Raw genomic sequence first — 57,671 nt, 5'->3', positions numbered from 1 at the left:
TGAGCTCCTCCTCGACCAGACTGCGCTCGCCGCCGACGGCATACATCACCTGTAGTGGATGGCGTTCACCGTTGTTGGCTCCCGACACGTCGGCGATGAACGCGAAGAAGTCATCGGCCTCGCGGTCCAGCCCCAGCGTGTATAGCCCCCACAGGGCGAACGTCGAGTCGCGCACCCACGCGTAGCGGTAATCCCAGTTGCGTTCGCCCTGAGGCGTTTCCGGCAGCGACGTGGTGCTGGCCGCCAGCAGTGCGCCCGTCGGCGAATACGTCAGCCCCTTCAGGGTCAGCGCGCTGCGCTGCAGGTAGGCCCGCCACGGGTGGTCGGGGAAGTCGCCGATGTTGATCCACTGCCGCCAGGCCTCGCTGGTCTGCCACATCTTGTCGGCGGCTTCCTCGTAGGTCTGCGGCGCGGGGTGCTTCGACCAGCTCAGTGCCACGAAGACGTTGTCGCCCTCCTTGAGCCGCGTCCGGGCGCGGGCCTCGCGGCCCTCGAGGCCGATGCGCAGATTGGTGGTCAGCCGCAGCGTCGGGTGCGAGTCGGGGTTCTTGGTGGCGCGGGCGATCGCCTCGCCATAGGCCTGGGCCGAGTACTCCCAGCTGGCGTTGTTGCGGTGGTAGTCGAACGACGGCTCGCAGTTCATCACCAACTCGACGGTGCCGCTGACACATTTCACGGTGCGCAGCAGGATGTGCTCGGCGTCCCAGTCCATCGGCGTGCGGCGGTGGGTGCGCGACCGCGCATCGATGTCGTGCCACGGGCCCATCACCAGCGTGTCCCGCACGATCACCCAACCGGTATGCGTCTGCCAGGTGGTCTCCAGGATCAGGCTGCCGGGCAGGTAGCGGCGCGCGGCGGGCACGGAGACGCCGTACGGGCCGAGCCGGAAGTGTCCGGCGCCGCGGTCCAGGATCGAACCGAACACACTGGGCGAGTCGGGGCGAGGGACGCAGAGCCACTCCACCGAGCCCGCCGAGGAGATCAGGCAGGTGTTCTCGCAGTCCGACAGGAAGGCGTAGTCGGCGATCGGCGGGAACGGGTTCCGCAGCGACCCGCCGCCCGCGTACGGCACCGGCGCGGTCACCGTCAACGGCGACTGGGTGTCGTTTTTCGGCAGGGCCGGGGGCGCGTCGTCAGCCGGCTGGGTGTGCTGCAGAACCATTCGGACATCATCGACCGCCGGGGTGCCCGCCGTCTACTCGTGCCGACCTGTTCGCCGGGTTTGCTGTCATCGGCGCCGTCAGCGCCGTGCCCAGGTCGGTGCGTGTTCGGGCAGCGGGCCGATCGCCACCCCGTAGGCGACGGCGCGGCGCAGCGCCGGAAGTCGGTTGGCCACCTTGACCGCCCGGGGTGCCGGGCCGGTCGCATCGCCTGCGACGAACGCCGCCGCGATCGCACGGTCCTGCACCAGCCGCTGCACCCGCTGAATCAGTGCGGCAGGCAACCAGCGGCGGGCCTGGACGGTGGCCAGGTGGCGGCGGCGCACCGTGCCGTCGCGCAGCGGGCGGGCCAGGATGCGTGCCGCGGCGACCGCGTCGGCGACGGCCAGGTTGATGCCGACACCGCCGATCGGCGACATCGCGTGCGCCGCGTCACCGATCAGCAGCAACCCGTCGGTGTACCAGCGTCGCAACCGGTTCAGTTGCACGTCAAGCAGTTTCACGTCGTCGAAGGACTCGACCGACGTCAGCCGGTCGCCGAGCCAGGGCAGCAGGCTGGTCACCTCGCGGCGGAATGCCTCGATCCCCTCGGCGCGCATCCGCTGGTCGGCGCCCTTGGGGATGAGATAGGCGATCTGGAAGTAGTCGCCGCGGTCGATCAGCGCGCAGCCGTGGCCGGACCGGAAGATGCCGGTCAGTCCGTGCGGGTCGGTGTCGTAGCGCGGCAGCCGGAACCACCACACGTCCATGGGTGCGCCGAAACTGCGCGTCGGCAGTCCCGACGCGTCGCGCAGCGTCGACGCCCGGCCGTCGCAGGCGACGGTGAGCTCGGCCCGCAGCTCGCGCACCTCGCCGTCGGCGCCGCGGTACCGCACCCCGGTGACCCGGCCGCTCCCGTCGCGCAACGCGCCAAGCACCTCGCTGCTGCGCAACAGCCGGAACGTCGGTTCGGCAGCCGCCGCCCGGGCCAGCAGCTCGAGGAAGTCCCACTGCGGGACGAGCGCGATGTGCTGATGCGCCCCGGGCAGACGGTCGAGGCCGACCTCGAGCACCGTGTCCTGAACGGTGACCGTCACCTTGTCGATCAACCGGTGCGGCACCCGGGCGAACTCGCCGGACAGGCCGAGCTCGTCGAGCAGCCGCAGCGTGCTGGCGTGCACCGTGTCGCCGCGGAAGTCGCGCAAGAAATCGGCGTGTTTCTCCAGCACGGTCACCGCGACGCCGCCGCGCGCGAGGAGCAGGCCGAGCATCATCCCGGCGGGGCCGCCGCCTGCGATGACGCACGTCGTGGACTCGACCGGGTCGGGCATCGCCACATTGTCCGTCACCGACGCCCGGGTGCCCAGCATCCGTCGCCTAGTGTTGGATCCGTGGCCGCATTCCTGAGCTGGTGGGACGGCGTCGAGCTGTGGCTCTCCGGTCTCGGGTTCGTCTTCCAGACGATCGTGGTGATGCCGGTGGTGCTGGTGGTGGCCTACGGGGTCGCCGTGGTTCTCGACGGCGGGCTCAATCACGGCACCCGAATGATCCGCCGGATCCGGCACGAGGAAACGGACCACATGTGAGCGGTTTGCCGAGGTCGCGCGTGACGTTGGTGCTGGTCGTGCTGGTGCTGCTGGTCATCGTCACCTGGTGGTTGACGCGCTGAGCGGGGCGACCTCTCGAGTGGCGGGGGCGTCCCACTCTGTTATTCTTCGCGCCATGCAAGCTGCGTCCGGCACTACCGAGGGGCACATCGTGGCCCTCATTGCCGTGGGTTGCGCAGTTGCTGACATTTTCTGTTGTTGTCGCTGACCTCATTCCGTCCTGCGGTCTGGTGTCGGTAGTCGGCTGACGCCGTCTGGTGACGAGACAACGCCTTTCCGCTGTGGCGGGTACATCCCGTATCCCACCCCCGAAAGGCCATTCATCGTGAACACAGGTTCCCTCGTCAGACGCTGGCGGCAAGCGGCCGTCATCGGCGCCGCCGCGACGCTGCTGGCGGCCTGCGGTGGCGGCTCCAGCGACGTCGCAGGCGAGGGCGGCAGTGACGCCGACACGACGCTCACCCTGGTCGCCTTCGCGGTGCCCGAGCCGGGCTGGTCGAAGGTCGCGCCCGCCTTCGCCGCGACCGAACAGGGCAAGGGAGTCGCGGTCACCGGTTCCTACGGCGCGTCGGGTGATCAGTCCCGCGGCGTCGAGTCCGGCAAACCGGCCGACGTGGTGAACTTCTCCGTCGAGCCGGACATCACCCGCCTGGTCAAGGCCGGCAAGGTGGCCGAGGACTGGAACAGCAACGCGCTGAAGGGGATTCCGTTCGGATCCGTGGTGAGCCTCGCCGTTCGCGAGGGCAACCCGAAGGGCATCCGGGACTGGAACGACCTGCTCAAGCCGGGCGTCGAGGTCATCACCCCCAGCCCGTTGAGCTCCGGATCAGCGAAGTGGAATCTGCTGGCGCCGTACGCGTTCGCGAGCAACGGCGGGCAGAACCCGCAGGCCGGAATCGACTTCGTCGACAAGCTGGTCACCGAGCACGTCAAGCTGCGGCCGGCGTCCGGCCGCGAGGCCACCGACGTGTTCAAGCAGGGCAGCGGTGACGTCCTGCTGGCCTACGAGAACGAGGCGATCAACTTCGGCCTCGAGTACGTGAACCCGCCGCAGACCTTCAAGATCGAGAACCCGGTCGCCGTGGTGAACACCAGCCAGCACCTGGACAAGGCGCGGGACTTCGTGAACTTCCAGTTCACCCCCGAGGCGCAGAAGATCTGGGCCGAGGCCGGCTTCCGGCCCGCCGATCCGAAGGTGCTTGCGGAGTTCACCGAGAAGTTCCCCGCCCCGGCGAAGCTGTGGACGATCGAGAACCTCGGCGGCTGGAAGAAGATCGACTCCGAGCTGTTCAACAAGGACAACGGCACCATCACGAAGATCTACCAGAAGGCCACTGGATGACCACCGGGCTTGATCGCAATCCTGAGGCGATCCGGCCCGAGATCTCCGGCGACGGGGATGCCGGTCGCCGCCGCCCCGTGATCGGCGGCTACGGCAGCACCGGCCTGCGGGTGGGCGCAGCGACGCTGTGGTTGTCGCTGATCGTGCTGCTACCGCTAGGTGCGATCCTGTGGCAGTCCGTGGGTGGCGGTTGGGAGGCGTTCTGGTCGGCGGTCAGCTCGCCCGCCGCCATCGCGTCGTTCCGGGTGACGCTGACGATCTCGATCGGCGTCACCCTGGTCAACGCGGTGTTCGGGCTGCTGGTGGCCTGGGTGCTCACTCGTGACCAGTTCCCCGGCAAGCGGCTGGTCGACGCATTGATCGACCTGCCGTTCGCGTTGCCGACCATCGTCGCGAGTCTGGTGATGCTGGCGCTCTACGGTCCCGCCAGCCCGGTGGACCTGCACCTGCAGCACACCAAGTGGGGTGTCGGCATCGCGCTGCTGTTCGTCACGCTGCCGTTCGTCGTGCGCTCCGTTCAGCCGGTGCTGCTCGAACTGGACCGTGAGGTGGAGGAGGCGGCCGCCTCGCTGGGCGCCAACAACTACACGATCCTGACCAAGATCATCCTGCCCGCGCTCCTGCCGTCGCTGCTGTCGGGCGCCGGGCTGGCGTTCTCCCGAGCGATCGGCGAGTTCGGGTCGGTGGTCCTGATCGGCGGGGCGGTCCCCGGTGAGACGGAAGTGTCGTCGCAGTGGATCCGGACGCTGATCGAGAACGACGACCGCGTCGGCGCTGCGGCGATCTCGATCGTGTTGCTCGCCATCTCCTTCGTCGTGCTCTTCATCCTGCGGGCGATCGGATCGCGCGCGGCCAAGCGGGAGGCGTTGGCGCGATGACCCTGTCCCCATTCGTCACCCGTCTGCTGCGCTTCGTCGCTCTGGCCTACCTTGCCGTGCTGGTGATCGTCCCGGTCGGGCTGATCCTGTGGCGCACACTCGAACCGGGCATCGGCGAGTTCTTCAGCTCGATCAGCACGCCCGCCGCGCTTTCGGCGCTGCAGTTGTCGCTTCTGGTCGTCGCGATCGTGGTGCCGCTCAACGTGCTGTTCGGCGTTCCCACGGCACTGGTGCTGGCGCGCAACAGGTTCCGTGGCAAGAGTGTTCTGCAGGCGATCATCGACCTGCCGTTCGCGGTGTCGCCGGTCGTCGTCGGCGTCGCGCTGATCCTGCTGTGGGGGTCGGCCGGACTGTTCGGATTCGTGGAGAACGACTTCGGGCTGAAGATCATCTTCAGCTTCCCCGGCATCGTGCTGGCGAGCATCTTCGTCACCGTACCGTTCGTGATCCGCGAGGTGGAGCCGGTGCTGCACGAGATCGGCACCGACCAGGAGGAGGCGTCGGCCACCCTCGGCGCCCAGTGGTGGCAGACCTTCTGGCGCATCACGCTGCCCTCGATCCGGTGGGGCCTCACCTACGGCATCGTGCTGACCATCGCCAGGACGCTCGGCGAGTACGGCGCGGTGATCATGGTGTCGTCCAACCTGCCCGGGCAGTCGCAGACCATGACCCTGCTGGTGTCCGACCGGTACTTCCGCAACAACGAGTACGGCGCCTACGCCATATCGACACTGTTGATGGGCGTGGCGGTGCTGGTGCTCGTCGCCCAGGTGATTCTCGACGCCCGGCGCGCCCGGGCCGCAAAATAGGTTTCAAGGAGAGCAGAACCATGACCAACGCGATCACCATCACCGGAGCCAACAAGCGCTACGGCGACTTCGCCGCCCTGGACAACGTCGACTTCGTGGTGCCGGATGGATCGCTGACCGCGCTGCTCGGGCCGTCGGGATCGGGCAAGTCGACCCTGCTGCGCGCGATCGCAGGCCTGGACCAGCCCGACACCGGCACCATCACCATCAAGGGCCGCGACGTCACCAACGTGCCGCCGCAGCGGCGCGGAATCGGGTTCGTGTTCCAGCACTACGCGGCGTTCAAGCACCTCACGGTGCGGGACAACGTGGCGTTCGGCCTGCGAATCCGCAAACGCCCGAAGGCCGAGATCAAGGACAAGGTCGACAACCTGCTCGAGGTCGTCGGACTCGCCGGCTTCCAGACCCGCTACCCGAGTCAGCTCTCCGGTGGCCAGCGCCAGCGGATGGCTCTGGCGCGGGCGTTGGCGGTGGACCCCGAGGTGCTGCTGCTCGACGAACCGTTCGGCGCCCTGGACGCCAAGGTCCGCGAGGACCTTCGCGCGTGGCTGCGCCGGCTGCACGACGAAGTGCACGTCACCACGGTGCTGGTGACGCACGACCAGGCGGAGGCGCTCGACGTCGCGGACCGCATCGCGGTGCTCAACAAGGGCCGCATCGAGCAGGTCGGGTCGCCGACCGAGGTCTACGACACCCCGGCCAACGCGTTCGTGATGTCGTTCCTCGGCGCGGTCTCCTCGCTCAACGGCACGCTGGTGCGGCCGCACGACATCCGGGTGGGGCGCAACCCCGAACTGCCGATTGCCGAGAGCGAGTCGGTGAAGTCGACCGGGGTGGTGAAGGCGGTCATCGACCGCGTGGTCGTCCTCGGCTTCGAGGTTCGCCTGGAGCTGACCAACGCCGCCAACAAGGCCCCGTTCACCGCGCAGATCACCCGCGGTGACGCGGAGGCTCTCGGCCTGCGTGAGGGGGACACGGTGTACGTGCGTGCCACCCGCGTGCCGGAGATCCCGGGCGGCGCGGAGCTACCCGAGACCGACGAGGTGGAGCTCCAGGCGACGACGAGCGCCTAGCAGCCCTACGCGGCCAGCGCCGACGAGGTCACCTCGTCGAAGCGGTCCAGCACCGTGGCGGCCACCAGGTTGTGCGAGCCGAGCGGCTCGGCCAGCATCATCGATTCGCGCGCGGCGAAGGTCGCCACCCGATCGGTGATCCGGCCGGGCGCCAGGAACCACGGCACGATCACCAGCCGGTCGGCTCCGCGCTGACGCAGCGTCGCGGCGGCCTGCGCCGGCGTGTTGTGCGGCACGGTGGCGAACGCCACTTCGGCCCCGGCCCAGCGGGTTCCGACGGACAGGGCCTGCGCCACGGTGGCCGTACGGGCGTTGGCCGCGGCGCTCGAGGACCCCACCGCGACCACCATCACGCCGAGTCGTTCGTCGTCGGGGGACACTCCCGCCTCGGACAGTCGTTGACGTGCCACGGCCAGTAGTGCGGGGTCCTCCCCGAGGACGGCGGCCTGTCCGGCCCGGCAGCCGGACTCGGCGATCATCGCCGGGATGTCGGTCCTGGCGTGGAACGCGTCGGCGAGCAGGAACGGTACGACGACGCCGTCGGCCGTCAGCCGCAGCACCTCGCCCAGCCGCGGACCGGTGTGATCGAGGAACGCCGCGCGGACGTCCAACCATGGCCGCAGGCGCCTGATCCTGCCCGCTACGGCATGAGTCACCTCCGCCGACCGCGGGTCGGCGCTGCCGTGGGCGGTCAGGACGAGAGTCGGCTCGGGCCGCGTCACGACGCGTGCAGCCCGCATTCCGTCTTCGCCAGGCCCTGCCAGCGGCCGCTGCGCGGATCGGCGCCCTCGATCGGCTTGGCCGTGCACGGCGCACATCCGATCGACGGATAACCCTCATAGACGAGCGGATTGACCAGCACTCCGTTGGTGTCGATGTAGGCCTGCATGTCGTCGTCGCTCCACGCCGCCAGCGGATTGATCTTGACCAGTCCGAACGCCTTGTCCCAGCTGATCAGCGGAGCGTTGGCGCGGGTCGGGGCCTCGACCCGGCGGATGCCGGTCACCCACGCCGAGTAGCCGCGCAACGCCTTGCTCAGCGGCTCGACCTTGCGCATCCGGCAGCACTCGTTGGGCTCCCGCTCGAACAGATTCCTGCCGAACAGCTCGTCCTGGCGGGGCACCGAGTTCTCGGGCGTGACGTTGACGACGTTGATGTCGTACACCGCCTCGACCGCGTCGCGGGTCCCGATCGTCTCGACGAAGTGGTAGCCGGTGTCGAGGAACAGCACGTCGACGCCGGGCCGCACCTTGGCGGCCAGATCGACCAGCACCGCATCCTGCATGTTGGACGCCACGATGTAGCTGCCGCCGAAGTTCTCGTCCGTCCAGCGGAGCAGGTCGTCTGCGCTCGCGTGGGGTCCGAGTTCGGCCGCACCGCGCTCGGCCAGCGCCTGCAGGCCGGTCTCCGTCATCAGATCGCTCATCGAATTCCTCCGCTCGTCACGCGGGCAGTCACCGCAGATCGGCCTCGTCCGCGCGCAACGCCCACGTAGCGAAACGCTCGCCGTCCTCGCGTTGTTTCACGAAATTGCGCACAACCCGTTCGATGTAGTCGCCGAGCTCGGTCGACAGCACCTTGTGCTGGCGCAATTTGCGGCCGAAACCGCTGTCCAGGCCGAGGCTTCCGCCGAGGTGCACCTGGAAACCCTCCTCGGGCCCGTTGCCGTCGTCGATCATCTGGCCTTTGAACCCGATGTCGGCGACCTGGATCCGGGCACACGAATTCGGGCAGCCGTTGATGTTGATCGTCACCGGCACGTCGAGCTGTGCGTTGATGTCGTCCAGCCGCTTCTCCAGCTCGGGCACCAGCACCTGGGAGCGGCTGCGGGTCTCGGCGAAGCTCAACTTGCAGTACTCGATGCCGGTGCACGCCATCAGGTTGCGCCGCCAGTGCGACGGTGTGGACGGCAGGCCGAGCGCGTCGAGGCCGGCGCGCAACTCGTCCAGCTTGTCGTCCGGCACGTCCAGCACGATCAGCTTCTGGTAGGGCGTGAAGCGGATCCGGTCGCTGCCCACGGCTTCGGCCAGGTCGGCGACCTTGGTCAGGATGGTGCCGGACACGCGACCGGCGATCGGAGCGACGCCGACGGCGTTGAGCCCGTTCTTGAGTTTCTGCACGCCGACGTGGTCGATGGGGCGCGTCACCGGGTCAGGGGCCGGGCCGTCGATCATCTTGCGACCGAGGTACTCGGTCTCGAGAACCGCCCTGAACTTCTCGACACCCCAGTCCTTGATCAGGAACTTCAGCCGCGCCTTCGCCCGCAACCGCCGGTAGCCGTAGTCGCGGAAGACGCTGACCACGCCCTCCCACACGTCGGGCACCTCGTCGAGTGGCACCCAGGCGCCGACCCGCTGGCCCAGCATCGGATTGGTCGACAGGCCGCCACCGACCCAGAGGTCGAACCCGGGACCGTGTTCGGGGTGATTCACCCCGATGAACGCGACGTCGTTGACCTCGTGCACCACGTCCTGCAGGCCGGAGATCGCGGTCTTGAACTTGCGCGGCAGGTTGGAGTACTCGGGCTTGCCGATGTAGCGCTTGACGATCTCGTTCACCGCAGGCGTGCCGTCGATGACCTCATCCAGGGACTCACCGGCCAGCGGGGAACCCAGCACGACGCGGGGGCAGTCGCCGCACGCCTCGGTGGTCTGCAGGCCGACGGCGTCGAGTCGCCGCCAGATCTCCGGCATGTCCTTGACGTCGATCCAGTGGTACTGGATGTTCTGCCGGTCGGAGATGTCGGCGGTGTCGCGGGCGAATTCCGTCGAGATCGTGCCGAGTGTGCGCAGCGCCGCGGCGGTCAGCGCGCCGCCGTCGCTGCGGACCCGCAGCATGAAGAACTCGTCTTCGAGCATGTCGGTGTTCTCGTCGCCGGTCCAGGTGCCGTCGTAGCCGGGCTTGCGCTGGGTGTAGAGCCCCCACCAGCGGAAGCGGCCGCGGAGATCGCCCTTGTCGATGCTGTCGAAGCCGCCCTGGGCGTAGATGTTCTCGATGCGCGCACGCACGTTGAGCGGGTTGTCGTCCTTCTTGGCCTGCTCGTTGGCGTTGAGGGGTTCGCGGTAGCCGAGTTTCCACTGGCCTTCGCCGCGGGGGCGCTTGGGCGCACGAGCCTTCGGCGGGGTGGGGGTTTCGGTCACGGGCTGTGGCTCCTTCGGGGGAGCCGGCGTACGGAGCGCGCTGATCACCGGTGGCTGTCCGGCGGCGCAGATCCGGCGGCCAGCTGGAAGTTCAGGTGGGCAGGTCTACGGCACTAGGGCAGACAACAAGAGGTACAGACGCGCTTGAAATCGACATGCCGACGAACCACCAGCGAAACGCGGGGGAACTGGACGGCGGTCACCCCCCGATTGTGCCACGAATGGTCCCGACCGCCCTAACCGGGCCAGATTTGCGCTCACGGTGAGCAAAAGGGTCCACTACCGCCATCTGGGAAAATGGTGCCATGACCGTCCACGCCGCGCCCGCCGGCCGGCCAGTGCTGGCCGCGACACCGGGCCGGCCGTTCGGCATCTACATCCACGTGCCGTTCTGCGCGACCCGCTGCGGGTACTGCGACTTCAACACCTACACACCGTCCGAGCTGGGCGGCGCCAACCCGGACGGCTGGCTGGCGGCGCTGCGGGTCGAGCTGGAGCTGGCGGCCGCGCACCTGGGCGTCCCGCCCGCGGTGCAGACGGTGTTCGTCGGCGGCGGCACGCCGTCGCTGCTGGGCGGCGACGGCCTTGCGGCGGTGCTCGACGCGGTGCGTGACCGGTTCGACCTCGCACCAGGGGCCGAGGTCACCACCGAGGCCAACCCCGAGTCGACCTCGCCACGGTTCTTCGACCGATTGCGCGCCGCCGGCTTCACCCGGGTGTCGCTGGGCATGCAGTCCGCGGCGGGGCACGTGCTCGCGGTGCTGGACCGGGTGCACTCGGCCGGCCGCGCTCCCGCCGCGGCGGCCGAGGCGCGGGCCGCGGGCTTCGAGCACGTCAGCATCGATCTCATCTACGGCACGCCGGGGGAGCGCGACGACGACCTGCGCCGGTCGGTGGACATCGCGCTCGAGGCGGGCATCGACCACCTGTCGGCCTATGCGCTGGTGGTGGAGGACGGCACCGCCCTGGCCCGACGGGTGCGCCGCGGTGAGGTCGCCACTCCCGACGACGACGTATTGGCCGACCGCTACACCCTGCTCGACACGCAGCTGTCGGCGTCGGGGCTCACCTGGTACGAAGTGTCCAACTGGAGCAGGCCGGGCGCCGAGTGCCGGCACAACCTCGGCTACTGGGACGGCGGCGAGTGGTGGGGCGCCGGGCCTGGCGCGCACGGTTACCTGGGCGCAACGCGGTGGTGGAATGTCAAGCACCCGAACGCCTATGCCGCGAAGCTCGCCGACAACACGCTGCCGGTCGCGGACTTCGAGCTGCTCGACGCCGCCGACCGGCACGTCGAGGACGTGATGCTGCGGCTGCGCCTGCGCACCGGCCTGCCCCTGGATGTGCTCAGCGAGGTCGAACGGGAGCGGCTCAGTGGGGCGGAGGCCGACGGCCTCGTCGTGCGGGTGGCCGACCGCGCGGTGCTCACCGACCGCGGCAGGCTGCTCGCCGACGCGGTGGTGCGCCACCTTCTCGACTGACGGCCCGGCGAGAGCGATGATCCCGAACCGTCACGAAGAAGGTTGTCGCTGCAGTACTTTCGGCCTGGTGTCCGACCTGACGAACCGCCAGATCCTGCTGCGCCGCCGCCCGACCGGCCTGATCGGGCCCGCCGACACCGAACTGGTCAGCGCCCCGGCGCCCGAACCTGCCGATGGTGAGGCACTGCTGCGCAACACCTACATCGGCATCGACGCCGCCGCCCGGACCTGGCTCAACGACCAGCCGGGGTACCTGCCGCCGGTCGGCATCGGCGAGGTGATCCGCGCGGCCGGGATCGGCGAGGTGGTGGCGTCGCGGTGCCCGGCCTACGCCGTCGGAGACGTCGTCACCACGCTGTCGGGATTCCAGGAGTACGTGATCATCCGCGACGACCTGTTCAGCACGCCGATGCCGGGGGAGAACGACCAGCTGGCGATCATGTCGATCTACGGCCCGACGGGCGCGACGGCCTACTTCGGCATGACCGACATCGGCCGGCCGCACGCCGGTGAGACGGTGGTGGTGTCGGCGGCGGCCGGTGCCACCGGGTCGGTGGCGGGGCAGATCGCCAGGATCGCCGGCGCCCGGGTGGTCGGCATCGCCGGTGGGCCGCACAAATGCCGGGCGGTGGTCGAGGAGTTCGGTTTCGACGCCTGCATCGACTACAAGAACAGTGACGTCGCCGCCGAACTCAAGGCGCACTGTCCCCGCGGCGTCGACGTCTACTTCGACAACGTGGGCGGGCCGATCCTGGACGCGGTGCTCGGCCGGCTGGCGTCGAGGGCACGCGTCGTGTTGTGCGGTGTCATCTCCAGCTACCTCACCGGCGAACACCCGGGGCCGGCGAATTACGTCAGCCTGCTGTCCAAGACCGCGCTGATGCAGGGCTTCAACGCGCTCGACCAGTGGGGCCGCTTCGACGAGGCCTTCGCGGCGCTGCGGCAGTGGGAGCGCGACGGCCTGCTGGTGCACCGTCAGACCATCTTCGAGGGCGTCGAGTCGTGTGTCGACGCGCTCAACGGGTTGTTCACCGGCGCGAACATCGGCAAGACACTGGTGAAGGTCAGTGAGCCGGCGCGCCAGGCGACGTGATGTGCGCAACACCCGCCGCCCGGTGCGGCGGCGCGTGGGCGTTGTAACGCCCGGACAGGCTGGTCAACAGCAGGTGAGAGGCGTTCGGCGGGCTCTCAGGTAGGTGCCTGCCGCGAATTCCCGTGTGCCAATATGTGCGCATGGCTGGCGAGCACTTAGGCAAGGCTAAGCAGACTTCGTTGGTGCCGCGTGCCGAGTCGGGCCGGCACTGACGTGTCGACTGACGAACCCATCGCGGTCATCGGTCTGGGCTGCCGCGTGGCGGGCGACGTCGGCACGCCCGCCGACTTCTGGACTTTCCTGATCGAGGGCCGCAGTGACGTCCGCGAGGTGCCCGAGCAGCGTTGGGAGCCCTACCTGCGGCGAGACCCACGCAACGCCGCCGTGCTGCGGGAGACCACCCGGTGGGGGACGTTCCTCGACGACCTGGCCGGGTTCGACGCCGACTTCTTCGGCGTCTCGCCGCGGGAGGCCGAGTTGATGGACCCCCAGCAGCGGCTCGCGCTCGAGGTCAGCTGGGAGGCGCTCGAGCACGCCGGGGTGTCGCCGCGGTCGCTCGCCGGCGGTGACACCGCCGTGCTGATGGGCGTCAACTCCGACGACTACGGCAAGCTGCTCATGGAGGACCTGCCCGGCATCGAGGCGTGGACCGGCATCGGCACGTCGCTGTGTGGAATCGCCAATCGGGTGTCACACCTGCTCGACCTGCGTGGGCCGAGCGTCGCGCTGGACGCGGCGTGCGCGGCCTCGCTGGTCGCGGTGCACCAGGCCTGCCAGATGCTCCGGGCGGGCGAGACCTCGCTCGCCCTCGCCGGCGGCGTCAGCGCCCTGATCGGCCCCGGCCTGACCCGGGTCCTCGACGAGGCGGGCGCCACCGCACCGGACGGACGTTGCAAGACCTTCGACGCCGCCGCGGACGGGTACGGCCGCGGCGAGGGCGCCGGGGTCGTGGTGCTCAAACGCCTCGCCGACGCCCGGCGCGACGGGGACCGCGTGCTGGCGGTGATCCGCGGCGGCGCGGTCGCCCAGGACGGCCGCACGGTCGGCATCATGTCGCCCAACGGCGAGGCGCAGGCCGACATGTTCGCCCGCGCCTGCCGGACGTCGGGCATCGCGCCGTCCAGCGTCGGATACGTCGAGGCGCACGGAACCGGCACGCCGACAGGCGATCCCACCGAGGTCGGCGCGCTGGCCACGGTGTACGGCGCAGACAGGCCCGCCGACGACCCGTGCCGCATCGGGTCGGTCAAACCCAACATCGGCCACCTCGAGGGCGGCGCCGGTGTGCTCGGCCTGATCAAGACGGTGCTCGCGCTGCATCACGAGGCCATCCCGCCGACGGCCGGACTGCGCCGGCTCACCCCGGCGGTGGACTGGGCCACCAGCGGTCTCCGGGTGCCCACCGAGCCCGAGCCGTGGCCGCGCGGTGAGACGCCGCGCCGCGCCGCGGTGTGCAGCTACGGGTACGGCGGCACGATCGCGCACATCCTGCTCGAGGAGGCGCCGGCGACCGTGACGGCAGACGCAGGACGGGAACCGGGCGGACCGGTCGTCGTCCCGCTGTCGGCCCGGTCCGGAGTGCGGCTCGAGCGCCAGGCCGAGGCACTCGCCGATCACCTCAGGAGTGTCGGACGGCCGCTGCCCGAGGTGGCCGCCACGCTGTGGGCTCGCCGCGCGCACGAACCGGTCAGGGCCGCCGTGATCGCCGAGCAGCACCACGAACTGGTCGCCGGACTCGATGCGCTGGCCCGCGACGACGTCAGCCCCCGTCTCGTCACCGGGGTCGTTCCGGCAGGCGAGCCCAGGGATGCGGTGTGGGTGTTCTCCGGGCACGGATCGCACTGGGCGGGCATGGGGCGCGAGCTGATCGCTGCCGAGCCGGTGTTCGCCCGCGTCATCGACGAGGTGGACGAGGTGTTCGGCGCCGAGCTGGCCTTCTCGGCGCGGGAGGCGCTCAGCACCGGCGAACTCGGCGGCACCGACCGCGTCCAGGCGCTGACCTTCGCGATGCAGGTCGGCCTGGCGGCGGTGCTGCGCGACCGGGGTGTCACCCCTGCGGCGGTGATCGGCCACTCGGTCGGCGAGGTCGCCGCGTGCGTGGTCGCGGGGGTGTTCGACCTGCGGCAGGGTGCCGCGCTGGCGTGTTACCGCGCCCGCGGCTTCCGGTCCGTGATGGGTCACGGGGCGATGGCCCTGGTCCGGCTGCCGTTCGGCGACGCCGCGCAGCGCCTCGCCGGGCGCACCGACGTGGTGGCCGCGATCAGCGCCTCCGCGGAGTCGACGGTCATCTCCGGTGTCGTCGACGCCGTGGACGAGGTGAGCCGGGAGTGGGGTGACGAGGGTGTCGTCGTGCGCCGGGTGAACACCGACGTGGCGTTCCACAGTCCGGCGATGGACGGGCTGACCGGGGAACTCGCGCGGCTGGTCGCCACCTTGGCGCCCGCGCGCCGCGCGGCGCTGCCGCTGTACACCACGGCGCTCGCCGATCCCCGGTCGAGCGCCCCCCGCGACCCGGACTACTGGGTGGCCAATCTGCGCGGACAGGTCCGATTCGCCGAGGCCGTCACGGCTGCGGCCGAGGACGGCCACCGACTGTTCCTCGAGGTGTCCGCCCACCCGGTGGTCTCGCACTCGATCGTCGAGACGCTGCTGCACCTCGGCATCGACGAGCATGCCGTCGTCCCGGTGCTGCGCAGGCAGACCGCCGAGGTGCGGGCCGTCGCCACGGCGGTGGCCGCCCTGCACTGCCACGGCGCGCAGGTGTCGCACGGCGTCGGCGCCGACACCCCGTGGGCGGCCGATCTGCCCGGCACCCAGTGGCGGCACCGGCACTTCTGGCGGGTGCCCACCCCGCCACCCGGCGGTCGCGGCGTGCACGACCCCGCCACCCACACCCTTCTCGGCGGCCGGACCGACGTCGCGGGCGCCGTCGCGACGACGATGTGGCAGACCCGGCTCGACGTCGACAGCAGGCCCTACCCGGGCGACCACCCGGTGCAGGGCACCGAGATCGTGCCTGCGGCGGTGCTGCTCAACACCTTCCTGTCGGCGAGCGGGCACGCCGGTGCGGGCCTGACCGACGTTCGGCTGCGCACGCCGGTCGCGCCGGGCCGGGCCCGCGATCTGCAGGTGGTGCTGCAGGATCGGGCGCTGACCCTGTCGTCCCGGCTGGTGGACGCCGACGGCGGAGGCGACGAGGCGCAGGGCGGCGGCTGGCTCACCCACACCAGCGCCGTGCTGGCCGCCGACGACATCCGTTCTCCGCGGCCACATCTGGATCTGGCTGCCGCCCGGAGCCGTTGCGCAGAACTCCTGCCGCCGCGCCATGTCATCGACACCCTTGCCGCGCTCGGCGTGGCCGCGATGGGCTTCGGCTGGGACGTGAAGAACCTGCGTCGCGGCGACGGTGAACTGGTGGCCGTGGTGTCCGCCGAGGCCGACGGTTCGGCGCCGACATCGTGGGCATCGCTGATGGACGCCGCGACCTCGGCCGCCTCGACGATCTTCGACGGGCCGCCGCGACTGCGGATGCCGTCGCGCATCGAGAGTGTGCGGGTGTACGGCGACGCTCCGCCGGCCGCCGCGCTGCTGGTGCGCCGGCGGCCCGGCACCACGACCACCGACGTCGCGATCGCCGACCCGTCGGGGGCGGTGCTGCTGTCGATCACCGGGATGGGGTTCGAGGAGCTCGAGACCTCGGGGCGCGGATGGTCCGGCGACGAGGCCGGCCGGATGCTGCACCGGGTGGCGTGGCACGAGATGGCCTGGCAGCAGGACGATCTGCCCAGCGGCGTGGTCCTGGTCGGGGGAGATGTCGACGGCCTGGACGCCGCGGTGCGTGACCTCACCGCCGCAGGCGTGGCCTACCGCGCCTTCGAGGACCCGGCGGAGCTCGCGGCACTGTCCGCGAGCGCCGACTGGCCCGGGCTGTGGCGGGATCTCGGCCGCACCGCCGTGGTGCTGGTGCTGCCGCGGTCCGACGACGCGCCCGAGGCGTCGGTCGACCTGGTGACCCGGACGTTGACGACCCTGCTGGAGACCGGTGCGACGGCGCGGCTGTGGGTGCTGACCACCGGGGTGCACGAGGGCGGTGACCTCGCCCACGCACCGCTGTGGGGGCTCACCCGGGTGGCCGCGGCCGAACACCCTCAGCTGTGGGGCGGCGTGCTCGACGTCGCCGACGGCCGGTTACCACTCGGCGCGTTCTCGTTGCCCGGACACGGTGTGGTGGTGGTGCGCGGTGGCTCCGCCCTGGTCGCCCGGCTGGGCCCCACCGGCGCGAGAACGGCTGCGCCGATGGAGTGTTCACCGGCGGGCAGCTACCTGATCACCGGCGGGACCGGCGCCCTGGGACTGCGGGTGGCGCACCGGCTGGCCGACCTGGGCGCCCGGCGGCTGGTGCTGCTGTCACGGTCGGGCCTGCCCGAGCGATCGACGTGGGACGACCACGCCGGTTCGGAGGCGGTGCGCGGGGTGCGGGCGTTGGAGGATCGCGGTGTCTCGGTCACCGTCGCCGCCCTCGACGTCGGCGCACCGGGCGCCGCCGACGGGTTGCGCGCCGTGCTGCGCGACCTGCCACCGGTGCGCGGGGTGGTGCACGCGGCAGGCGTGGAAGCCGGTGCGCTGCTGGCCAACACCACTGCCGAGGACTTCGCGGCGGCGATGCACCCGAAGGTGCACGGCACACTCACCCTGCACGAGGTGTTCCCGCCGGGACAGCTGGACTGGATGGTGCTGTTCTCGTCGTGCGGCTACCTGGCCGGCTTCCCGGGGCAGGGTGCCTACGCGTGCGCGAACTCGTTCCTCGACGTGATCGCACGGCACCGCCGCGGTCTCGGCGACCGCACCACGAGTGTGGCGTGGACGGCGTGGCGTGGCCTCGGGATGGGTTCGGCGTCGGAGTTCGTCGCGGCCCAGCTCGACGCCCTGGGCATGGGCACCGTCGGCGCCGACGACGCGATGCGGGCACTCGATCTGGCGATGCGCGACGACGACCCGAACCTCGTTGTGCTGCCGCTTCTTCCGAATGCCTCGGCGGTACCGATGCTGGCCGACGTGGCGCCGTCGGACGAGGCGGTCGACGACGGTCCGGCGGTCGAGCCGATGGCCACGGGCGAGGTGGATCCCGCCGTGCTGGGACAGCGGGTGCTGGCCGCCGTCGCCGCACAGCTCGGGCTGGCCGAGGCGGACGTGAACCCGGACCTGCCACTGGTCGAGCTCGGCGTCGACTCGATCATGACCGTGCGGTTGCGGCGCCAGCTGGAGAAGCAGACCGGGCTGGTGCTGCCGCCGACGCTGCTGTGGGAGCATCCGACGGCGGCGGCCGTCACGGCCAGGATCGTCGAGATGCTCACCCCCGGCGAGAAGGTCGACGTCTAGCGATTTCGGCGCGGATACGTTCGGCCTGCGATCGTGAGCGCGCCGAGATCACCCGTGGATGGCGGCGATCACCTTTTTCTTGTCCACCTTGCCGACGGGTGTGGCGGGCAGCGACGGCATCGCGACGAGCGTGTCGGGCCTGGCGTGCGCCGAGGCGCCGCGCTCGTCGAGGAAGGCGTTGAGTTCGGCGAGTGTCACCGGGGCGCCGGTGAAGACGACTGCGGCGCAGATCTTCTCGCCGAGGTACTCGTCGGGCAGCGCGACGGCCGCCGCCGCGTAGATCGCCGGATGGGCGAGCAGGTGGTCCTCGAGGTCGGTGGCCGACACCGTCTCCCCGCCGCGGTGGATGACGTCCTTGATGCGGCCCGTCACCTCGATGTACCCCGCGAGCGGACCGTCGGCGAACAGGCGCACCCGGTCGCCGCTGCGGTAGAACCCGTCCGGGCTGAACGAGCGCGCGTTGGCCTCCTCGGCGCGGTAGTAGCCGTTGATCGTGTACGGCCCGCGCACCAGCAGTTCGCCCTCCTCGCCGGGCGCGACCTCGACGCCGTTCTCGTCGACCACCCGCAGTTCGTCGTGCGGTGACATCGGCCTGCCCTGGGTCTGGGTCACCACGTCGAGGGCATCACCGGGACGGGTGAACTGCAGCATGCCCTCGGCCATCCCGAAGATCTGCTGCAGGCCGTCGGTCAGGCCGTCGTAGATGAAGCGGGCCTCCTCCGGCGAGAGCCGGGACCCACCGACCTGCACGAGGCGCAGCGACGTCGGCAGCACCGGTTCCCATTCGCAGGCCTGTGCCCACAGCTTGGCCAGCGCATTGACCAGTCCGGTGATGGTCACCTGATATCGGTCGATGAGCGCGAACGCCGACTCCGGACTCGGGTCGGCGGTGAACACCGTGGTCGCGCCGACCGTCATCGCGCCGAGCAGTCCGGGGCAGCCGAGCGGGAAGTTGTGGCCGGCGGGCAATGCCACGAGATAGACGTCCTCAGAGGTCATCTTGCACTCGCGGGCCATGCCCACCGCGTTGTAGACGTAGTCGTCGTGGGTCCGCGCGATCAGCTTGGGCAGCCCGGTGGTACCGCCCGAGACCAGCAGCAGCGCCGGTGCGTCCGGATCGAACGGCGCCGAAGATGCTGCGGCGCCGTCGAATCCGGTCAGTTCCGACCACGGCGTGAACGGTCCCGCATCGCCGTCGACCACGATGTGGCGCAGCGCCGGGTGCTGATCCTGCAGTCCGGCCGCGAGCTCGCGGTAGTCGAAACCCTTGACCTCGTCGGCGATCACGAGTCCGACCGCACCGCTGACCGAGGCGAAGTGGCCCATTTCGGCCGCCCGGTGCCCCGGCAGGCACATCACCGGCACGGCGCCGGCCCGCAGCGCCCCGAACAGCGTGACGGCGAACTGGCAGGAGTTGGGGAGTTGCACCAGGATCCGGTCGCCGGGGGCGATCCCCAGCGCGCTCAGCCCGGCGGCCACCCGGTCGGCGACCGCGTCGAGTTCGGCGAAGGTGTAGCCGCCGTTGGCGTCGACGACGCCGAGCTTGTCCGGCCAGGCCGTTGCCGCGTCGCGCAGGATCGAGTCCAGCGGGCGCCCCGTCCACAGCCCGGCCTGCCGGTAGCGCTGCGCGCGCTCGGCCGGGAACGGCACGAAACCCTGCCGGAGGTCATCGGTCACGCCGTTGTGGCCGGTGCGGGTGTCACGTGAAAAACCCGTGCTCATAGGTGGAATCCGCCCATCGGGGTAGGTGTGTTCGGTGCACCGAATATAAGGTAGCCTGCTGCGAGTTAGGGCAGCCTGTACTAAATCTCATACCACTGGGGAGGCATCACGTGGGTGACGCCGCGACGAGTTCCGCGACCGTTCGCGACGAGGTCGCCGAGCTCCTCGGCATCAGCCCCGACAGCCTCGACCCGCAGGCCGACCTGATCGCCTCCGGTCTGGACTCGATCCGGATGATGTCGCTGTCGGGACGCTGGCGCAAACAGGGCATCGACGTCGGGTTCGCCGCGCTGGCAGCCGATCCCACGGTGCAGGCGTGGTCGGAACTGGTGTCTCGCTTCCGTCCGCAGGCCCAGGCGCGGCGGCCGGCGCCGCCGGTGCAGCCCACCGACCCCGACGAGCCGTTCCCGCTCGCGCCGATCCAGCACGCGATGTGGGTGGGCCGCAACGACGATCAGGTGCTCGGTGGAGTCGCCGGCCACCTCTATGTCGAATTCGACGGGGCAGGAGTCGATCCCGGCCGCCTGCAGGAGGCGGCGAGCAGGCTGGTCCGGCGGCATCCCATGCTTCGTGTCGAGATCCTGCCCGACGGCACCCAGCGCATCAGCGACCGCGACCTGCCGGTGACCGTCCACGATCTGCGCGACCTCACCGCCGATGCCGCGGAGGCCAGGCTGGAGGAGATCCGCGACGCGAAGTCCCACCAGCTGCTGCTCGGCGAAGTGCTCGAGATCGGCCTGTCGCTGCTGCCCGGCGGGCGCACCCGCCTGCACGTCGACATGGACATGCAGGCAGCCGATGCGGTGAGCTACCGCAATTTCATGGCCGACCTCGCCTCGTTCTACCTCGGCCGCGAACTGCCCGAGCTGCAGTACACCTATCGCGAGTACCGGGCAGCGCTGACGGCGTCGGCGCCAGGGCCCACCGACGAGGACCGCGACTGGTGGGCCGAGCGGATCCCCGATCTGCCCGAACCGCCGACGCTGCCGCTGGTGCCGCGGGCCGAGCAGCGCAACCCGCGGCGCAGCATCCGCAAGTGGCGCATCCTCGACGTCGCGGCGCGCGACGCGCTGTTCGCCGCCGCGCACCGCCGCGGCATCACGCCGGCGATGGCGGTGGGCGCGTCCTACGCCGGGGCGCTGGCGCGGTGGTCGGTCAATCAGCGGTTCCTGCTCAACCTGCCGATGTTCGGGCGCGAACCGTTCCACCCCGACGTCGACAAGCTGGTCGGCGACTTCACCTCGTCGCTCATGCTCGATCTCGACCTGTCCGATGCAGACACCGCCGCCGCGCGCGCCCGGGTGGTGCAGGAGGCGCTGCACCGTGCCGCCGCGCATTCCAGCTACTCGGGCCTGTCGGTGATCCGCGACCTGACCCGCCACCGCGGCACCCAGACGCTGGTGCCGTTCGTCTACACCAGCGCGCTGGGCTTGGGCGACCTGTTCGCCGGCGACGTCACCGACCAGTTCGGCAGCCCGGTGTGGACGATCTCCCAGGGCCCGCAGGTCTACATCGACGCGCAGGCCACGCCGGTGGCCGAGGGGTTGATGGTCAACTGGGACGTGCGGGCCGACGCGTTCCGGCCCGGCGTCGTCGACGCGATGTTCGACTACCACCTCGACGAACTGTGCCGGCTCGCCGCCGACGACGCGGCCTGGGAGGCCGCCGACCCGCCCGCGGTCACCGCAGACCAGCGTGCCGTGCGCGCCGCGGTCAACGCGACGACGGCGCCGGCCAGCGGAGAAGCGCTGCACGACGGCTTCTTCCGCACCGCCGCGGCGACCCCGGATGCGCCTGCGGTGTTCAGCGGCGACGCGAACCTCACCTACGCGCAGCTGCGCGAGCAGGTGCTGGCGGTCACCGCGACCCTGCGCGAGCACGGGGTGGGCGCAGGCGACGTGGTCGCCGTGACGGGACCCAAGACCTACGAGCAGATCCCGGCTCTGCTGGGCATCCACGCGGCGGGCGCGGCGTACCTGCCGATCGGCGCCGACCAGCCCGCGGACCGGGCGGCCCGCATCCTCGACACCGCGGGTGTGGCGCTCGCCCTGGTCTGCGGCACGGAGGCACCCGAACTGCCGGTGCCCGCCCTGACCGTCGCCGAGGCCGTGCGCCGGGGTGCGGCGCGCGCCGCCGATACCGAACCGGCGCCGTCGGATCCGTCGGCGCTGGCCTACGTGCTGTTCACCTCCGGCTCCACCGGTGAGCCGAAGGGCGTCGAGGTGACCCACGACGCCTCGATGAACACCGTCGAGTTCATCACGCGGCACTTCGGGATCGGCCCGGCGGACCGCTGCCTGGCGCTTTCCACACTGGAGTGCGACATCTCGGTGCTCGACGTCTTCGCCACCCTGCGGACCGGTGGCGCCATCGTCGTGGTCGACGAGCGGCACCGGCGCGACCCCGACACCTGGTTGCGGCTGATCGACGAGCACGGCGTCACCGTCCTGCACTTCATGCCCGGATGGCTGGAGATGCTGGTGGAGGTGGTCGCCGGACAGGGTGCGCGGCTGCCCACCGTGCGGGTGGTGCCCACCGGCGGTGACTGGGTGCGCACCGAGATGGTGCGGACGTTGCGCGCCGCCGCGCCGGGGGTGCGCGTCGCCGGTCTCGGCGGCGCCACCGAGACCGCCACCCACAACACCGTCTGCGAGGTCACCGGCGAGGTGCCTGCGCACTGGTCGTCGGTGCCGTTCGGTATTCCGTTGCCCAACAACGCCGTACGCGTCGTCGACGGGCGGGGCCGGGACTGTCCGGACTGGGTGCCCGGAGAATTCTGGGTCTCCGGGCGTGGTATCGCCCGCGGCTACCGCGGCCGTGACGACCTGACCGCCGAGAAGTTCGTCGAACACGACGGCAGGACCTGGTACCGCACCGGTGACCTGGTGCGCTACCAGTCCGACGGCACGCTCGAGTTCGTCGGCCGCGCCGACCACCGCATCAAGATCAGCGGCTATCGGGTCGAACTCGGCGAGGTCGAGACGGCGCTGCGGCGGGTGCCGGGGGTCGACGTCGCCGTGGTCACCCCGGTCGCCGCACCGGGCGGCCGCGACGTCCTGGCGGCGTTGGTGCGGGCCGATCGCAGCGGGTTGACCGCCGAGGCCGTCACCGGCGCGATGGCGGCGCTCGTCCCCGCCCACATGGTGCCGCAGGCGATCGTGATCGCCGACCGCATCCCCTTCACCGGCAACGGCAAGCTGGACCGGGCGGCGATCACCCGCATCCTCGAGAACGTCGACCTGTCCGCCGGGCGGGTTCACCGTCCACCGGCCACCGTCGTGGAGTCGGCGCTCGCGCACATCGCCGGGGTGCTGCTCGACCGCGCACAGGTCGGTGCCGACGACGACTTCTTCGCGCTCGGCGGGGACTCGGTGCTGGCCACCCAACTGGTCGCCCGGGTACGGGACTGGCTGGACACCCCGACCGTGATGGTCGCCGACGTCTTCGCCACCCGCACCGTCGCCGCGCTGGCGAAAGTGCTGGCGGCCCGGGAACCGGCAGGTGACCGGCTCGACCAGGTCGCCGAGCTCTACCTGGAGGTCGCCGGGATGGACGGCACCGACGTGGCGACCGCACTGGATGCCGAGTCGGTGAGCTGAACGGACTCGGCTCGACGCCCCGGGGCGGCCATCACCGCAGGTCGGATGCGGTCGTGCGGCGGCTCGGGCGACCGGGGTACCTATTTTCGGGTGGCCGAACATAGGGTAGCCTCAGCAATTTAGGACAGCCTTTGCTAATCCATGGAGGCATTGTGGCTCACGGTATGACGATCACCCGTCCCGGCGATGTGACCGCTGCGGAGATGGCATCGCTGCACGAACGCGTCCTCGCGGTCGCTGCCTCCGTGCCCGATCGCGAGGCGGTGACCGGCGCGACCGGCGGCACCACCTTCGGGCGACTCTCCGAAGAGGTCCGCGCGATCGCCGCCGCACTGTCGGTCGCCGGCGTCGCACCCGGTGACGTGGTCGCGGTCGTCGGCACCGCCTGCGCAGAACAGATCCCGGCGGTGCTCGGGACGCTGGCCGCGGGCGCGATCTACCTGCCGGTGCCCGCCGGACTGCCCGCCGAGGCCGCACTGTCGGCGATGCGCCGCGGCGTGGCGCGGATGGCGCTGGTGTGCGGTGACCTGCCTCCTGCATTCATGCCCGCGCTGACGGTGCGGGAAGCACTGCGGATCGGCGCCGCCGAGGCCGGCTTCGCCGTCGTGTCGCCACGCCCGGCCGAACCCGCCGCGATCCTGCCGAACGCCACCTTCAGCCATGCCGCGCTGCTGCGTGCGATCGGCAGCGCTCCGGCCGATCCGCACGGCCGTCGGACGGTGTCACCGGGTCTGGACTGCGAGGAGTCGGTGCGCGAGGTGTTCGCCGCACTGCTCGCCGGAGTCGGTGTGGCCGTCGCCGACCGGGCCGACACCCGCGTCGCGGTCGAGTACCCGCTGACCTTCCTGCCGCCGATCGACGCTTCGGCTCCATGACGGGCGTACGCCAGCAGCAGTTGACGTTCGAATCCTGGGTCAAAGGCTTCCCGGCGGACGGTTCACGAGGTGCGACGGTGGTGTTCCCGCATGCGGGCGGAGCGGCCGTCGCCTACCGCGGACTCGCCAAAGCGTTGTCGGACAACGGAGTCGACACCTATCTGGTGCAGTACCCGCAACGCGCAGACCGCCTCACCCATCCGGCGGCGGAGACCATCACCGAGCTCGCCGACGACCTGTTCCGGGCGGGCGAGTGGCATCGGCTCGGCCCGCTACGGCTGTTCGGCCACTGCATGGGCGCGGTGGTGGCGTTCGAGTTCACCCGCATCGCCGAGCGCAACGGCGTCGACGTGCGCCAGCTGTGGGTGTCGGCCGGGCAGGCACCGTCGACCGTCGAAGCGTCCGGGCCGATGCCGACCACCGACGACGGCCTGTTGTCCGAACTGGCCGACCTCGGCGGCACCGATCCGCGCCTGCTCGACGACGAGGACTTCGTCGCGCTGCTGCTGCAGGCGATCCGGGCCGACTATCTGGCCTGGAACCGCTACCGCTGCGACGCAGGGGTGACGGTGCGGGCCGACATCAACGCCGTCGGCGGCCGCCGCGACCACCGGATCACCGAGGCCCAGTTGCGCGCCTGGGAGACCCACACCGAGAACTCGTTCACCCTCTCGCTGCTCGACGGCGGCCACTTCTATCTCAACGAGCACACCGATCTGCTCGCCGAACTGATGGGCGCCGATGACCTCTGACGGCGTGGACGGCGCGGACGACCCCGTCGTGATCGTCGGCATGGCGCTCGAGGCTCCCGGCGGCATCGACTCCGCCGACGCCTACTGGTCGCTGCTGTCCGAACAGCGTGAGGCACTCGGCCCGTTCCCGACCGACCGCGGCTGGGCGTTGCCCGAACTCTTCGAACGGCGCGACGGCTACAAGCCGATCCACGATCTCGGTGGCTTCCTCACGGGCGCAGCGTCATTCGATGCGGAATTCTTCGGCGTCTCGCCGCGGGAGGCCGTCGCGATGGATCCCCAGCAGCGGGTGGCGCTGCGGCTGGCCTGGCGGGCGCTGGAGAACAGCGGCATCAATCCCGACGACCTCGCGGGCCACGACGCCGGCTGCTTCGTCGGCGCATCGGTACTGGACTACGGACCGGACATGACCCGGTTCTCCGAGCACAGCGGCCATCTCATCACCGGCACCTCGCTCGGCGTCATCTCCGGCCGGATCGCCTACACACTCGACCTCACCGGGCCGGCGCTCACTGTCGACACGTCGTGCTCGTCGGCGCTGGCGGCGTTCCACGTCGCCGTGCAGTCGATTCGCGCGGGGGACTGCGACCTGGCACTGGCCGGTGGCGTCGCCGTCATGGGATCGCCGGGCTACTTCGTCGAGTTCTCCAAGCAGCACGCACTTTCCGACGACGGGCACTGCCGCCCCTACAGCGCGCATGCGAGCGGCACCGTATGGGCCGAGGGCGCAGCAATGTTCGTGTTGCAGCGCCGATCGGCCGCCCGTCGGGACGGTCGGCCGATCCTGGCCGAGGTCCTGGCCAGCTGCCTGAACCAGGACGGCCGCACCACCGGGCTGACGGCTCCGAGCGGTGCCGCGCAGGCACGGTTGTTCAGCCGCGCGCTGACGCAGGCCGGCGTGCGCGCCGAGGACATCGGCCTGGTGGAGGGCCACGGCACCGGAACCCGACTCGGCGACCGCACCGAGCTGCGCTCGCTGGCGCGCACCTACGGCGCCACCGAACCCGGCCGGGGACCGCGGCTCGGCTCGGTCAAGTCCAACATCGGCCACGCCCAGGCCGCGGCAGGCGGCCTGGGGCTGGCCAAGGTGCTGCTCGCGGCCGAACGCGCCACCATCCCGCCCACGTTGCACGTCGACCAGCCCAGTAGCGAGATCGATTGGGAAACCCAGGGTATCCGGCTGGCCGACAAACTCGTCCCCTGGCGGGCCGTCGACGGGCGGCGGCTGGCCGCGGTGTCGGCATTCGGGATGAGCGGCACCAACACCCACGTGGTCGTGGCGATGCCCGACGCCGGGGCCCGGGTGGCCTGATGCCCGTCATCACCTGGCCGGACGGCCGTGTCCCCGTGCTGCTCAGCGCACATGCGCCCGACCTCGTCGGCGTGGACGCCGCGGCCGTCGCGCGCTACCTGCGAACCCGGCCGGACGTCACAGTGGCCGACGTGGCGGGCCAATTGCTGCGCACCCGCCGGCTGCGCCGTCACCGCGCGGTGCTGCGGGCCGCCGACCGTGAGGAGCTCCTCGACGGGCTGCACGCCCTCTCCACCGGTGAGGACCATCCGCTGGTGGCCCGCTCCGCGGAGCACGCGACGCCGCGGCTGGCGTTCGTCTGCCCCGGCCAGGGCAGCCAGTGGCCGGCGATGGGCGCCGACGCCTACGCCCGCCTGCCCGCCTACCGCGCCGAGGCGGACAGGTGCGCCGCCGCCTTCAGCGCGGCCGGCCTGACCTCGCCGCTGCGCTACCTCACCACCGCCGGTGACCCGGATGCGTTCGGCGAGATCGAGATCCAGGGCGCGCAGTTCGTCCACGCAGTCGCGCTCGCCGCGGTCTGGCGGGCCTGCGGCGTCGCCGCCGACCTCACCGTCGGCCACAGCCTCGGCGAGATCGCCGCGGCCTACCTCGCCGGCGTCATCACCCTGCCCGACGCCGTGGCGGTGGTCGCCGCCCGCGCGGCGGTGACCGACCGGATGCGCGGTAGATATGCGGTGGCCGCGCTCGGTCTCACGGCGGCGGCCGCCGAGGAGCTGATCGCGGAAACCCCTGGTTGGCTGGAACTCTCGGTGATCAACGCCAGCGCGTCGGTCGCCGTGTCGGGCGATCGCGACGCCGTGGCCGCCGCTGTCGGCACTGTCCGTGCGCGCGGCGGGTTCGCCCGCGAGATCACCGTCAACTTCCCGGTGCACACCAGCGTGCTCGAACCGCTGCGCGAGGATTTCACGGCCGCTCTGCCGCAGGCCCGGTTCGGCGACGGCCCGATGCAGTTCATCGGCGGGGCGACCGGTGACGTGGTGGCGGCGGGCACGGAGTTCGGCGACTACTGGTACGGCAACCTGCGCAACATGGTGCGCTTCGACCGCGCGGTCGAGGCGGCGGTGCGATGTGGGGCAAGGGCGTTCGTCGAGCTGTCGGCGCATCCGGCACTGCTGTTCGCGATCGGCGACACCCTCGACACCCTCGGTCTCGCGGCGGGGCCCGCTGTCCTCGTCGGCTCCGGGCACCGCGAAGCGGATCTGGTCGACCGGCTCTCGGCCAACATCGCGGCCGCCGCGGTGACCGACGCGCGTTACCGCTGGGCCGATCTCGTCGGCGACGCCCGGCCGCTGCGCGACTTTCCCAACGCGCCGATGCGCACGACGCACATGTGGGCGGCGCCCGAACGCCCGGGCGCCCGCGAAGCCACGACGACCGCGCCGGTGACGATCGCGAGCGAGCTCTGGCGCGAAACGGCTCGTCCCGCAACGTCGCCCACCGCAACACGGACCGTCGCGGTGCTGATACCCGGACCCGCCCATCCGCTGGCCGGCGCGATCGGCGCGGCGATCGAGGGACACCCCGCGGTGACGGTGGCGCCTGCCGACCGCGCCGAGATGCTCGTCGTCGTCGCCCCCGTCTCCGAGCAGACCGACGGCGCGGCGGCGGCCGGCGAGCTGACCGGACACGTCGCGGACGGCCTGCTGGATTACGCCGCCGCCGGCCCGCAGTGCCGCGACGTCTGGCTGGTCACCGCGGGCGCCGAACAGGTCACCGCGGACGACCCTTCGCCGCTGCCCGCACCTGCGGCGCTGGCGGCCATGCACCGCAGCATCGGCTTCGAGCACCCCGACCAGACGTTCCGCCACCTCGACCTGCCCGCGGGTGACCTCGACGCCGCGACCATCGCCGCCGTGGCCGAGACGCTGTTCACCGACGCACCCGAGGCCGCACTCCGCGGCCTTGTGCTGTACCGCCGCGAACTGCCCGACACGACAACGCTTCCGAAGGCATGGCGGCTCGACTCCGGCCTGCTCGACGACGTGGTGATCACCGGAGGCGCCGGCGCGGTCGGCCTGCACTTCGCGCGGTACTTCGCCGAACACGGAGCCCGGCGGATCGTGCTGCTCGGCCGCAGCGGAGCGGAGGCCGATGTGCTGGCCTCGGTGGCCGGCGACCACGGCACGCAGGTCATTGCGCCGCCCTGTGACATCACCGATCGCGACCAGCTGGCCGCGACCGCTGCCGAGTTCGCGGGCGGCGGAGCGTCGCTGCTGGTGCATGCCGCCGGAGCCGCCGGCTTCGCCACCCGCGACCACATCGACCGGACCGTTCTGGGGCGTGCCTTCGCCGCAAAGGTCTCCGGCCTCGCGGACGTGGGCGAGCTCTGGCCGCTACGGCCGGAGGCCCCGATCCTGCTGTGCTCCTCGGTGTCCGGGGTCTGGGGCGGGCAGGGACACGCCGCCTACTCCGCGGCCAACCGGATGCTGGACGTGACCGCCGCCCGGCTGCGCGCGTCGGGGCGGTCGTGCGTGTCGGTGCGGTGGGGGTTGTGGGCCGCCGACGGCAAGAGTGTCGTCGACGCCGGCGAGACGGCCCGGATCGAGCGTTCCGGACTGCTGCCGATGGCCCCGCGCGCGGCGATCGAGGCGAGCCTGCGGGACCATCACGGCGACCCGCTGATCTTCTCCGCCGACGCCGACCGGCTGCGGCTGTTCTTCGCGAGCCGACATGCGGCTCACGATGTCCCGGGTGCTGACAGCGACGTCGGCGCCACCGATACCCGCGCGGCGGTACGCGCGGAACTCGCGTCGGTGCTCAGCGTGCCCGACGCCGCGGCGCTCGACCTCGACGCGTCGTTGTTCGACCTCGGCGTCGACTCGCTGCTGGCCCTCGATCTGCGCAAGCGGATCAAGCACGCCACCGGCCGGTCGGTTCCGCTGGCCCGGTTGCTGGGCGGCATCACCGGCACCGAGCTGATCGCAGACCTCGACCGGGCCGGCGAGCCGGCCGACAGAGCAGAGAAAGTGAACGCTTCTCGTGACTGACACCACTGAGCAGACCCGCGTGCCGAACACGGCGGGCCTCGACGACAACCGGCTGGAACTGCTGCGGCGCAAGCTCGCCGAGCGGGGCCTGCGGTCGGTGCCGGAGGTAGCGACCGGGCCCGCCGACGAACTGTCGGACGGGCAGCGGCGGATGTGGTTCGTGCAGGAGATGGACCCGGGCGGCGCACTGCTCAACATCTGCCTGTCCTACCGGCTGCGCGGCGACGTCGACCCGGCACGGCTGCACGACGCGGTCGATGCCGTGGCCCGCCGCCACAGCGTGCTGCGCACCACCTACCGCGCCGGCGAGAACGGCGAACCCGCGATCGAGGTGCACGACGACCTGCGTCCCGGCTGGGCCGAGCACGACCTGTCGCAGATGTCCGAGCAGGGCAGGCGGCTGCGGCTGGAGGTGCTGGCGCAGCGCGAGTTCGCCGCGCCGTTCGACCTGACCAAAGACGCGCCGCTGCGGATCACGATGGCGCGCACCGGCGCCGACGAGTACGTGCTGCTGTTCGTGGCGCACCACATCGCCTGGGACGACGGCTGCTGGCGCGTGTTCTTCGCCGACCTGACCCGGGCGTACGACGGCGCCGAGCTGGCCCCGGGGCCACGTTCCGCGCGCACCGCGGGACCCGACACGACCGAGGCCGACCTGGCGTACTGGCGCACGGTGATGGCCGCGATGCCCGAACCGCTCGAGCTGCCGGGCCCGACCGGCTCGGTGGTGCCCACCAGCTGGCGCTCCCAGCGCAGCACGCGGCAGCTGTCCGGCGGCGTCGCGGGGCGGGTCGCGGAGCTGGCCCGCGAGGCCGGCTGCACGCCGTACATGGTGCTGCTCGCGGTGTTCGGCGGGCTGATCCACCGCTACACCCATGCCGACGACTTCCTGGTCGCCGCCCCGGTGCTCAACCGTGACGGCGGCGCCGACGAGGTGATCGGCTACCACGGAAACACGGTGGTGATGCGGCAGCGGCCGAAGCCGGGCATGACGTTCCGCGAACTGCTGGCCCAGACCCGCGACACCGCGCTCGGCGCCTTCGCCCACCAGCGGGTGAATCTGGACCGCGTGGTGCGCGAGCTCAATCCCGACCGGCGATACGGGACGGAACGGATGACCCGGGTCAGCTTCGGATTCCGCGAGCCCGACGGCGGCGGCTTCGCCCCGGCCGGCGTGCGCTGCGAGCGTGCCGAGCTGCGCAGCCAGGTGACCCAGCTGCCGCTCGGTTTCATGGTCGAGTTCGGCGCCGACGAAATCCTGGTCGAGGCCGAGCATCTGGTGGAGGTGCTCGACCAGCAGCTCGCCCGCCAGCTGCTCGACCACTTCGCGACGCTGCTCGACAGCGCACTGTCCGACCCCGACCGCCCGCTGTCCGACCTCGATCTGCTCGACGCCGCGGGCGCCGGGTGGCTGCGCGAGGTGAGCTACGGCGAGGAGTTCTCGACTCCGCCCGCCACGCTGCCCGCCCTGGTGTCCGATCGGGTGCACCGCGCACCCGACGCGGTCGCGGTGATCTACGAGGGCCGCACCTACACCTACGGCGAGATCAACGCGTTGGCGAACCAGATGGCGCACCGGCTGATCGAGCAGGGCATCGGGGCCGAGGACCGCGTCGCCGTGCTGCTCGACAAGTCGCCCGAACTGGTGATCACCGCGCTGGGCATCGTCAAGGCGGGTGCGGTGTACCTGCCCGTCGACCCGACCTACCCGCAGGACCGGCTCGACTTCATCCTCGAGGACTCCGAGCCGAGACTCGTGTTGCGCGAGCCGGTCACCGGACTGGAGCGCTACCGCGGCGACGACCCCACCGACGCCGACCGTGTCCGTCCGCTGCACCCGGACAACACCGCCTACCTGATCTACACGTCGGGTACCACCGGCCGGCCCAAGGGGGTGCCGGTGCCGCACCGGCCGGTCGGCGAGTTCTTCGTCTGGTTCGGCGACGAATACGAGATCGACAACTCCGAGCGGCTGCTGCAGGTCGCCTCACCGAGCTTCGACGTGTCTATCGGAGAGATCTTCGGCATGTTGATCTGCGGTGCGGGCCTGGTGATCCCGCGACCGGACGGCCTGCGCGACATCGGCTACCTGACCGACCTGCTGCGCGACGAAGGCATCACCTCGATGCACTTCGTTCCGTCGCTGCTGGGGCTGTTCCTGTCGCTGCCCGGCGTCAACCAGTGGCGCACCCTGCGCCGGGTGCCGATCGGCGGCGAGGCGCTGCCCGGCGAGGTGGCCGACAAGTTCCACGCCACGTTCGACGCGCTGCTGCACAACTTCTACGGGCCCACCGAGACGGTCATCAACGCCACCCGCTACAAGGTCGAGGGCAAGCAGGGCACCCGCATCGTGCCGATCGGCAGGCCCAAGATCAACACGCAGATCCACCTGCTCGACGACAACCTCAAGCCGGTGCCCGTCGGGGTGATCGGCGAGATCTACATCGGCGGAACGCATGTGGCGCACGGATACCACCGCCGCCCCGGCCTGACCGCCGAGCGGTTCGTCGCCGATCCGTTCACTCCCGGTGCGCGGCTGTACCGCTCCGGTGACCTGGCCCGCCGCAACGCCGACGGCGACGTCGAGTTCGTCGGCCGCGCCGACGAGCAGGTCAAGATCCGCGGATTCCGCATCGAACTCGGCGACGTGGCCGCCGCGATCTCGGTGGACCCGAGCGTCGGGCAGGCCGTGGTGGTGGTCAGCGACCTGCCCCGGCTCGGCAAGAGCCTGGTCGCCTACCTGACGCCTGCCGCGGAGGCCGACGGCGTCGACGTGGACCGGGTGCGCGCCCGCGTCGCCGCGGCGCTGCCGGACTACATGACACCCGCGGGATACGTGGTGCTCGACGAGATCCCGATCACCGCGCACGGCAAGATCGACCGCGTCGCGCTGCCCGAGCCGGAGATCGTCTCCGAGACCGACTACCGGGAGCCCGCCACCCCGACCGAGCAGCTGCTGGCCGGCCTGTTCGGCGAGCTGCTCGGCCGCGACCGCATCGGCGCCGACGACTCCTTCTTCGACCTCGGCGGGCATTCGCTGCTCGCCACCAAGCTGGTCGCCGCCGTGCGCTCGCAGTTCGGTGTCGAACTCGGGGTGCGGGAGGTATTCGAACTCGGCAGCGTGGCCGGCCTGGCCGAGCACATCGACGGCATGTCCGGTGCCGCGGCCGACGACGCCAGGCCACGCCTGGTGGCCACCGGGCACGACGGCCCGGCGCCGCTGTCGGCGTCGCAACTGCGCACGTGGTTCACCTACCGGGTCGACGGACCCAACCCGGTCAACAACATCCCGTTCGCGGCGCGGCTGGCCGGGCCGGTCGACGTCGACGCACTGGTGACGGCCGTGCGCGACGTCGTCGACCGGCACGACATCCTGCGCACCACCTACCGCGAGATCGACGGCGTGCCGCATCAGGTGATCGACGCGGCGGGGGAGCTGCGGGTCCGCCGCGCCCGCGGTGACGACGACGCCTGGGTGCAGGCCGAACTGGACCGCGAACGCCGCCACATCTTCGACCTCGAGCACGAATGGCCGTTGCGCGCCGCGGTCCTCAGCGCGCCCGGCCAGCACGTGCTGTCGCTGATGATCCACCACATCGCCGGTGATCACTGGTCGGCCGCGGTGCTCTTCGGCGACGTGGTGGCCGCCTACCTCGCGCGACGCGGCGGGCAGGCGCCGGACTGGGCGCCGCTGCCGGTGCAGTACGCCGACTACGCGGCCTGGCAGGGCAAGATGCTGGCCGACGAGAACGGGTCGATGGCCGCACAGCGCGAGTACTGGGTGCGTCAGCTGGCGGGCACGCCCGCGGAATCCGGCCTGCGCCCGGACTTCCCGCGGCCGCGGGTGCTCGGCGGCGACGCCGGCGCGGTGGAGTTCGGCTTCGACGGCGCCACCCGCGACAGGCTCACCGCGCTGGCCCGCGACCTCGGGGTCACCGAGTTCATGCTGCTGCAGGCGGCGGTGGCCGTGGCGCTGCACAAGGCGGGCGGCGGCGAGGACGTCCCGATCGGCACGCCGGTGGCAGGCCGGTCCGAACCCGAACTCGACCGGCTCGTCGGGTTCTTCATCAACATCCTGGTGCTCCGCAACGACCTTCGCGGCAACCCGACGCTGCGCGACCTGCTGGTGCGCACCCGGGAGATGGCACTGTCGGCGTACGCACACCAGGACCTGCCGTTCGACCAGGTGGTGAACGCGGTCAGCCCGGTGCGATCGGTGTCGCGCAACCCGCTGTTCGGGGTGGTGGTGCACGTCCGCGAGCAGCTGCCCGACGGGCAGGTCATCGACAGCGGGCCGGACGGTGACACGGCGTTCTCCGCGATCGAGCCCACGTTCGACGTGGCCCATGCCGACCTGTCGCTGAACTTCTTCGTCTCCGGGCAGGGGTGCCGCGGCCACGTCATCTACCGCACCGAGCTGTACGACCCGGCCACCGCCCGCCGGTTCGCATCGTGGCTCGGCCATGTCGTCGACGCGTTCGCCGACCGGCCGGACGAGCGGCTGCGCAGCCTGCAGATCACCGACGAGCAGGAGCGGCAGCAACTCTCGCAGTGGGGCGGCGGGCAGCTGGTGGTGCTCGACGACGCGCTGAACCCGGCGCCGATCGGCGTGGTCGGCGACGTGTACCACCGCGGCGGTCCGGTCGCGATGGGCCAGTGCGACGGCGTCGCGGTCACCGCCGCCCGGTTCGTGGCGGATCACACCGGCGGACAACCCGGTTCGCGGCTGTACCGGTCCGGTGACCGCGGCCGGTGGACCGGTGACGGGCGGCTGGAACTCCTCGGCCGCGTCGGCACCGTCGACGACGCCCTCCCGGCGCACACCGCCGCGGTGACCGCCGAACCGCCCCGCACCGACACCGAAAAGGCGCTCGCGTCGATCATGGCCGAGGTGCTGGGGGCCGACGAGATCCGGCGGGGCGACGACTATTTCGCGCTCGGCGGGGACAGCATCCTCGCGGTGCAGCTGGCGGCACGGGCCCGCGACGCAGGCCTCGGGCTGACCGCGCGCATGGTCTTCGAGTTCCCGACCGTGCACGAGCTCGCCGCCGCACTCGACGCGGCGGGGGAGGACGTCGAGCGCGGCGACGTGCACCACGAGGCGATGAGCGCGTCGGGCCTGTCGGCGGACGAACTGGCCGACCTCACGCTGTCGTGGTCGGCCACCGGGGACGACGCCCGGTGACCGCGACGCTCGAGGACGTCCTCGCGCTCAGCCCGCTGCAGCAGGGGCTGTACTCACTGACGACGTTGAGCGACAGCGACGATGGCGACACCGGCGACGGCACGGGGACTGCCGACCCGTACCTGATCGCGATGGCCGCCGACATCACCGGCGACCTCGACGCGACACTGCTGCGCGACTGCGCCGCGGCGATGTTCGAGCGCCATCCCAACCTGCGGGCGAGCTTCGTCCGCGCCGGCAGCACGTCCCGTGTGGTGCAGGTGGTCCCGAGCCGCGTCGACGTGCCGTGGCGGCATGTCACCGCGTCGCCCGACCAGGTGCAGGCTCTGGAGGCCGATGCCCGCAGGCGCCGGTTCGACCTCGGCCGCGGTCCGGCCATGCGCTTCCTGCTCGTCGAGATGCCGGGTCCGCGTTGGCGTCTGGTGATCGTTGCGCACCACATCGTGATCGATGGCTGGTCGCTGCCGCTGTTCGTCGGCGAGCTCATCGCGCTCTACCGGTCGGGCGGGGACGCCTCGGCGCTGCCCGCGCCGCCGCGTCCGTACCGCGATTACATCGGCTGGCTCGCCGGACGCGATCAGGAGGGCAGCCGCCGGCTCTGGCGCGACCACCTCGCCGGGCTGGCCGGGCCGACGCTGCTCACCCCGGCCCTCACCGACGGCGAGCCGCCGAGCGGCATGCCGCGGCGCACCGAGGTCCGGCTGGACGCCGCAGCCACCGCCGCGCTGGCCGAGGCCGCACGCACCCGCGGGGTCACCCTCAACACACTGGTCCAGATGGCCTGGGCCAACATCGTCTCGACGTTCACCGACCGCAGCGACGTGGTGTTCGGGGTGACGGTGTCCGGCAGGCCCGGCGAACTCGCGGGCGTCGAGTCGATGGTGGGACTCTTCGTCAACACCGTCCCGCTGCGGGTGCGGCTCGACCCGGTGCAGCGCGTCGGCGCCCAGTGCGTCGCCCTGCAGCGGGAGGCCGCCGCCCTGCGCGACCACAGCTACCTGGCGCACGCCGAACTGCGGTCGATCGCCGGCATCGGCGAGATGTTCGACACCCTGCTGGTCTACGAGAACTTCCCGCCCGGCGGACTGGTCGGCAGCGGCGAGTTCGAGGCCGCAGGCGCACGGTTCCGGCCCGCGGCGCTGGAGAGTCTCGCGCACTTCCCGGTCACCATCGCCGCGCACCTCACCGACGGTGAACTCACCGTGCTCGTCGAGGTGATCGACGGGGCGCTCGGCGCGATGACTCCGGAGAGCCTCGGCGGGCGGGTGCTGGCCACCGCGCAGCGGCTCGTCGCCTGCTGGGAGCGGCCGCTGCGCGACGTCGGCGTGCTGATCGAGGGCGAGGCCGCCACCCAAGCGACGCCGGTCGCGCCCGGTGAGGCTGGCGGCGTGCACGTCCGCTTCGCCGAAGTCGCTGCGGCGCGGCCCGATTCGGTTGCGGTGACGTGGACCGACGGCCGGCTGACCTACGGCGAACTCGACGAGGCCGCCGACCGGCTGGCCGCCGCGCTCGCCGGGCGGGGAGTGCGCACCGAGACACCGGTGGCGATTCTGCTGTCACGCGGACCGGACTACGTGATCGCGATGCTCGGCGTGCTCAAGGCGGGCGGGGTGATCGTGCCGGTCGACCCGGCGATGCCCGCAGGCCGCGTCGACGACATCGTCACCCAGAGCGGCGCCGCGCTCGTCCTCGACGCCGCGCTGCTCGCCGAGTGCACCGCCGAACCATCCGCCGGTTTCCGGCCGGTGATCGCGCACCGCGGTCAGGCCGCCTATGTCGTGTTCACCTCCGGAACCACCGGGCGGCCCAAAGGCGTGGTCGGCACCCACGACGCGGTGCTCGCCTACACCGAGGACCACGCCCGCAGCGTGCTGCGGCCCGCGGCCGACAGGTTGGGCCGCACCCTTTCGGTGGCGCACGCCTGGTCGTTCACCTTCGACGCGGCCTGGCAGCCGCTGGCGGCCCTGCTCGACGGGCACAGCGTGCACATCGTCGACGACGACGTGCAGCGCGACGCCGAGGCGCTGGTCGCGACGATCGCCCGCTTCGGCATCGACCTGATCGACACCACGCCGTCGATGTTCGCCCAGCTGCGGGCCTTCGGCCTGTTGTCCACGGTGCCGCTGGGCGTGCTCGCCCTCGGCGGCGAGGCGGTCGGCATCCCGGCGTGGAACCTGATCCGCGACGAGTGCGCCCGCACCGGCATGACGGCCTTCAACTGCTACGGCCCCACCGAGACCACCGTCGAGGCCGTCGTCGCCGCGATCGCCGACCACGAGTCGCCCACGATCGGTCTGCCCACCGGGCCCACCCGCGCCTACGTGCTGGACTCCTGGCTGCGTCCGCTGCCCGACGGCGTCACCGGCGAGCTGTACCTCGCGGGCGGGCAGCTCACCCGCGGCTACCTCGGCCGGATGGGCGAGACGTCGGGCCGGTTCATCGCCGACCCGTTCGTCGCCGGTGAACGGATGTACCGCACCGGTGACGTGGTGCGCCGCTCGACCGACGGGTCGCTGCAGTTCCTCGGCCGCTCCGACGCCCAGGTCAAGATCCGCGGATTCCGCGTCGAACCCGCCGAGATCGCGGCGGTGCTGCACGGCCACCCCGCGGTGCGGCACGCCCACGTGGCGGTACGACACCACCGCAGCGGACCGCGGCTGACCGCCTACGTGTCCGCCGACCCGAAGCCGCCCGTCCCCGAACTGCGGGCGATGCTGACCAAACGGCTACCGCGCTACATGGTTCCGCACCGCATCGTGCTGATCGACGAGCTGCCGCTGACGCCACACGGCAAGGTCGACGAGCCCGCGCTGGCCGCTCTCGCACAGGAACCCGAGGACGAGGCCGCCACGCCCGAGACCGCGACGGAGATCGCGCTGGCCGAGGTGCTGGCCGAGATCCTGCACACCGGAAAGCAGGTCGACGTCACCGCCGACCTGCTGCAGTTGGGCCTCGACAGCATCGTCGCGCTGTCGGTGGTGCAGGCCGCGCGGCGGCGCGGTGTCGCGTTGCGGGCGCGGCTGATGCTCGAATGCGGCACCATCCGCGAGCTCGCCGCCGCGGTGGACGGCGAATCAGCCGGCGCCGACCGGCGTGGCGACGGGGAAGACGGCCCGATCCCGGCGCTGGCCAACGTGCACTGGCTCTACGAATACGGCGACCCACGGCGGCTGGCGCAGACCGAGGCCATCCGGCTGCCCGACGGCATCACCGTCGACCATCTGCACACCCTGCTGTGCACCGTCGTCGACGGCCACGAGATGCTGCGATGCCGGCTCGACCGCGACACGATGACCTTCGTGCCGGGGGAGGTCGAGGACTTCCTCACCGAGGTGTCGGTGAGCGGCCCGCTGGCCGACGCCGTCGCCGAACACACCCGCACGTCGGTCGAGCGACTCGACCCATCGCGCGGCGCACTCCTGTCCGCGGTGTGGCTGCGCGTCAATGCTTCTGCGGCCAGCGTGCTGGTGCTGTCGGCACACGTGCTGGCGATGGACCCGGCGTCGTGGCGCATCGTCGTCGGAGAACTGGACGCGGGCTGGCATGCGCTGTCCGAGGGCAGGCAGCCGACGCCTGCGCTCGAGCACACCGGCTACCGGCGATGGTCGCGACTGCTGCTCGAGCGGGCACACCGGCTCGACACCTGCGACTTCTGGGAGGCGCAGCTCGCCGACGCGGACCCCGATGTCGGTGCGCGGCGGGTCGATCCGCGCACCGACCGCGCCCGCGACCTCACGGTGAGCGTCTGCGTCACCGACGCCCACGTCACCACACGGCTGCTCTCGGCGGACCGGCCGATGGCCCACCTGCTGGCGGCCGCGGCGGCGGACACCGTGACCCGGTGGCGCCGTCACCGCGGGCAGGACACGCCGCCGCCGCTGCTGGCGCTGGAGTCCTTCGGCCGGGTGGACGCGGTCGTCGACGGCGGCGCAGGCGATGTGGACACCGGCGAGACGGTCGGGCTGATGTCGGCCATCTATCCCTTGCGGATCGGCGCCGACGTCGCCGCGGACCTGGCGGCCGTTCCCGGTGACGGCATCGACTACGCGCTGCTGCGTTACCTGCGGGCCGACACCGCGCCGCGATTGCGGGCCCACCGCGAACCCCAGTTGCTGCTGAACTACCTGGGCCGCGCGGAACTCGGAGCGGTGACCGGCGACATGCAACCCGACCGCGCACTCACCGCAGGGGCGTCGCAGCTGCCGGAGCCCGACCTCGCGGTCCGGTACGAACTGACGCTCAACGCGGTGGTGTTCTCCGACGGCGCGGCCCCCGTGCTGGCGACGCAGTGGCGCACGCTGCCGGACATTCTGGATCCGGCCGATGTCGAAGTGCTGCAAGGGTTCTGGCAAGAGGCGCTGAGAAAGGTATGCGAGGAATGACCGCATGAGCCGCACACTGGCGGTGATCGGCGCGGGCGCCAAGGGTGTCGCGGTGGCCGCCAAGGCCGCCGAACTGCGCGGCATGGGCGTCGACGTGCCGGCCGTGGTGGCGATCGAGCGCACCGCGGTGGCCGCCAACTGGCAGGCCAGCGGGGGATGGACCGACGGCCAGCACCGGCTGGGCACCAGCCCGGAGAAGGACGTCGGGTTTCCCTACCGGTCCTCGCTGGTGCCGCGCCGCAACGCCGAACTCGACGTCAGGATGATGCGTCACAGCTGGCAGTCCTATCTGGTGTCGACCGGTCAGTTCGCCGAGTGGATCGACCGCGGCCGGCCGGCGCCGACGCACCGCAGGTGGAGCCAGTACCTGCGCTGGGTGGCCGACAACGTAGGGATGAGCGTGGTCAACGGCGAGGTCACCGGCATCACCGTGGACGCGGGCGCCGACACCGCGCGCTGGGTGTTGGAGACCCGCGAGACGGCGGTGGAGGCCGACGCGCTGATGATCACCGGTCCCGGGCAGGCCGAGCGCTCCATCCTGCCGGGCAACCCGCGGGTGCTCTCGATCGCCCAGTTCTGGCACCGGGCCGCAGCGCACGAGTTGATCGCGGCCGAACGCGTCGCCGTGATCGGTGGCGGCGAGACGGCCGCGACGATGCTCAACGAGCTGTTCCGGCACCGGGTTTCGACGATCACCGTGATCTCGCCGCAGGTCACGCTGTTCACCCGGGGTGAGGGCTTCTTCGAGAACACGCTGTACTCCGACCCCACCCACTGGGCCGGGCTGACGCTGGGTGAGCGTCGCGACGCGATGCTGCGGACCGACCGCGGGGTGTTCTCGGCGCGGGTGCAGGAGGCACTGCTCGCCGACGACCGCATTCGTCATCTGCGCGGCCGCGTGGCCCACGCGGTGGCCCGCGACGACCGGATCCGGCTGACCCTGCAGACCGACCGGGTCGGTGAGCGGCTCGAGACCGTGCACGGCTTCGACCTGGTGATCGACGGGTCCGGCGCGGACGCGCTGTGGTTCGTGCCGCTGTTCCGTCAGGAGGCGCTCGACCTGCTGGAGCTGGGGCTGGGCGGTCCACTCACGGGCGAGGCGCTGCAGGAGTCGATCGGTGACGACCTGTCGGTGGACCATCTCGCACCCAAGTTGTTCCTGCCCGGCCTGGCCGGGCTGACCCAGGGACCGGGGTTCCCCAACCTCAGCTGCCTCGGGCTGTTGTCCGACCGCGTTCTGGGCGCCGCATTCGAGCCGTCCACGCAACGATCGATCAGGAGAAGCGATGAGCACCAACCCCTTCGATGACGACAGCGGCCAGTTCTTCGTGCTGGTCAACGACGAGGACCAGCACAGTCTGTGGCCGGCGTTCGCCGGGGTGCCCGCGGGGTGGCGGGTGGTGTTCGGCGAGAGCACCCGCGCCGACTGCCTGGCCTACGTGGAGGAGAACTGGGCGGACCTGCGGCCGAGGAGCCTGCGCGAGGCGATGGCGGCTGCGGGCGGCTAGTCCGGCCTGCCGTCCCGCTGCATCCGGCGGGCGTATTCGGTTGGCGTGCAACCGGTGTGCCGGGCGAAGGCGGTGCTGAACGCGGTGGGGGACTGGTAGCCGACGCGCTGGGCGATCTGGGCCGTGGACAGCCGTCCGGACCGCAGGAGTTCCCTGGCCGTGGCCAGCCGCCACTGCAGCACGTACTGCATCGGCGGCATCCCCACGATGTCGGTGAATCGCTGCGCGAACACCGCGCGGGACACCGATGCGGCGCGCGCGAGGTGCTGCACCGTCCAGCCGCGAGCGAGGTCGGCGTGCAGCTGCGTCAGGGCGGGCGCCAGTACGGTGTCGGACAGTCCCGCGAGCAGCCCGCGCTGCTCCCCGTCGACGGGCGCCGGTGCGATCCGGATCGCCTCCATCAGCAGCACCTCGACGAGCCGCTGCAGAATCGCCTCGCGGCAGGGACTTTCGCCGTCGGCCTCCTCGGCGATCAGCTCGACGATCCGGCTGAGCCGCGCCGAGCCGGGTTCGTCGCGGCGCACTAGGACGGCAGGCGGCAACAGCGGCACCAGCAGTGGCCCGTTGGTGGGATCGACGCGGAAGTACCCGCCGAGCATGCGCATCGTCACCGGCTCCGACTCGCCGCCGTGGCGGGTGCGGCGACCGTGATCGAGTGGGGTGGGGACGGGTTCGACGCCGCGGCTCGCGCTCAGGGTGAAGCCCGGTGTCTCCGGGAGCAGCAGGAAGTCGCCGTCGCGCAGGTCGATGGCGTCGAGCCCGTCGGCCTCCAGGACGCACGATCCCTGCAGCATCACGCAGAACGCGGGGTCGCCGTAGCGGGGCTTGCGGACACCCCAACTGCCTGCGCCGTCGATGACCTTCGACAGCACCGCCTCCGGTCGGAGCAGGCCGAGCAGTTCCTCCACCGGTCCAGGGGCGGTGCCCGCGGTGTCGGGTGTGCCCACCCCCAGACGCTAAACCCCCGCGGTCGATTCGGCGAGCGCCACAGCGTCCGCGCCCGCGGGGTACCTGAGCCGCTCGGAGGTGTCGGTGGCGGCGAACAGCACCACCTCGGCGACGTCCTCGGGGGTGGTCGCGAGTCCGGCGTCGCCGAACGACGCCATGACCGGCGCGGCGAACGGCTCGTAGACCGGGGGGATGAGGCCGGCCATCCGGTGGCTGCCGTTGGCGGCGAAGCTGGTCGAAGGGCCGTACCCGGGCTCGACGAGTTTGGCGCGCACGCCGAAGAAGCCGAGTTCGAGTGCCAGCGACGCTGTGAAACCCTCGACGGCCATCTTGCTGGCGGTGTACACCGCGGCAAGCGGCATCGCGGCCAGCGTCACGCTGGAGGTGACGTTCACGATCACGCCCGACCCCCGGGTGCGCATCTGCGGCACGACGGCCTGCGTCATCGCCATCACGCCGAAGGTGTTGGTGTCGAACAACTCCCGGGTGGTCTGCATCGGCGTGGCCTCGAACGCCCCCACGACGCCGATCCCCGCGTTGTTGACCAGGACGTCGATCGGTCCACTGTCGGCCACGGCGGCGGCGACGCTCTCCGCCGACGTGACGTCGAGCGCGGTCACCCGCAACCGCTCCGATCGGGGCAGCACGTCAGTGCGCGGGGTGCGCATTGTGGCGATGACGTCGAAACCCTCGTCGAGGAACCGGCGCGCGGTCGTCAGACCGTAGCCGGAGGAGCAGCCGGTGATCAGCACTGTGGTCATGCACCGAAACGTAGGGTCGGCCGCGGCGCCGGACAAGGCTTCATCGTCCGGGTTCGCTTCGCGATCGTCTGGCCGCTCGCAGCGGTCAACCCTGCTGGGCGGCCAGCGGGACGTCCATGTCGAACAGGCGGGCATGCAGCACGATCCGGTTCCGCAGCGCCGCACGCACCGCGCGGTGCAGGCCGTCCTCCAGGTAGACGACCCCGCGCCAGCGGACGGCGTGCGGGAAGAGATCGCCGTAGAACGTCGAGTCCTCTGACAGCAGCCGGTCGAGCGCCAGCACGGTGGTGGTGGTCACCAGTTCGTCGAGGCGCAGTTGCCGCGGCGGGATGCGCGACCAGTCTCGGTAGCTCAACCCGTGGTCGGGATACGGCTTGCCCTCGCGGACACCCTTGAAGATCATCGGCGCGCCTTCGGCACTCGGTCCCCCGTGCTTTTCAACCCCGGTTCGCCAGGTTAGCCGAGCCTGACGCGACCCGTCGCGGGGCTGATCAGCCGCTCGCGCGGAGGCCGCGACGCCCGTCACCGTAAAATGGTGTCAAACTCGAGTGGCAGGGGCAGGTGAACACATGGGAAGTGCCGACGATCGTCGGTTCGAGGTACTGCAGGCCATCGTCGCCGACTTCGTGACCACCAAGGAGCCGATCGGCTCCAAGACGCTCGTCGAGCGGCACAACCTGGGCGTGTCGAGCGCCACCGTGCGCAACGACATGGCCGTGCTCGAGGCGGAGGGGTACATCACCCAGCCGCACACCAGCTCGGGCCGGGTGCCCACCGAGAAGGGCTACCGCGAGTTCGTCGACCGCCTCGACGAGGTCAAGCCGCTGTCGTCCTCGGAACGGCGGGCCATCCTGACGTTCCTGGAGAACGGCGTCGACCTCGACGACGTGCTGCGCCGCGCGGTGCGGCTGCTGGCACAGCTCACCCGGCAGGTCGCGGTGGTGCAGTACCCGACGCTGACCACGTCCACGGTGCGCCACCTCGAGGTGGTGGCGCTGACCCCGGCGCGGCTGCTGCTGGTGGTGATCACCGACACCGGACGGGTCGACCAGCGCATCGTCGAACTCGGCGACGCGATCGACGACCACCAACTCTCGAAGCTGCGCGAGCTGCTGGGCCAGGCGCTCGAGGGCAAGCCGCTCACGGCGGCGACCGTGGCGGTCTCGGATCTGGCGGCGCACCTCGACGGGTCCGGTGGGCTGTCCGACGCGGTCGGCCGGTCGGCCACCGTGCTGGTGGAGACGCTGGTGGAGCACAGAGAGGAACGGCTGCTGCTCGGCGGCACCGCCAACCTCACCCGCAACACCGCCGACTTCGGCGGTTCGTTGCGCTCGGTCCTCGAGGCGCTCGAGGAGCAGGTGGTGGTGTTGCGGTTGCTGGCCGTGCAGCAGGAGGCAGGCAAGGTGACCGTGCGCATCGGCCACGAGACCGAGGCCGAGCAGATGGCGGGCACGTCGGTGGTCAGCACGGCGTACGGCAGTTCGGGCAAGGTGTACGGCGGCATGGGTGTGCTGGGGCCCACACGAATGGACTATCCGGGAACTATCGCTAATGTCGCTGCGGTTGCTCTCTACATCGGCGAAGTCTTAGGCAGCCGCTGAGCCCGGACGGGCCGGCGACAGGACAGAACAGGCGAAGCGTGGCACGCGATTATTACGGCTTGCTCGGAGTCAGCAAGGGCGCGAGTGAATCGGAGATCAAGCGCGCCTACCGCAGGCTCGCGCGCGAACTGCACCCCGATGTCAATCCCGACGAGGCCGCCCAGGCGCGGTTCAAGGAGATCAGCGTCGCCTACGAGGTGCTCTCCGATCCCGAGAAGCGGCGCATCGTCGACCTCGGCGGTGATCCGCTGGAGACCGCGGGCGGCGGCGCCAACGGCGGATTCGGCGGCGGGTTCGGCGGCCTCGGCGACGTGTTCGAGGCGTTCTTCGGCGGCGGCGCCGGGTCGCGCGGCCCGGTCGGCCGGGTCCGGCCCGGATCGGATTCGCTGCTGCGGATGCGGCTCGACCTGACCGAGTGCGCCACCGGCGTGACCAAGCAGGTCACGGTCGACACCGCGGTGCTCTGCGACCTCTGCAAGGGCAAGGGCACGCACGGCAACTCCACCCCGGTGGCCTGTGACACCTGCGGCGGCCGCGGCGAGGTGCAGACCGTGCAGCGCTCGCTGCTCGGCCAGGTGATGACGTCCCGGCCGTGCCCGGTGTGCGCAGGCGTGGGTGAGGTCATCCCCGACCCGTGTCACCGCTGCGGCGGCGACGGCCGGGTGCGCGCCCGCCGCGACATCAGCGTGAAGATCCCCGCGGGCGTCGGCGACGGCATGCGGGTCAGGCTGGCCGCCCAGGGCGAGGTCGGACCTGGCGGCGGGCCGGCCGGCGACCTCTACGTCGAGGTGCACGAGAAGCCGCACGACGTGTTCGTCCGCGACGGCGACGACCTGCGCTGCTTCGTCTCCGTGCCGATGATCGACGCCGCACTCGGCACCGCCGTGACCGTCGACGCCATTCTCGACGGCCCGACCGAGATCACGATCCCGGCAGGCACCCAGCCCGGGGCGGTGGTCACCCTGCGCGGCCACGGCATGCCCCATCTGCGCTCGGGAGTGCGTGGCGATCTGCACGCCCACATCGACGTGGTGGTGCCGACCCGGCTGGACACCCAGGACACCGAGCTGCTCCGCCAGCTCAAGGAGCACCGCGTTCGCGACGCCGCCGAGGTCCGCTCGACCCAGTCGCCTGCGGCATCGGGCGGGTTGTTCAGCCGCCTGCGTGAGACGTTCAGCGGCCGCTGAGCCGCCCATCCGTCCTCGATGACCGACGCGCTGTTCTACGTCGACGCGGTCCCCGCCGAGGGGCTGCCGGTGACCGTAAGCGGCGACGAGGGCTTCCACGCCGCCAACGTGCGGCGGATCAGGGTCGGTGAGCGGCTCGACCTGGGCGACGGCGCGGGCGTCGTCGCGCACTGTGAGGTCACCGAGACCGGCAAGGGCCGCCTCACCGCGCGGGTGCTGCAGCGCCGCACCGTGGCGCCCGCCGCACCGTCGGTCACCGTGGTGCAGGCCATCCCGAAGTCCGAGCGCTCGGAGCTGGCCGTCGAACTGGCCACCGAGGCCGGAGCGGACGCGGTGGTGGCCTGGCAGGCGGCGCGTTGCGTGGCGCGCTGGGAATCCGCGGCGAAGGTGGACAAGGGTCTGCGGCGCTGGAGCGCGGTGGCGCGGGCGGCCTCTCGACAGTCCCGCCGCTCGTTCATCCCGGCCGTCACCGGGGTGCTCTCGACGGCCGACCTGGTGAGCCGGCTGCGCGCCGATGCCGCGGTCACCGCACTGATACTGCACGAGTCGGCGAGCAGGCCGATCACCGAAGTCGCCGTGGCGCAGGCAGATTCGCTGATGCTGATCATCGGCCCGGAGGGCGGCATCACCGACGACGAGGTGAGCGCGCTCACCGGCGCGGGCGCGCAGGCCGTGCGGCTGGGCCCGTCGGTGCTGCGGACGTCAACGGCGGCCGCCGTCGCGCTCGGCGCCCTGGGTGCGCTCACGCAGCGCTGGCAGTAGCGCCGCCGCTGCGAGCAGCTGCCAGGCGATGATGGTGTATACGCTCACCCGCTCCAGTACCGGGCCCGGCAGCCGGTCGGTGACCACCCACATCGCGGCGCAGACCAACCCGGTGACGCCGAGTGCCACCGACGCCCACCGGACGGCGGTGGGGCGCAGCATCCGGGCGGCGGGCAGCGCGGTCAGGTTGCCGCCGGCGATCGCCAGCACCGCTCCGACGACGTGCCAGGGTCCCGCGCCGCTGTGCACCGTCGCGACGAGCACGTTCCCGGTGGCGTTCGCCGCCGCACAGACCAGCACCGGCGCGGGCCGGGGCGGTCGAACGGCCCGTACCGCCAGCACGGCGCCGAGCACGAACATCGCCCCCTGCAGGCAGAACCCGGCATTCATCAGCACTGCCGAGGGAGATTCCGGTGTACCGAGGTCGCTGATCGCGTCGTGCACGTAGCTGTAGCCGGGGTAATGCACGGCGGCGACGGTCTCGGCGAGCAGATAGCCGACCGCGCCGGCGGTCCAGCAGGCGGCCGCGGCGGTACCCGTGCTTCGGTTATGCATTGGGGTCCGTCGGTACCCGGCGGTAGACTGGGCTGTCAAGAGCGCCCGTAGAGCAACCAGGAAGCAGGCAGAAAAACCCACGTGACGCCACGCGAGACGAACGCTGGCCCGGCACCGGCCGCACCGGTGCGCAGCAGCATCGATGTTCCGCACGACCTCGTCATGGGACTGCTCGGTTCCGCCGACGAGAACCTGCGCGCACTCGAAGAACTCCTCACCGCCGACATCCACGTCCGCGGCAACTCCCTCACCATGACCGGAGAGCCGGCCGACGTGGCCCTCGCCGAGCGGGTGGTCTCCGAACTGCTGGCCATCGCAGGCAGCGGTCAGCGGCTCACGCCCGACGCCATCCGGCACAGCGTGGCGATGCTCACCGGCACCGGCAACGAGTCACCGGCCGAGGTGCTGACGCTGGACATCCTGTCGCGGCGCGGCAAGACCATCCGGCCCAAGACGCTGAACCAGAAGCGCTATGTCGACGCCATCGACGCGCACACCATCGTCTTCGGCATCGGGCCGGCGGGCACCGGCAAGACCTACCTGGCGATGGCCAAGGCCGTCAACGCGCTGCAGTCCAAACAGGTCAGCCGGATCATCCTGACCCGCCCGGCGGTGGAGGCAGGTGAGCGTCTCGGCTTCCTGCCCGGCACGCTGAGCGAGAAGATCGACCCGTACCTGCGGCCGCTGTACGACGCGCTGCACGACATGATGGATCCCGAGCTGATCCCGAAGCTGATGAGTGCGGGCGTCATCGAGGTCGCGCCGCTGGCATACATGCGTGGCCGCGCGCAACCGCTGTTCACCAAGGTGCTGACGCCGGACGGCTTCCAGGCGATCGGGGATCTGAAGGTCGGGGACTCCGTGATCGGGTCGGACGGCCGTCCGACGGAGGTGCTCGGCATCTATCCGCAAGGATTCAAAGAGATCTACCGGGTGCACGCACAGGACGGTTCGTCCACGCTGGCATCCGGCGACCATCTGTGGGCTGTGCACACCAAGGAAGACAGGCGGCGAGGCAAGCCCGCCCGCGTCCTGCAGACGAAGGAGATGATCGGCAACCTCCGGGCTGCCCACTCTCACCGTTACGAACTGCCGCTACTGAGCTCGCCGGTCGAGTTCGAGTCACAACCGGTGCCTCTCGACCCCTACGCCCTCGGACTGCTGCTCGGCGACGGATGCATCTCGGACCGAACGTCCCCCGGATTCACCACCAGGGATCCGGAGTTGGCGGCAGCGCTGCAGCATTTGATTCCCGGGATCATCGTCCGGCGACGGTCCGACGTCGACTACGTACTGGTCGGCCAGGTCGGCGCCGGCGGTCGAGGCGCCAATCCCGTCACGACGGCCCTGCGCCAACTCAGCCTCGCCGGCACGAAGTCGGACGACAAGTTCGTTCCCGTCCAATATCTGCGCAATACCGCAGACGTCCGATTGGCCGTCCTGCAGGGGCTTTTCGATTCCGATGGAGGTCCGGTCACGCAGTCGGGTCGGACGTGCCGCATACAGTACGGAACGGCCTCGGAGCAGCTCGCCGACGACGTGACATTCCTCGTCCGTTCGCTCGGCGGAATCGTCTACCGCCGGACGCGCAGGGCGCTGGGACGCAAGCCCGGGCTGGCGAGGGGACGCCAGGTGCACCATCGGGCCGACGCGCACATCCTCGACATCCGCCTGCCGCAAGGCATTGTTCCATTCCGCCTCGCGCGCAAGGTCGCGAAGTACGACGCCACCGGGGGCGGACGGCCGATGCGATTCGTCGATCGGATCGAACCGGCCGGCACAGAGGAAGCAGTCTGCATTCGAGTGGCCGCCGAGGACTCCCTCTATGTCACTGAGGACTTCCTGCTGACCCACAACACCCTGAACGATGCATTCATCATCCTCGACGAAGCGCAGAACACCACGGCCGAGCAGATGAAGATGTTCCTGACCCGGCTGGGCTTCGGCGCCAAGATGGTGGTCACCGGCGACATCACCCAGATGGACCTGCCCGGCGGCGCCACATCCGGCCTGCAGGCAGCGGCCAGGATCCTGAACAACATCGACGACATCCACTTCGCCGAGCTCACCAGCGCCGACGTCGTGCGGCACCGGTTGGTCTCCGACATCGTCGACGCCTACGCCAGATCCGAGGAGTCCGCTTTGATGAACCGGGCGGAGCGGCGCGCGTCCAGCGGCCGCTCCAGGCGGTAGCCGCCGTGAGCATCGAGGTGTCCAACGAGTCGGGCATCGACGTCGCCGAAGAGGAACTGATCAGCGTCGCGAAATTCGTCATCGGGGAGATGAAGGTGCACCCGGCTGCCGAGCTGTCGATGGTGCTGCTGGACACCTCGGCGATGGCCGACCTGCACATGCGCTGGATGGACCTGCCCGGCCCGACCGACGTGATGAGCTTCCCGATGGACGAGCTCGAACCGGGCGGCAGGCCCGACGCGCCCGATCCCGGCCCGGCCATGCTCGGCGACATCGTGCTGTGCCCCGAGTTCGCCGCCAAACAGGCTGAGGCTGCCGGACATTCGCTCGGTCACGAATTGGCGCTGCTGACGGTGCACGGGGTCCTGCACCTGCTGGGGTACGACCACGCCGAACCGGACGAGGAGAAAGAGATGTTCGCCCTGCAGGGCCGACTGCTCGAGGGGTGGGTGGCCGATCAGGTCGAGGCGTACCACCAGGACCGGCAGACCCAGAAGGACCGTCGGTTGATCGACGAGTCCCGATATTTCGACCATCCCTGACGGCGGCGGACACCCATGACCGGTATACCCCAGCTGATCGGTGCCATCGTCCTGGTCGTCCTGGGCGGGGCTTTCGCGGCCATCGACGCCGCATTGAGCACGGTGTCGATGGCCCGTGTCGAAGAGCTGATGCGCGACGAGCGTCCGGGTTCGGTGCGGCTGGCCAAAGTGATGACCGAGCGGCCGCGCTACATCAACCTGATCGTGCTGCTGCGGATCGCCTGCGAGATCAGCGCGACCGTGCTGCTGGTCGCCTACCTCGACGGCCACCTCGGGGTGAGCTGGGGCCTGTTCGCCGCGGCGGCGATCATGGTCGTGGTCAGCTTCGTGGCCGTCGGCGTCGGTCCGCGCACGCTCGGCAGGCAGCACGCCTACCAGATCGCCCTGTTCAGCGCGATACCGATGCAGGCGCTGTCGATCCTGCTCACCCCGATCAGCCGGCTGCTGGTGCTGATCGGCAATGCCCTGACCCCCGGCCGCGGCTTCCGCAACGGCCCGTTCGCCTCGGAGATCGAATTGCGCGAGGTCGTCGACCTGGCCCAGCAGAGCGGCGTCGTCGCCGACGACGAGCGCCGGATGATCCAGTCGGTGTTCGAACTCGGCGACACCGCCGCGCGCGAGGTGATGGTGCCGCGCACCGAGATGGTGTGGATCGAGCGTGACAAATCGGCCGGGCAGGCGACGTCGCTCGCGGTGCGCAGCGGGCATTCGCGGATCCCGGTGATCGGCGAGAACGTCGACGACATCATCGGCGTCGTCTACCTCAAAGACCTTGTGCAGCAGACCTACACGTCAGTCACCGGTGGCCGCGACACGTCGGTCACCGAGGTGATGCGCCCTGCGGTGTTCGTGCCGGACTCCAAGCCGCTCGACGAGTTGCTGCGGGAGATGCAGCGCGACCGCAACCACATGGCACTGCTGGTCGACGAATACGGCGCGATCGCCGGTCTGGTGACCATCGAGGATGTGCTCGAGGAGATCGTCGGCGAGATCGCCGACGAGTACGACACCGACGAGGTCGCACCCGTCGAGGAGCTGGGGGAGAGGCACTTCCGGGTGTCGGCCCGACTGCCGATCGAGGACCTCGGCGAGCTCTACGACATGCAGTTCGACGACGATCTCGACGTCGACACCGTCGGCGGTCTGGTGGCGTTCGAGCTCGGCCGGGTGCCGCTGCCCGGCGCCGAGGTCACCTGGGACGGCCTGCGACTGCGGGCCGAGGGCGGCCCGGACCACCGCGGCCGGGTGCGGGTCGGCACCGTGCTGGTCAGCCCCGAGCCCACCGCCGACGAGGACGAGGAGAGCGAATGACCGGTCTGGATGCCGAGGACGCCAAGCTGGTGGTGCTCGCCCGCGGGGCGATGGGTCGCGCGGAGGCGGCGAGCGGAGCCGCGGTGCGCGACGCCGACGGCCGCACCTACGCGGGCGCGCCGGTCGGTCTGACCGCGCTGCAGCTGACCGCCCTGCAGGCCGCGGTCGCCGCGGCGGTGTCCAGTGGTGCTACGGGCCTCGAGGCGGCCGTGATCGTCGGCGGAGCGGCCGACGACGCAGGGGTCGCCGCGGTGCGCGAGCTGTCGCCGGGCGCCGCGGTCATCGTCACCGACCGGGCGGGATCGGTCACCGGGTGAGCGAATTCCGTTCGGGCTTCGTGTGTTTCGTCGGAAGGCCCAACACCGGCAAGTCGACGCTGACGAACGCGCTGGTGGGCACGAAGGTAGCGATCACCTCGAATCGGCCGCAGACCACGCGGCACACCATCCGGGGCATCGTGCACCGCACCGACTTTCAGATCATCCTCGTCGACACCCCGGGCCTGCACCGGCCGCGCACGCTGCTGGGGCAGCGGCTCAACGAGCTGGTGAAGAACACCTACTCCGAGGTCGACGTGATCGGGCTGTGCATCCCCGCCGACGAGGCGATCGGCCCCGGTGACCGGTGGATTCTCGAGCAGATCAGGGCGGTGGCGCCAAGGACCACGCTGGTCGCGATCGTCACCAAGATCGACAAGGTGTCCAAGGAGAAGGTCGCCGCGCAGCTGATGGCCGTCAGCGAGCTGGTGGGGCCGGACACGGAGATCGTGCCGGTGTCGGCCACCGCCGACGAGCAGCTCGACGTGCTCATCGACGTGTTCGCCGCCACGCTGCCGCCGGGTCCGGCGTTCTATCCCGACGGCGAGCTCACCGACGAGCCCGAGGAGACGCTGATGGCCGAGCTGATCCGCGAGGCCGCCCTCGAAGGGGTGCGCGACGAGCTACCGCACTCCCTGGCCGTGGTGATCGAGGAGATCAACCCGCGCGAGGACCGGGACGACCTCATCGACGTGCACGCCATCCTCTACGTCGAACGTGACAGCCAGAAGGGCATCGTGATCGGCAAGGGCGGTGCCAGACTCCGGGAGGTCGGCACCGCCGCCCGCATCCAGATCGAGAAGCTCCTCGGCACCAAGGTGTACCTGGAGCTGCGGGTCAAGATCGCCAAGAACTGGCAGCGCGATCCGAAACAGTTGGGCCGCTTGGGTTTCTAGCGGGTCACCCGGACGCGTCCCACCACCGCGGCGGCTGCCGCCTGCCCCAGCCGTTGATCGCCTCCAGTTCGGCGGCCAGCGAGACCAGCAGCGGTTCGCTCGATTCGGGACCCATGAGCTGAACGCCGATCGGCAGCCCGTCGGAGGTGAATCCCGCGGGCACGCTGATCGACGGCCACCCCAGCAGGTTCCACGGCCACGTCACCGGGCAGGCCTTGATCATCGTGCGGTCGGTCGACAGCCCGCCGCGCCGGTCGAAGTCGTGCACCGGCGGCGCAGGCAGGGCGGTGGTCGGCGCCAGCACCACGTCGGCGATGTTGAAGATCCACCCGATCCGCCGCCTCGCCGCGGCCTCCCGGGCCCGCGCCTTGCGCAGGACGTGCTCCGACAGCAGCCGGCCGGTGCGCAGATTGGCCTTGGTGCGCTTGTCCAGATCGACGCCGGGGCCGAGCCGCTCGGCCCAGTCCAGAAGTCCGGAGGTGCTGCGCGACAGGAAATTCCACGACATGCCGACGGTGTAGTCAGGGTCCGCGGCCTTCACGACGTGACCCAGCTGTTCGAGCTGGCCGGCCATGCGCTGCATCGCGTCTCGGATCTCCGGGTCCAGTTTGGCCCGGAACACCGTGAACGGGAACTTCGTCGACATCGCGATCCGCAGCGGGCCTGGAGCCCGTCCGACATAGTCCGACACCCGGACCGGTTCCGGCCGGTGCAGGTCGCCCGGCGCGTTGCCCGACGCCGCGTCGAGGACCAGTGCGGCATCGGTGACGGTGCGCGCGAGCACGCCGTTGACCGTGATTCCGTTGAACGCCTCGGGCAGCGGCCAGGTGGAGATCCGGCCCCGCTGCGGCTTGATGCCGACCAGGTGACACCACGCCGCCGGGATCCGCACGCTGCCCGCGCCGTCGGAACCGATCGCCGCAGTCACCAGTCCGGCGGCCACCGCAGCGGCGCTGCCGCCCGACGAGCCGCCGGGGGTGTGGTCGCGCGACCACGGATTGCGGGTGTGGCCGAAGGCCGGCCCGCTGGTGAAGGGCCACTGGCCCAGCTCGCAGGTGTTGGTCTTGCCGACGATGACCGCGCCGGCTGCCCGCAGCCTGCGGACCACCTCGGAATCCTCACGCGCCGGGCGCACGGCGCCGTCGGCGCCGAAGCGGGTGGGCACCCCGGCGATGTCCACGTCGTCCTTGACCGCGATCGGTATGCCGAGCAGCGGCTGCTGCGCGCCTGCGGCCCGCTGGCGGTCGGCCCGGACGGCGTCGGCGCGGGCCTGGTCGGCCAGCACCACCCGGAAGGCGTTGAGGGTCGGCTGGCTGGCCTCGATGGCGGCCAGTGAACGGTCGACCAGCTCGACCGAGCTGACCGCACCGCTGGCCAGTTGGTAGAGCTGGTCGGTGAGGGTGGGGAAGGCGGTGCGGGGCGGGCGTGAGGATGGCGAGTCGAGCATCACCGCCGAGCCTAATCGGCGTGCTTACCGGCCCTTGTCGTGGCGTGGTGGAACACTGTGACGATGCGGCTGTACCGGGACCGCGCTGTCGTGCTGCGCCAACACAAGCTGGGCGAAGCCGACCGCATCGTCACCTTGCTCACCCGCGACCACGGGCTGGTCCGCGCGGTGGCCAAGGGCGTGCGGCGTACCCGCAGCAAGTTCGGCGCCCGGCTGGAGCCGTTCGCGTACATCGACGTTCAACTCCACCCGGGCCGCAACCTCGACATCGTCACCCAGGTGCAGGCCATCGACGCGTTCGCGAGCGACATCGTCAGCGACTACGGCCGCTACACCTGCGCCTGCGCGGTGCTCGAGACCGCGCAGCGGCTGGCAGGCGAGGAACATGCACCGGTGCCTGCGCTGCACCGGCTGACCGTCGGGGCGCTGCGGGCGGTCGCCGAGGGCAGCCGCCCACGGGAGTTGGTGCTCGACGCCTACCTGCTGCGCGCCATGGGAATCGCCGGGTGGGCGCCGGCGCTCACCGAGTGTGCCCGGTGCGCCACCCCTGGCCCGCACCGGGCGTTCCACGTCGCCGCGGGCGGCAGCGTGTGCGTGCACTGCAGGCCGTCGGGGTCGGTGACGCCGCCGCAGGGGGTGGTGGACCTGATGGCCGCGCTGCACGACGGCGACTGGGATGCGGCCGAGGCGTCGACGTCGTCGCACCGCAGCCAGGCCAGTGGACTGGTCGCGGCACATCTGCAGTGGCACCTGGAGCGACAGTTGCAGACGTTGCCGCTGGTCGAGCGTTTCTATCGGATGGATCGCACGGTCGCCGACCACCGCGTGGCGCGGTTGGGGCAGGATGTCCACCGTGGCGACGAACCAGGCGAACAGCTTGCCGCAGGCGGCTGAGCGCAAGAAGAGGGCGCGGAAAGGCGAATTCCCGCAACTCGGCCCGGCGCCTGAGGACTATCCCACGTTCCCCGACAAGTCGACGTGGCCGGTGGTGTTCCCGGAATTGCCGCCGAAGACCAACGGCCCGTTCTGCCGCCCGCCGCAGCACACCAGCAAGGCCGCCGCGCCGAAGATTCCCGCCGACCAGGTGCCCCAGCACGTCGCTGTGGTGATGGACGGCAACGGCCGGTGGGCCACCCAGCGCGGACTGCACCGCACCGAGGGCCACAAGATGGGCGAAGCGGTGCTGATCGACATCACCTGTGGGGCGATCGAGATCGGCGTCAAGCATCTGACGGTGTACGCCTTCTCCACCGAGAACTGGAAGCGCAGCACCGAGGAGGTGCGCTTCCTGATGGGGTTCAACCGCGAGGTGGTGCGCCGCCGCCGGGAGAACCTCAACGACATGGGCGTACGGATGCGCTGGGTGGGGTCCCGCCCGCGTATGTGGCGCAGTGTGAGCAAGGAATTCGACATCGCGGAGGAGATGACGGTCGACAACGACGTCATCACGATCAACTACTGCGTGAACTACGGCGGTCGCACCGAGATCGTCGAGGCCGCGCGGCAGCTCGCGCAGGAGGCCGCCGACGGCAAGGTCAAGCCCGGCCGCATCACCGAGGCGGCGTTTGCGAAGCATCTGCACCGGCCCGACATCCCGGACGTGGACCTGTTCATCCGCACGTCGGGGGAGCAGCGGGCGAGCAACTTCCTGCTGTGGCAGTCGGCCTACGCGGAGTACGTCTTCCAGGACAAGCTCTGGCCGGACTACGACCGCCGCGACCTGTGGGCGGCGTGCGAAGAGTACGTCAGCCGCAACCGTCGCTTCGGCCGAGCGTGACCGAACCCGACCTGCCGCAGCGGCTGGCGTCGGCGCTCACCGAGGCACTGCCGGTGGTGCAGGAATCCGACGGCGCGATCACGGTGCACTACGACGAGACGTTCGCCTCGCTGCGGGTGGTCCCCGTCGCCGAGGGCTTGGACCTGGTGGCGCTGACCCAGATGCTGGTGTGGGACCAGCCGCTGGACGCGAAACTGCGGGCGAAGGTTGCCGAGCACGCGCACGGCACGCTGCTGGGGACGGTCTCACTGGCGGCCAAGAGCGGCGAGGCCGCGGTGGCCGCGTCGGCGAAGCGGAACTCGAAGAAGACCGCGGACGTGCTACTGCGATACAACTTTCCGGGTAACGGGCTGTCCGACGAGGCGCTGCGCACGCTGATCATGATGGTGCTGGCCGCAGGCGCCGACGTGCGCCGCGCGCTACTCGGCTGACGAGGCGCAGGCGCCGCACACCCCGAAGATCTCGATGGTGTGGCTGACGTCGGAGAAGCCGTGCCTGCGGGCGATGTCCGCGGCCCACGTCTCCACCGACCGGCCCTGGATCTCGACGGTCGCCCCGCACGTCCGGCACACCAGATGGTGGTGGTGGTGCTCGGAGCAGCGCCGGTACACCGACTCGCCGGTGTCGGTGCGCAGGGTGTCCACCACGCCCGCCGCGGACATCGCCTGCAGGGTGCGGTAGACCGTCGTCAGGCCGATGCCCTCGCCGCGGCGGCGCAGCTCGTCGTGCAACTCCTGGGCTGACCGGAAGTCGTCGAGTTCGCCGAGCAGTTCGGTGATCGCCGCACGCTGCCGGGTGGCCCGCACGCCGGTGCCGGTCATCGCGGATCCTCGGCGGCGTGCGCGACGGCGTCGACCACGATGTGGGCGAGGTGGTGGTCGACGAGGCGGTACAGCACCTCGCGTCCGGACCGCTCGCTGGCCACCACGCCGGATTGCTTGAGGATGCGCAGGTGCTGGCTCACCAGCGGCTGCGGCACGCCGAGCGCGTCGACCAGCTCGTGCACGCACCGCTGGGACTGCTGCAGCTGCAGGACGATCGCGATGCGGACCGGTGCGGCCAGCGCGCGCAACAGCTCGCCCGCGGTCTCGAGCACCTCACGTGCGGGCAGCTCGGGCATCGGTGCGATGCCGTGCTGGTGGCCGTGGTCGGCGAGTCCGCCGCCGTCGTCTGCGCCCCCGTCGGCAATAGTGGGAATGGTTTTCATTATGCCGATAACAATACATGCAGGGATACGCATGTCAATCGGTCCGCCGGGTGTCGCTACGCTGATGCACCGTGGCATCCATCATCGACACCGTTGCGAACCTCGCGAAACGCCGTGGCCTGGTCTATCAGTCGGGTGAGATCTACGGCGGCACGAAGTCGGCGTGGGACTACGGGCCACTGGGTGTGGAGCTCAAGGAGAACATCAAGCGGCAGTGGTGGCGGTCGGTGGTCACCGGCCGCGACGACGTCGTCGGGCTGGACAGCGCGATCATCCTGCCGCGCGAGGTGTGGGTGGCCTCGGGCCACGTCGAGGTGTTCAACGATCCGCTCGTGGAGTGTATGAACTGCCACAAGCGGCACCGGCAGGACCACCTGCAGGAGGCGTACGCCCTGAAGAAGGGCCTCGACGATCCCGATGCCGTGCCGATGACCGAGATCGTCTGCCCGGACTGCGGCACCAAGGGTCAGTGGACCGAGCCGCGCGACTTCAACATGATGCTCAAGACCTACCTCGGCCCGATCGAGACCGAGGAGGGCATGCACTACCTGCGGCCCGAAACCGCCCAGGGCATCTTCGTGAACTTCGCCAACGTGGTCACCACGTCGCGACGCAAGCCGCCGTTCGGCATCGGCCAGATCGGCAAGAGCTTCCGCAACGAGATCACCCCGGGCAACTTCATCTTCCGCACGCGGGAGTTCGAGCAGATGGAGATGGAGTTCTTCGTCGAGCCGTCCACGGCGCCCGAGTGGCATCAGTATTGGATCGACACCCGGCTGCAGTGGTACGTCGACCTCGGCATCGACCGCGACAACCTGCGGCTCTACGAGCACCCCCAGGACAAGCTGTCGCACTACTCCGACCGCACGGTCGACATCGAGTACAGGTTCGGCTTCACGGGCAACCCGTGGGGTGAGCTCGAGGGCGTGGCCAACCGCACCGACTTCGACTTGTCCACGCATGCCAAGCATTCCGGTGTCGACCTGTCGTACTACGACCAGGCCACCGAGACCCGCTACACGCCGTATGTCATCGAGCCCGCGGCCGGGCTGACCCGGTCGCTGATGGCGTTCCTGGTCGACGCCTACACCGAGGACGAGGCGCCCAACGCCAAGGGCGGCGTCGACAAGCGCACGGTGCTCAAGCTGGACCCGCGCCTGGCGCCGGTCAAGGCCGCGGTGCTGCCGCTGTCCCGGCACGCCGACCTGTCGCCGAAGGCTCGCGACCTGGCGGCCGAGCTGCGCAAGTCGTGGAACGTCGAGTTCGACGACGCCGGTGCGATCGGGCGCCGTTACCGCCGCCAGGACGAAATCGGCACGCCGTTCTGCGTCACGGTCGACTTCGATTCGCTCGAGGACCAGTCGGCGACCATCCGTGAGCGCGACGCGATGACACAGGACCGCGTCGCGCTGTCGGAGGTCTCGGACTACCTGGCCGTCCGCCTCAAGGGCGCCTGACGTTCCTTCGCGCGAGGAAAGCGCGGGTTAGAAGCGGCCGCCGCCACCGCTGTAGCTGCGGCCCGACGACCGTGACGAGCCGCCGAACGACGTCGACCGCCCCATGCCGCGGCCACCGCCGTACCCGCCGTTCCAGCCGCTCGTGCCGAAGCCGCCGCTGAACCCGCCGCGCAGCACGTTGCCGATGATGATGCCGCCGATCACCGCGCCGAGGTCGGACCCGCCGCCGGGATGGTGTGAGGTGAACGTCTGCTGCGCGGCGTAGACGTCGTCGTTGGCCAGCGTCTGCGCCTGAGCGGCCAGCATCGACGCGCCGTTGGCGTGTGCGAGGGCCTCGTTCACGTCGGTGTCGCGTTTGGCCTGGGCGGCCTCGAGCTGGCGGTTCGCTTCGGCCAGGCGGGTGCGCGCCTCCGGGCCGATGCTGCCGCGGCGGGTGTCGATGAAGTC

43 protein-coding genes and 3 pseudogenes (2 of these 46 only partly in view) are annotated in these 57,671 nt (G+C 70.9%); 31 read left to right on the top strand and 15 right to left on the bottom strand.

Features of this window, described 5'->3' with window-relative positions; all coding sequences use genetic code 11:
• Both ACPCHZ_RS15645 and ACPCHZ_RS15640 read right to left on the bottom strand, forming a co-directional pair.
• Positions 1–1,162, bottom strand: partial view of a glycoside hydrolase family 15 protein gene (locus tag ACPCHZ_RS15645; protein WP_364981644.1) — the 5' portion only. Its footprint begins 857 nt before the window's first position; 1,162 of the gene's 2,019 nt are visible here — the first part of the coding sequence; it begins with the start codon at positions 1,160–1,162; the stop codon falls past the left edge of the window.
• 78 nt (positions 1,163–1,240) lie between these two features.
• Positions 1,241–2,476, bottom strand: a complete 1,236-nt coding sequence (locus tag ACPCHZ_RS15640; RefSeq protein ID WP_423485731.1) for an FAD-dependent oxidoreductase — start codon at positions 2,474–2,476, stop codon at positions 1,241–1,243.
• A 54-nt stretch (positions 2,477–2,530) separates the two neighbouring features.
• On the opposite strand from ACPCHZ_RS15640, the gene ACPCHZ_RS15635 reads away from it, so the two are divergent.
• The 5 genes from ACPCHZ_RS15635 to ACPCHZ_RS15615 all read left to right on the top strand — a co-directional run bounded on the left by ACPCHZ_RS15635 (position 2,531) and on the right by ACPCHZ_RS15615 (position 6,848).
• Positions 2,531–2,725 (top strand): hypothetical protein, encoded by a 195-nt coding sequence (locus ACPCHZ_RS15635; RefSeq protein ID WP_423485568.1) that lies wholly within the window; start codon positions 2,531–2,533, stop codon positions 2,723–2,725.
• 346 nt (positions 2,726–3,071) lie between these two features.
• The gene (locus ACPCHZ_RS15630; RefSeq protein ID WP_364981635.1) at positions 3,072–4,088 is read left to right on the top strand and encodes a sulfate ABC transporter substrate-binding protein; all 1,017 of its coding nucleotides are present in this window, start codon (positions 3,072–3,074) and stop codon (positions 4,086–4,088) included.
• Positions 4,085–4,966, top strand: a complete 882-nt coding sequence (cysT, locus tag ACPCHZ_RS15625) for a sulfate ABC transporter permease subunit CysT (RefSeq protein ID WP_423485567.1) — start codon at positions 4,085–4,087, stop codon at positions 4,964–4,966. The genes ACPCHZ_RS15630 and cysT overlap by 4 nt, the downstream gene beginning before the upstream one ends.
• Positions 4,963–5,775, top strand: a complete 813-nt coding sequence (gene cysW, locus ACPCHZ_RS15620) for a sulfate ABC transporter permease subunit CysW (RefSeq protein ID WP_423485566.1) — start codon at positions 4,963–4,965, stop codon at positions 5,773–5,775. The genes cysT and cysW overlap by 4 nt, the downstream gene beginning before the upstream one ends.
• A gap of 20 nt (positions 5,776–5,795) precedes the next feature.
• Positions 5,796–6,848 (top strand): sulfate/molybdate ABC transporter ATP-binding protein, encoded by a 1,053-nt coding sequence (locus tag ACPCHZ_RS15615; RefSeq protein ID WP_423485565.1) that lies wholly within the window; start codon positions 5,796–5,798, stop codon positions 6,846–6,848.
• A 5-nt stretch (positions 6,849–6,853) separates the two neighbouring features.
• Here ACPCHZ_RS15615 and ACPCHZ_RS15610 read toward each other — a convergent pair whose 3' ends face one another.
• From ACPCHZ_RS15610 to ACPCHZ_RS15595, 4 genes are all read right to left on the bottom strand, one after another.
• On the bottom strand, positions 6,854–7,588 hold the full coding sequence (locus ACPCHZ_RS15610; RefSeq protein WP_423485564.1) for a sirohydrochlorin chelatase: 735 nt from the start codon (positions 7,586–7,588) through the stop codon (positions 6,854–6,856).
• Positions 7,567–8,274 carry a phosphoadenylyl-sulfate reductase gene (locus tag ACPCHZ_RS15605; RefSeq protein ID WP_423485563.1) on the bottom strand — a complete coding sequence of 236 codons (708 nt, stop codon included), beginning with the start codon at positions 8,272–8,274 and terminating at the stop codon, positions 7,567–7,569. The genes ACPCHZ_RS15610 and ACPCHZ_RS15605 overlap by 22 nt, the downstream gene beginning before the upstream one ends.
• 28 nt (positions 8,275–8,302) lie before the next feature.
• On the bottom strand, positions 8,303–9,988 hold the full coding sequence (locus ACPCHZ_RS15600; protein WP_423485562.1) for a nitrite/sulfite reductase: 1,686 nt from the start codon (positions 9,986–9,988) through the stop codon (positions 8,303–8,305).
• Positions 9,989–10,101: 113 nt separating this feature from the next.
• Positions 10,102–10,191 carry an Ms4527A family Cys-rich leader peptide gene (locus ACPCHZ_RS15595; RefSeq protein WP_423485561.1) on the bottom strand — a complete coding sequence of 30 codons (90 nt, stop codon included), beginning with the start codon at positions 10,189–10,191 and terminating at the stop codon, positions 10,102–10,104.
• 102 nt (positions 10,192–10,293) lie between these two features.
• Between ACPCHZ_RS15595 and hemW the strand changes: the two genes are divergently transcribed.
• The 3 genes from hemW to ACPCHZ_RS15580 all read left to right on the top strand — a co-directional run bounded on the left by hemW (position 10,294) and on the right by ACPCHZ_RS15580 (position 17,941).
• Positions 10,294–11,469, top strand: coding sequence for a radical SAM family heme chaperone HemW (gene hemW / locus ACPCHZ_RS15590; RefSeq protein WP_423485560.1), 1,176 nt, complete (start codon positions 10,294–10,296; stop codon positions 11,467–11,469).
• Positions 11,470–11,536: 67 nt separating this feature from the next.
• Positions 11,537–12,562 carry an NADP-dependent oxidoreductase gene (locus ACPCHZ_RS15585; RefSeq protein ID WP_423485559.1) on the top strand — a complete coding sequence of 342 codons (1,026 nt, stop codon included), beginning with the start codon at positions 11,537–11,539 and terminating at the stop codon, positions 12,560–12,562.
• A 213-nt stretch (positions 12,563–12,775) separates the two neighbouring features.
• Positions 12,776–17,941: a beta-ketoacyl synthase N-terminal-like domain-containing protein gene (locus ACPCHZ_RS15580; RefSeq protein ID WP_423485558.1), complete on the top strand. Its 5,166-nt coding sequence runs from the start codon at positions 12,776–12,778 to the stop codon at positions 17,939–17,941.
• A gap of 48 nt (positions 17,942–17,989) precedes the next feature.
• Here ACPCHZ_RS15580 and ACPCHZ_RS15575 read toward each other — a convergent pair whose 3' ends face one another.
• Positions 17,990–19,663, bottom strand: a complete 1,674-nt coding sequence (locus tag ACPCHZ_RS15575) for a (2,3-dihydroxybenzoyl)adenylate synthase (protein ID WP_423485557.1) — start codon at positions 19,661–19,663, stop codon at positions 17,990–17,992.
• A 110-nt stretch (positions 19,664–19,773) separates the two neighbouring features.
• Here ACPCHZ_RS15575 and ACPCHZ_RS15570 point away from each other — a divergent pair, with 110 nt between their 5' ends.
• The 9 genes from ACPCHZ_RS15570 (at position 19,774) to ACPCHZ_RS15530 (ending at position 40,263) form a co-directional block, all read left to right on the top strand.
• Entirely contained in the window at positions 19,774–23,262 is a 3,489-nt protein-coding gene (locus ACPCHZ_RS15570) for an amino acid adenylation domain-containing protein (RefSeq protein ID WP_423485556.1), read from the top strand.
• A 164-nt stretch (positions 23,263–23,426) separates the two neighbouring features.
• The gene (locus tag ACPCHZ_RS15565) at positions 23,427–24,137 is read left to right on the top strand and encodes an AMP-binding protein (protein WP_423485555.1); all 711 of its coding nucleotides are present in this window, start codon (positions 23,427–23,429) and stop codon (positions 24,135–24,137) included.
• Complete coding sequence (locus ACPCHZ_RS15560; protein ID WP_423485554.1) at positions 24,134–24,889, top strand: thioesterase II family protein; 756 nt, start codon at positions 24,134–24,136, stop codon at positions 24,887–24,889. The genes ACPCHZ_RS15565 and ACPCHZ_RS15560 overlap by 4 nt, the downstream gene beginning before the upstream one ends.
• Positions 24,879–26,201 (top strand): polyketide synthase, encoded by a 1,323-nt coding sequence (locus ACPCHZ_RS15555; RefSeq protein WP_423485553.1) that lies wholly within the window; start codon positions 24,879–24,881, stop codon positions 26,199–26,201. Before ACPCHZ_RS15560 ends, ACPCHZ_RS15555 begins: the two co-directional genes overlap by 11 nt.
• Positions 26,201–29,188, top strand: coding sequence for a mycobactin polyketide synthase MbtD (gene mbtD / locus ACPCHZ_RS15550; RefSeq protein ID WP_423485552.1), 2,988 nt, complete (start codon positions 26,201–26,203; stop codon positions 29,186–29,188). Before ACPCHZ_RS15555 ends, mbtD begins: the two co-directional genes overlap by 1 nt.
• On the top strand, positions 29,181–34,373 hold the full coding sequence (locus ACPCHZ_RS15545; protein ID WP_423485551.1) for an amino acid adenylation domain-containing protein: 5,193 nt from the start codon (positions 29,181–29,183) through the stop codon (positions 34,371–34,373). Before mbtD ends, ACPCHZ_RS15545 begins: the two co-directional genes overlap by 8 nt.
• Positions 34,370–38,755, top strand: coding sequence for an amino acid adenylation domain-containing protein (locus tag ACPCHZ_RS15540; protein ID WP_423485550.1), 4,386 nt, complete (start codon positions 34,370–34,372; stop codon positions 38,753–38,755). Before ACPCHZ_RS15545 ends, ACPCHZ_RS15540 begins: the two co-directional genes overlap by 4 nt.
• Positions 38,756–38,759: 4 nt before the next feature.
• Positions 38,760–40,064 (top strand): NADPH-dependent L-lysine N(6)-monooxygenase MbtG, encoded by a 1,305-nt coding sequence (gene mbtG, locus ACPCHZ_RS15535; RefSeq protein WP_423485549.1) that lies wholly within the window; start codon positions 38,760–38,762, stop codon positions 40,062–40,064.
• Positions 40,042–40,263: an MbtH family protein gene (locus ACPCHZ_RS15530; RefSeq protein ID WP_269893304.1), complete on the top strand. Its 222-nt coding sequence runs from the start codon at positions 40,042–40,044 to the stop codon at positions 40,261–40,263. The genes mbtG and ACPCHZ_RS15530 overlap by 23 nt, the downstream gene beginning before the upstream one ends.
• On the opposite strand, the gene ACPCHZ_RS15525 is transcribed toward ACPCHZ_RS15530, so the two are convergent.
• From ACPCHZ_RS15525 to ACPCHZ_RS15515, 3 genes are all read right to left on the bottom strand, one after another.
• Positions 40,260–41,210 (bottom strand): AraC family transcriptional regulator, encoded by a 951-nt coding sequence (locus ACPCHZ_RS15525; RefSeq protein WP_423485548.1) that lies wholly within the window; start codon positions 41,208–41,210, stop codon positions 40,260–40,262. The two genes, ACPCHZ_RS15530 and ACPCHZ_RS15525, sit on opposite strands and share 4 nt — an antisense overlap.
• 9 nt (positions 41,211–41,219) lie before the next feature.
• Positions 41,220–41,972: an SDR family oxidoreductase gene (locus ACPCHZ_RS15520; protein WP_423485547.1), complete on the bottom strand. Its 753-nt coding sequence runs from the start codon at positions 41,970–41,972 to the stop codon at positions 41,220–41,222.
• An 85-nt stretch (positions 41,973–42,057) separates the two neighbouring features.
• Positions 42,058–42,375, bottom strand: coding sequence for a type II toxin-antitoxin system VapB family antitoxin (locus ACPCHZ_RS15515; protein ID WP_264011527.1), 318 nt, complete (start codon positions 42,373–42,375; stop codon positions 42,058–42,060).
• Between the two features lie 166 nt (positions 42,376–42,541).
• Between ACPCHZ_RS15515 and hrcA the strand changes: the two genes are divergently transcribed.
• From hrcA to ACPCHZ_RS15500, 3 genes are read left to right on the top strand one after another with little or no spacing between them, the layout of a single operon-like run.
• A complete protein-coding gene (gene hrcA / locus ACPCHZ_RS15510) occupies positions 42,542–43,573 on the top strand; it encodes a heat-inducible transcriptional repressor HrcA (RefSeq protein WP_423485546.1) in 1,032 nt (343 codons plus the stop codon).
• A 38-nt stretch (positions 43,574–43,611) separates the two neighbouring features.
• The gene (gene dnaJ / locus ACPCHZ_RS15505; RefSeq protein WP_423485545.1) at positions 43,612–44,760 is read left to right on the top strand and encodes a molecular chaperone DnaJ; all 1,149 of its coding nucleotides are present in this window, start codon (positions 43,612–43,614) and stop codon (positions 44,758–44,760) included.
• 18 nt (positions 44,761–44,778) lie between these two features.
• Positions 44,779–45,522: a 16S rRNA (uracil(1498)-N(3))-methyltransferase gene (locus ACPCHZ_RS15500; protein ID WP_423485544.1), complete on the top strand. Its 744-nt coding sequence runs from the start codon at positions 44,779–44,781 to the stop codon at positions 45,520–45,522.
• On the opposite strand, the gene ACPCHZ_RS15495 is transcribed toward ACPCHZ_RS15500, so the two are convergent.
• Complete coding sequence (locus ACPCHZ_RS15495; RefSeq protein WP_423485543.1) at positions 45,463–46,077, bottom strand: DUF998 domain-containing protein; 615 nt, start codon at positions 46,075–46,077, stop codon at positions 45,463–45,465. The two genes, ACPCHZ_RS15500 and ACPCHZ_RS15495, sit on opposite strands and share 60 nt — an antisense overlap.
• Before the next feature lie 81 nt (positions 46,078–46,158).
• Between ACPCHZ_RS15495 and ACPCHZ_RS15490 the strand changes: the two are divergent.
• From ACPCHZ_RS15490 to era, 7 genes and pseudogenes are all read left to right on the top strand, one after another.
• Positions 46,159–46,863 (top strand): annotated as a pseudogene (locus ACPCHZ_RS15490) (PhoH family protein); the annotation flags it as partial.
• Positions 46,852–47,661 (top strand): annotated as a pseudogene (locus ACPCHZ_RS15485) (LAGLIDADG family homing endonuclease); the annotation flags it as partial. The pseudogenes ACPCHZ_RS15490 and ACPCHZ_RS15485, both read left to right, overlap by 12 nt.
• Before the next feature lie 273 nt (positions 47,662–47,934).
• A pseudogene (locus ACPCHZ_RS15480) lies at positions 47,935–48,270 on the top strand (PhoH family protein); the annotation flags it as partial.
• Positions 48,271–48,275: 5 nt separating this feature from the next.
• The gene (gene ybeY / locus ACPCHZ_RS15475; RefSeq protein ID WP_364981557.1) at positions 48,276–48,812 is read left to right on the top strand and encodes an rRNA maturation RNase YbeY; all 537 of its coding nucleotides are present in this window, start codon (positions 48,276–48,278) and stop codon (positions 48,810–48,812) included.
• 15 nt (positions 48,813–48,827) lie between these two features.
• Positions 48,828–50,123, top strand: a complete 1,296-nt coding sequence (locus ACPCHZ_RS15470) for a hemolysin family protein (RefSeq protein WP_423485542.1) — start codon at positions 48,828–48,830, stop codon at positions 50,121–50,123.
• On the top strand, positions 50,120–50,440 hold the full coding sequence (locus ACPCHZ_RS15465; RefSeq protein WP_423485541.1) for a cytidine deaminase: 321 nt from the start codon (positions 50,120–50,122) through the stop codon (positions 50,438–50,440). The genes ACPCHZ_RS15470 and ACPCHZ_RS15465 overlap by 4 nt, the downstream gene beginning before the upstream one ends.
• Positions 50,437–51,336: a GTPase Era gene (gene era, locus ACPCHZ_RS15460; RefSeq protein WP_423485540.1), complete on the top strand. Its 900-nt coding sequence runs from the start codon at positions 50,437–50,439 to the stop codon at positions 51,334–51,336. Before ACPCHZ_RS15465 ends, era begins: the two co-directional genes overlap by 4 nt.
• Positions 51,337–51,340: 4 nt before the next feature.
• On the opposite strand, the gene ACPCHZ_RS15455 is transcribed toward era, so the two are convergent.
• Complete coding sequence (locus ACPCHZ_RS15455) at positions 51,341–52,783, bottom strand: amidase (protein ID WP_423485539.1); 1,443 nt, start codon at positions 52,781–52,783, stop codon at positions 51,341–51,343.
• A gap of 63 nt (positions 52,784–52,846) precedes the next feature.
• On the opposite strand from ACPCHZ_RS15455, the gene recO reads away from it, so the two are divergent.
• From recO to ACPCHZ_RS15440, 3 genes are read left to right on the top strand one after another with little or no spacing between them, the layout of a single operon-like run.
• Entirely contained in the window at positions 52,847–53,677 is an 831-nt protein-coding gene (gene recO, locus ACPCHZ_RS15450; protein WP_423485538.1) for a DNA repair protein RecO, read from the top strand.
• Complete coding sequence (locus ACPCHZ_RS15445) at positions 53,661–54,560, top strand: decaprenyl diphosphate synthase (protein ID WP_364981897.1); 900 nt, start codon at positions 53,661–53,663, stop codon at positions 54,558–54,560. Before recO ends, ACPCHZ_RS15445 begins: the two co-directional genes overlap by 17 nt.
• Positions 54,557–54,991 carry a hypothetical protein gene (locus ACPCHZ_RS15440; protein ID WP_423485537.1) on the top strand — a complete coding sequence of 145 codons (435 nt, stop codon included), beginning with the start codon at positions 54,557–54,559 and terminating at the stop codon, positions 54,989–54,991. Before ACPCHZ_RS15445 ends, ACPCHZ_RS15440 begins: the two co-directional genes overlap by 4 nt.
• Here the strand turns inward: ACPCHZ_RS15440 and ACPCHZ_RS15435 are convergent.
• Positions 54,980–55,381 carry a Fur family transcriptional regulator gene (locus ACPCHZ_RS15435; RefSeq protein ID WP_364981538.1) on the bottom strand — a complete coding sequence of 134 codons (402 nt, stop codon included), beginning with the start codon at positions 55,379–55,381 and terminating at the stop codon, positions 54,980–54,982. The two genes, ACPCHZ_RS15440 and ACPCHZ_RS15435, sit on opposite strands and share 12 nt — an antisense overlap.
• Positions 55,378–55,767, bottom strand: coding sequence for an ArsR/SmtB family transcription factor (locus ACPCHZ_RS15430; RefSeq protein ID WP_423485536.1), 390 nt, complete (start codon positions 55,765–55,767; stop codon positions 55,378–55,380). Before ACPCHZ_RS15430 ends, ACPCHZ_RS15435 begins: the two co-directional genes overlap by 4 nt.
• 71 nt (positions 55,768–55,838) lie before the next feature.
• On the opposite strand from ACPCHZ_RS15430, the gene ACPCHZ_RS15425 reads away from it, so the two are divergent.
• Positions 55,839–57,224: a glycine--tRNA ligase gene (locus tag ACPCHZ_RS15425; protein ID WP_423485535.1), complete on the top strand. Its 1,386-nt coding sequence runs from the start codon at positions 55,839–55,841 to the stop codon at positions 57,222–57,224.
• Between the two features lie 27 nt (positions 57,225–57,251).
• Here ACPCHZ_RS15425 and ACPCHZ_RS15420 read toward each other — a convergent pair whose 3' ends face one another.
• On the bottom strand, positions 57,252–57,671 hold the final stretch of the coding sequence (locus ACPCHZ_RS15420; protein WP_423485534.1) for a TPM domain-containing protein. Its footprint extends 1,593 nt past the window's final position; 420 of the gene's 2,013 nt are visible here — the last part of the coding sequence; its start codon lies off the right edge, out of view; its stop codon occupies positions 57,252–57,254.

Origin of the sequence: Mycobacterium sp. NPDC050041 (assembly GCF_049541695.1) — a bacterium.
Classification (GTDB): domain Bacteria; phylum Actinomycetota; class Actinomycetes; order Mycobacteriales; family Mycobacteriaceae; genus Mycobacterium.
Note: the sequence above shows the minus strand (reverse complement) of the source record. Positions and strands in the feature narration are given on the sequence as shown.

Coding starts and splice junctions, on each gene's coding strand:
- ACPCHZ_RS15530 (WP_269893304.1), top strand. CDS start 40,042: ATGAGCACCAACCCCTTCGATGACGACAGCGGCCAGTTCTTCGTGCTG.
- ACPCHZ_RS15455 (WP_423485539.1), bottom strand. CDS start 52,783: ATGCTCGACTCGCCATCCTCACGCCCGCCCCGCACCGCCTTCCCCACC.
- mbtD (WP_423485552.1), top strand. CDS start 26,201: ATGCCCGTCATCACCTGGCCGGACGGCCGTGTCCCCGTGCTGCTCAGC.
- mbtG (WP_423485549.1), top strand. CDS start 38,760: ATGAGCCGCACACTGGCGGTGATCGGCGCGGGCGCCAAGGGTGTCGCG.
- ACPCHZ_RS15575 (WP_423485557.1), bottom strand. CDS start 19,663: ATGAGCACGGGTTTTTCACGTGACACCCGCACCGGCCACAACGGCGTG.
- ACPCHZ_RS15470 (WP_423485542.1), top strand. CDS start 48,828: ATGACCGGTATACCCCAGCTGATCGGTGCCATCGTCCTGGTCGTCCTG.
- hrcA (WP_423485546.1), top strand. CDS start 42,542: ATGGGAAGTGCCGACGATCGTCGGTTCGAGGTACTGCAGGCCATCGTC.
- ACPCHZ_RS15610 (WP_423485564.1), bottom strand. CDS start 7,588: ATGCGGGCTGCACGCGTCGTGACGCGGCCCGAGCCGACTCTCGTCCTG.
- ACPCHZ_RS15465 (WP_423485541.1), top strand. CDS start 50,120: ATGACCGGTCTGGATGCCGAGGACGCCAAGCTGGTGGTGCTCGCCCGC.
- recO (WP_423485538.1), top strand. CDS start 52,847: ATGCGGCTGTACCGGGACCGCGCTGTCGTGCTGCGCCAACACAAGCTG.
- ACPCHZ_RS15430 (WP_423485536.1), bottom strand. CDS start 55,767: ATGAAAACCATTCCCACTATTGCCGACGGGGGCGCAGACGACGGCGGC.
- ACPCHZ_RS15555 (WP_423485553.1), top strand. CDS start 24,879: ATGACCTCTGACGGCGTGGACGGCGCGGACGACCCCGTCGTGATCGTC.
- ACPCHZ_RS15560 (WP_423485554.1), top strand. CDS start 24,134: ATGACGGGCGTACGCCAGCAGCAGTTGACGTTCGAATCCTGGGTCAAA.
- ACPCHZ_RS15515 (WP_264011527.1), bottom strand. CDS start 42,375: ATGATCTTCAAGGGTGTCCGCGAGGGCAAGCCGTATCCCGACCACGGG.
- ACPCHZ_RS15565 (WP_423485555.1), top strand. CDS start 23,427: ATGACGATCACCCGTCCCGGCGATGTGACCGCTGCGGAGATGGCATCG.
- cysT (WP_423485567.1), top strand. CDS start 4,085: ATGACCACCGGGCTTGATCGCAATCCTGAGGCGATCCGGCCCGAGATC.
- cysW (WP_423485566.1), top strand. CDS start 4,963: ATGACCCTGTCCCCATTCGTCACCCGTCTGCTGCGCTTCGTCGCTCTG.
- ACPCHZ_RS15605 (WP_423485563.1), bottom strand. CDS start 8,274: ATGAGCGATCTGATGACGGAGACCGGCCTGCAGGCGCTGGCCGAGCGC.
- ACPCHZ_RS15520 (WP_423485547.1), bottom strand. CDS start 41,972: ATGACCACAGTGCTGATCACCGGCTGCTCCTCCGGCTACGGTCTGACG.
- ACPCHZ_RS15500 (WP_423485544.1), top strand. CDS start 44,779: ATGACCGACGCGCTGTTCTACGTCGACGCGGTCCCCGCCGAGGGGCTG.
- ACPCHZ_RS15495 (WP_423485543.1), bottom strand. CDS start 46,077: ATGCATAACCGAAGCACGGGTACCGCCGCGGCCGCCTGCTGGACCGCC.
- hemW (WP_423485560.1), top strand. CDS start 10,294: ATGACCGTCCACGCCGCGCCCGCCGGCCGGCCAGTGCTGGCCGCGACA.
- ACPCHZ_RS15615 (WP_423485565.1), top strand. CDS start 5,796: ATGACCAACGCGATCACCATCACCGGAGCCAACAAGCGCTACGGCGAC.
- ACPCHZ_RS15435 (WP_364981538.1), bottom strand. CDS start 55,381: ATGACCGGCACCGGCGTGCGGGCCACCCGGCAGCGTGCGGCGATCACC.